Origin of the sequence: Alcanivorax sp. (assembly GCF_002726155.1) — a bacterium.
GTDB lineage: Bacteria > Pseudomonadota > Gammaproteobacteria > Pseudomonadales > Alcanivoracaceae > Alcanivorax.
In genome coordinates, this window is sequence record NZ_PBSH01000007.1 from 1 (window position 1) to 57671 (window position 57671).

39 protein-coding genes and 1 tRNA gene (1 of these 40 running past the window's edge) are annotated in these 57671 nt (G+C 55.3%); 4 read left to right on the forward strand and 36 right to left on the reverse strand.

Features of this window, described 5'->3' with window-relative positions; translation table 11 throughout:
• Window positions 1-21 precede the first annotated feature (21 nt).
• Window positions 22-97, forward strand: a tRNA-Asn gene (locus tag CL546_RS02295).
• A gap of 198 nt (window positions 98-295) precedes the next feature.
• Here CL546_RS02295 and galE read toward each other — a convergent pair.
• Window positions 296-1306 carry a UDP-glucose 4-epimerase GalE gene (gene galE, locus CL546_RS02300; protein WP_290492804.1) on the reverse strand — a complete coding sequence of 337 codons (1011 nt, stop codon included), beginning with the start codon at window positions 1304-1306 and terminating at the stop codon, window positions 296-298.
• 171 nt (window positions 1307-1477) lie between these two features.
• Here galE and CL546_RS02305 point away from each other — a divergent pair, with 171 nt between their 5' ends.
• Window positions 1478-1684 carry a hypothetical protein gene (locus CL546_RS02305; RefSeq protein ID WP_156790442.1) on the forward strand — a complete coding sequence of 69 codons (207 nt, stop codon included), beginning with the start codon at window positions 1478-1480 and terminating at the stop codon, window positions 1682-1684.
• A gap of 361 nt (window positions 1685-2045) precedes the next feature.
• Here the strand turns inward: CL546_RS02305 and cysC are convergent, their stop codons facing one another.
• The 20 genes from cysC to CL546_RS02405 form a co-directional block, all read right to left on the reverse strand.
• Window positions 2046-2663, reverse strand: coding sequence for an adenylyl-sulfate kinase (gene cysC, locus CL546_RS02310; RefSeq protein ID WP_290492806.1), 618 nt, complete (start codon window positions 2661-2663; stop codon window positions 2046-2048).
• Window positions 2664-2720: 57 nt separating this feature from the next.
• Window positions 2721-3077 (reverse strand): four helix bundle protein, encoded by a 357-nt coding sequence (locus CL546_RS02315; RefSeq protein ID WP_290492808.1) that lies wholly within the window; start codon window positions 3075-3077, stop codon window positions 2721-2723.
• A gap of 79 nt (window positions 3078-3156) precedes the next feature.
• Window positions 3157-4929: an SLC13 family permease gene (locus tag CL546_RS02320; RefSeq protein ID WP_290492810.1), complete on the reverse strand. Its 1773-nt coding sequence runs from the start codon at window positions 4927-4929 to the stop codon at window positions 3157-3159.
• A 260-nt stretch (window positions 4930-5189) separates the two neighbouring features.
• Window positions 5190-7109, reverse strand: coding sequence for a polysaccharide biosynthesis protein (locus tag CL546_RS02325; RefSeq protein WP_463671028.1), 1920 nt, complete (start codon window positions 7107-7109; stop codon window positions 5190-5192).
• A gap of 300 nt (window positions 7110-7409) precedes the next feature.
• On the reverse strand, window positions 7410-8606 hold the full coding sequence (locus CL546_RS02330) for a DegT/DnrJ/EryC1/StrS family aminotransferase (protein WP_290492813.1): 1197 nt from the start codon (window positions 8604-8606) through the stop codon (window positions 7410-7412).
• A gap of 18 nt (window positions 8607-8624) precedes the next feature.
• A complete protein-coding gene (locus CL546_RS02335) occupies window positions 8625-9242 on the reverse strand; it encodes an acetyltransferase (protein WP_290492815.1) in 618 nt (205 codons plus the stop codon).
• Window positions 9239-11065: a sugar transferase gene (locus CL546_RS02340; RefSeq protein WP_290492817.1), complete on the reverse strand. Its 1827-nt coding sequence runs from the start codon at window positions 11063-11065 to the stop codon at window positions 9239-9241. The genes CL546_RS02335 and CL546_RS02340 overlap by 4 nt, the downstream gene beginning before the upstream one ends.
• 1 nt (window position 11066) lies before the next feature.
• Window positions 11067-12914, reverse strand: coding sequence for an alginate lyase family protein (locus tag CL546_RS02345; RefSeq protein ID WP_290492819.1), 1848 nt, complete (start codon window positions 12912-12914; stop codon window positions 11067-11069).
• Window positions 12911-15043: a bi-domain-containing oxidoreductase gene (locus tag CL546_RS02350; RefSeq protein ID WP_290492820.1), complete on the reverse strand. Its 2133-nt coding sequence runs from the start codon at window positions 15041-15043 to the stop codon at window positions 12911-12913. The genes CL546_RS02345 and CL546_RS02350 overlap by 4 nt, the downstream gene beginning before the upstream one ends.
• A 94-nt stretch (window positions 15044-15137) precedes the next feature.
• Window positions 15138-16238, reverse strand: a complete 1101-nt coding sequence (locus tag CL546_RS02355) for an EpsG family protein (RefSeq protein ID WP_290492821.1) — start codon at window positions 16236-16238, stop codon at window positions 15138-15140.
• Window positions 16239-16363: 125 nt separating this feature from the next.
• Window positions 16364-17416 carry a glycosyltransferase family protein gene (locus CL546_RS02360; RefSeq protein ID WP_290492822.1) on the reverse strand — a complete coding sequence of 351 codons (1053 nt, stop codon included), beginning with the start codon at window positions 17414-17416 and terminating at the stop codon, window positions 16364-16366.
• On the reverse strand, window positions 17406-18524 hold the full coding sequence (locus CL546_RS02365) for a polysaccharide pyruvyl transferase family protein (protein WP_290492823.1): 1119 nt from the start codon (window positions 18522-18524) through the stop codon (window positions 17406-17408). Before CL546_RS02365 ends, CL546_RS02360 begins: the two co-directional genes overlap by 11 nt.
• Window positions 18517-19758 carry a lipopolysaccharide biosynthesis protein gene (locus CL546_RS02370; protein WP_290492824.1) on the reverse strand — a complete coding sequence of 414 codons (1242 nt, stop codon included), beginning with the start codon at window positions 19756-19758 and terminating at the stop codon, window positions 18517-18519. Before CL546_RS02370 ends, CL546_RS02365 begins: the two co-directional genes overlap by 8 nt.
• 91 nt (window positions 19759-19849) lie before the next feature.
• On the reverse strand, window positions 19850-21127 hold the full coding sequence (gene wecC / locus CL546_RS02375; RefSeq protein WP_290492826.1) for a UDP-N-acetyl-D-mannosamine dehydrogenase: 1278 nt from the start codon (window positions 21125-21127) through the stop codon (window positions 19850-19852).
• Between the two features lie 54 nt (window positions 21128-21181).
• Window positions 21182-22300, reverse strand: a complete 1119-nt coding sequence (gene wecB, locus CL546_RS02380; RefSeq protein WP_290492827.1) for a non-hydrolyzing UDP-N-acetylglucosamine 2-epimerase — start codon at window positions 22298-22300, stop codon at window positions 21182-21184.
• 103 nt (window positions 22301-22403) lie between these two features.
• Window positions 22404-24623: a polysaccharide biosynthesis tyrosine autokinase gene (locus CL546_RS02385; RefSeq protein WP_290492829.1), complete on the reverse strand. Its 2220-nt coding sequence runs from the start codon at window positions 24621-24623 to the stop codon at window positions 22404-22406.
• Between the two features lie 285 nt (window positions 24624-24908).
• The gene (locus CL546_RS02390) at window positions 24909-25337 is read right to left on the reverse strand and encodes a low molecular weight protein-tyrosine-phosphatase (RefSeq protein ID WP_290492831.1); all 429 of its coding nucleotides are present in this window, start codon (window positions 25335-25337) and stop codon (window positions 24909-24911) included.
• Window positions 25337-26470 (reverse strand): polysaccharide export protein, encoded by a 1134-nt coding sequence (locus tag CL546_RS02395; RefSeq protein ID WP_273604696.1) that lies wholly within the window; start codon window positions 26468-26470, stop codon window positions 25337-25339. The genes CL546_RS02390 and CL546_RS02395 overlap by 1 nt, the downstream gene beginning before the upstream one ends.
• Before the next feature lie 20 nt (window positions 26471-26490).
• Window positions 26491-28020: a capsule assembly Wzi family protein gene (locus tag CL546_RS02400; protein ID WP_290492833.1), complete on the reverse strand. Its 1530-nt coding sequence runs from the start codon at window positions 28018-28020 to the stop codon at window positions 26491-26493.
• Window positions 28021-28442: 422 nt separating this feature from the next.
• Window positions 28443-29078 carry an SDR family oxidoreductase gene (locus CL546_RS02405; RefSeq protein ID WP_290492834.1) on the reverse strand — a complete coding sequence of 212 codons (636 nt, stop codon included), beginning with the start codon at window positions 29076-29078 and terminating at the stop codon, window positions 28443-28445.
• A gap of 288 nt (window positions 29079-29366) precedes the next feature.
• On the opposite strand from CL546_RS02405, the gene CL546_RS02410 reads away from it, so the two are divergent.
• Window positions 29367-29885: a lipocalin family protein gene (locus CL546_RS02410; RefSeq protein ID WP_290492835.1), complete on the forward strand. Its 519-nt coding sequence runs from the start codon at window positions 29367-29369 to the stop codon at window positions 29883-29885.
• Window positions 29886-29961: 76 nt separating this feature from the next.
• Here the strand turns inward: CL546_RS02410 and CL546_RS02415 are convergent, their stop codons facing one another.
• The 5 genes from CL546_RS02415 to CL546_RS02435 form a co-directional block, all read right to left on the reverse strand.
• Window positions 29962-31086, reverse strand: a complete 1125-nt coding sequence (locus CL546_RS02415) for a BamA/TamA family outer membrane protein (RefSeq protein ID WP_290492837.1) — start codon at window positions 31084-31086, stop codon at window positions 29962-29964.
• Window positions 31077-33308: a molybdopterin-dependent oxidoreductase gene (locus tag CL546_RS02420; RefSeq protein ID WP_290492839.1), complete on the reverse strand. Its 2232-nt coding sequence runs from the start codon at window positions 33306-33308 to the stop codon at window positions 31077-31079. Before CL546_RS02420 ends, CL546_RS02415 begins: the two co-directional genes overlap by 10 nt.
• A gap of 134 nt (window positions 33309-33442) precedes the next feature.
• Window positions 33443-35764 carry a penicillin-binding protein 1C gene (gene pbpC, locus CL546_RS02425; protein WP_290492841.1) on the reverse strand — a complete coding sequence of 774 codons (2322 nt, stop codon included), beginning with the start codon at window positions 35762-35764 and terminating at the stop codon, window positions 33443-33445.
• A gap of 93 nt (window positions 35765-35857) precedes the next feature.
• Window positions 35858-36352, reverse strand: a complete 495-nt coding sequence (locus tag CL546_RS02430) for an REP-associated tyrosine transposase (RefSeq protein ID WP_290492842.1) — start codon at window positions 36350-36352, stop codon at window positions 35858-35860.
• A gap of 394 nt (window positions 36353-36746) precedes the next feature.
• Entirely contained in the window at window positions 36747-42329 is a 5583-nt protein-coding gene (locus CL546_RS02435) for an alpha-2-macroglobulin family protein (protein WP_290492843.1), read from the reverse strand.
• A gap of 191 nt (window positions 42330-42520) precedes the next feature.
• Here CL546_RS02435 and CL546_RS02440 point away from each other — a divergent pair, with 191 nt between their 5' ends.
• Window positions 42521-43606: a DUF3080 family protein gene (locus CL546_RS02440; RefSeq protein ID WP_290492845.1), complete on the forward strand. Its 1086-nt coding sequence runs from the start codon at window positions 42521-42523 to the stop codon at window positions 43604-43606.
• Between the two features lie 243 nt (window positions 43607-43849).
• On the opposite strand, the gene pelG is transcribed toward CL546_RS02440, so the two are convergent.
• The 10 genes from pelG to CL546_RS02490 all read right to left on the reverse strand — a co-directional run.
• Complete coding sequence (pelG, locus tag CL546_RS02445) at window positions 43850-45220, reverse strand: exopolysaccharide Pel transporter PelG (protein WP_290492847.1); 1371 nt, start codon at window positions 45218-45220, stop codon at window positions 43850-43852.
• On the reverse strand, window positions 45220-46788 hold the full coding sequence (gene pelF, locus CL546_RS02450) for a GT4 family glycosyltransferase PelF (RefSeq protein WP_290492848.1): 1569 nt from the start codon (window positions 46786-46788) through the stop codon (window positions 45220-45222). Before pelF ends, pelG begins: the two co-directional genes overlap by 1 nt.
• Window positions 46766-47776 (reverse strand): hypothetical protein, encoded by a 1011-nt coding sequence (locus tag CL546_RS02455; protein WP_290492849.1) that lies wholly within the window; start codon window positions 47774-47776, stop codon window positions 46766-46768. Before CL546_RS02455 ends, pelF begins: the two co-directional genes overlap by 23 nt.
• Entirely contained in the window at window positions 47769-49103 is a 1335-nt protein-coding gene (locus tag CL546_RS02460) for a PelD GGDEF domain-containing protein (protein ID WP_290492851.1), read from the reverse strand. Before CL546_RS02460 ends, CL546_RS02455 begins: the two co-directional genes overlap by 8 nt.
• Window positions 49103-49627: a hypothetical protein gene (locus CL546_RS02465; RefSeq protein WP_007150665.1), complete on the reverse strand. Its 525-nt coding sequence runs from the start codon at window positions 49625-49627 to the stop codon at window positions 49103-49105. Before CL546_RS02465 ends, CL546_RS02460 begins: the two co-directional genes overlap by 1 nt.
• A gap of 11 nt (window positions 49628-49638) precedes the next feature.
• Window positions 49639-52431, reverse strand: a complete 2793-nt coding sequence (locus tag CL546_RS02470) for a tetratricopeptide repeat protein (RefSeq protein ID WP_290492854.1) — start codon at window positions 52429-52431, stop codon at window positions 49639-49641.
• On the reverse strand, window positions 52428-53306 hold the full coding sequence (locus CL546_RS02475; RefSeq protein WP_290492856.1) for a hypothetical protein: 879 nt from the start codon (window positions 53304-53306) through the stop codon (window positions 52428-52430). The genes CL546_RS02470 and CL546_RS02475 overlap by 4 nt, the downstream gene beginning before the upstream one ends.
• Window positions 53269-56025, reverse strand: a complete 2757-nt coding sequence (locus tag CL546_RS02480) for a bifunctional glycoside hydrolase 114/ polysaccharide deacetylase family protein (protein WP_290492858.1) — start codon at window positions 56023-56025, stop codon at window positions 53269-53271. Before CL546_RS02480 ends, CL546_RS02475 begins: the two co-directional genes overlap by 38 nt.
• Window positions 56026-56193: 168 nt before the next feature.
• Entirely contained in the window at window positions 56194-56754 is a 561-nt protein-coding gene (locus CL546_RS02485; RefSeq protein ID WP_290492860.1) for an HNH endonuclease, read from the reverse strand.
• A 322-nt stretch (window positions 56755-57076) separates the two neighbouring features.
• A protein-coding gene (locus CL546_RS02490; RefSeq protein ID WP_290492861.1) for a DUF3047 domain-containing protein crosses the window boundary here: on the reverse strand, window positions 57077-57671 show its 3' portion. 50 nt of this gene lie beyond the right edge of the window; 595 of the gene's 645 nt are visible here — the last part of the coding sequence; the start codon falls outside the window, past its right edge; the stop codon is at window positions 57077-57079.

Here is a 57671-nt window from a genome sequence, read left to right on the forward strand (position 1 = left end):
AATATACGCGCCTCAAGACATTCCGCCTTAGCTCAGTTGGTAGAGCAAATGACTGTTAATCATTGGGTCGCTGGTTCGAGCCCAGCAGGCGGAGCCAAACAAGAAAAGGGCTTATCCATCGGGTAAGCCCTTTTTCTTTGTCCAATGATTGGTTGCCCTGCGGTCAACGGTTAATCATTGGCAAACCCTTCGGCTTTGCCTAGTCCGAGCCCAGCAGGCAGAGCCAAACAAGAAAAGCCCGGCATATTTCGATACCGGGCTTTTCTTTGTCTTATGATTGCTCGCTCGTCTTTCCCTAGAACCCTTCCGGATTTTGTTTCTGCCAGCGCCAATGGTCCTCACACATTTGCTCAATGCCTCGCTGCGCCTCCCAGCCCAGCACAGCATGGGCATGGGCAGGATCTGCATAGCAACTAGCCACGTCCCCGGGGCGACGCTCCACTATTTCATAAGGCACTGGCTGGCCAGATGCTTGTGAAAATGCCGCGACCATTTCCAGCACGCTGTATCCACGGCCGGTTCCCAGGTTCACCGTTAACAGGCCGCCATTCGTTTCCAGCGCATTCAGCGCAGCCAAATGCCCCTGGGCCAGATCCATAACATGAATATAGTCTCTGACTCCGGTTCCGTCCGGGGTGGGATAATCCCCACCAAAGACGCCCAGCTTTTCACGCTTACCCACCGCCACCTGGGCGATATAGGGCATAAGGTTATTGGGAATACCCGCCGGGTCCTCGCCAATCTGGCCACTCTCATGGGCCCCCACAGGGTTGAAATAACGAAGCAACGCCAACTTCCATTTTTCGTTACTCCGGTAAAGGTCACGCAACATATCTTCAATATGCAGCTTGCTCGCACCGTAGGGGTTGGTGCTGCTGAGGGGAAAGTCCTCCCGAATCGGCACCATTGCCGGATCGCCATAAACCGTCGCAGAAGAGCTGAACACCATGGTGTGCACGCCTGCACGCTCCATCGCTTCCAGTAACCGGAGGCTACCCGTTACATTGCAATCGTAATAAGTGAGCGGCATGGCGACAGACTCTCCCACCGCCTTAAGGCCCGCAAAATGGATGACTGCCGCGATGTCATAGTCTGAGAACAGGGCATCCAGACAATTTGCATCACGAATATCACCTTCCACAAATTCCACGGACTTGCCCACTAGCCGCTCAACACGATTCAGACTCTCGCGACTGCTGTTACTCAGATTATCCAGCACCACCACTCGGTGCCCGGCTTCCAGCAACAACAAAACGGTATGAGAACCGATGTATCCCGCGCCGCCCGTTACCAGAATGCTTTTCATCGTTTTGCCTCCGAGCCTTCAGCCCTCGCCTCAGACTTGTCTTACTCAAAAAGTGGCTTCTGGATGACTCACCCGCACCCTTCAACCACGTAGGGTGTCTAGCTGAACGGCAGAGGAATTCAACACTCCGGCACTGCCATCACCACAAGAACCACAACAGGTATGCTCACTATGCCATTTTACCGCGCCAGTTTCCGCCATACCTTCAGCACTGGGGACACGGTTGAGCTTACCTCCAGCCCCTACCCAGCCAACAGCTGGGAGCACGCCCGGCAACTGGCCGATGCATTTGGTTATGTGGATGTGCGGATTGCTGTCGAGGACCGACATAGCGATGGCCGAATTACCGTATACCCCATGCTCACCAGTGTTGAATGACCGCGCTCCTGGAACAAGCCGTAATCAATGAGCACCGCAACTCTATCGCTCACCACCCACTCATGGGCAGCACCGGTCAAGCCGCGCCCCGCGCCGTGCGGTAACTACGAGGGAACCCGCTCAGGCGCGGCTTATGGAGATGATCCTGGTCGTTTCCTGAAAGGGGTGAGAGGCAGACCATCCTTGGCCTGAGGACAAAATCCAATCACTACATTGTGTCGGATTACGGCTACTCCTAATCTGACCTACGCCAAATCAGCGGCACGTAGTTTGTAGGCCAAATCAGCCTGAAAGGCGCAATTTTGTAGGTCGAATTAGCCTGAAAGGCGTAATCCGACATACTGCTTAGCCAACATCCACCTTAAACGATCGCAGCGATCAGCTGCTTCACACAGGCTTCGATATCGTTTTCAGCGGTATTCACCACCAGCTCCGGCTTGGCCGGGGCTTCGTAAGGGCTATCGATACCGGTGAATTCCTTGATAATGCCCTGGCGTGCTTTCTGGTACAGGCCTTTGGGGTCGCGCTTCTCGCACTCTTCCAGTGGCGCGTCCACAAACACTTCTACGAACTCGCCCTCTTCGAACAACTCGCGCGCGGCATCACGGTCCGCACGGAACGGGCTGATAAAGGCGGTGACAACAATAAGGCCAGCATCCACCATCAGCTTCGCCACTTCAGACACCCGGCGGATGTTCTCAGTACGGTCTTCATCGCTCATACCCAGGTTCTTGTTCAGACCGTGACGCACATTGTCGCCATCCAACAGGTAGGTGTGTCGGCCCTGCTCGGTCAGCGCCACTTCCAGCGCATTCGCCAGTGTGGATTTACCGGAACCGGACAAACCCGTCAGCCAGATGCACTTTGGCTTTTGACTCTTAACCTTGGCACGATCCGCCTTGGACACATTAGACTCATGCCAAACCACATGGGCTTTGGATTCGTTTGCTTTTTCCTGGTACGGGGACTTTTCAGACATGCGATATTCCTCAGTTTCAAGTTGCGAGTTACGAGCCGCGAGTTACGAAAAGCAACTTCAACACTCATCCAATTGCCGCCGGATGCCATGAATAAGCGCACCAAGCATTCTGGAAAGTTGATCCGTCTCTGAAAGCCATTGGCCTGCAATGTCTTCATTGATGTAATCAATCTCAGTTCCAATATGTATCTGGGTTCGTAGTTCGCCGACCGAACCTTTTGCATAACTCCAGAACCTCCCTCTATCTTTGAGGGATAGCCGTTCATAGCCCTCTGCAATATTGCTGGGCACAGACAGGGCAGACCTTGTTATCTGGTCCTTGAAGCCAAAATCACGACACCCACGAAAATGCCGATACATTTGAATACATAGCGACGTAGATCGACGCCATACTTCCATTTCTTCAAACTGCATCCTTGCTCCTACCGGAACATCCTTGTCCCGTTTTGATTTTTGCCTTTCGAAACTCGCTACTCGAACCTCGAAACTCTCTTTAAAACCCCCAAACCATCGGAATAACGCTAAGGCTAATCACCGCCACCACCACACTCATCGGAAACCCGATCTTCAGGTAATCCCGGAACGTGTAGCCGCCAGGGCCCATGACCATCAGGTTAGTCTGGTAGCCCAGCGGGGTCATGAAGCTGGCAGAGGCGGCGAACATGACGGCAACAATAAAGGGCATGGGGCTAACACCCAGCTGCTCAGCAACACCGATGGCGATGGGAAACACCAGCACGGCGGCGGCATTGTTGGTGATCATTTCGGTAAACACGGCCGTGAGCAGGTAAATGATCACCAGCGCCATAAAAGGCGACAAGCCCCCCTCCGGAATCACCTGCTCCACAATCCAGGCCGCCGCACCACTGGACTCCATGGCTTTACCCAGCGCAAAAGAGGCGCCGATCACCACCAGCACCGGCAGGTTCACACTCACGTTCATCCGCGAGCGGTTCACGGTCACACAGCGCAGCGCGATCATCAGACCGGCCGCAAACATGGCCGCCTCCAGAGTCGAGGCCAGCCCCAACACATTCGCCATCACCATCGCCACCAGCACCGCAACGGCCACCGGCGCCCGGCGAAAGTCAGGGGGAGTGGAATCTTTCAACGGGCTCACCAGCATGAAGTCACGACGATACTGATACTGCTCCACAAACTGCTGGCTGGTTTCCAGCAACAAGGTATCCCCCACCTTCAAACACTGCTCGCCCACCTTGCCGGGCACACGCTTACCATTGCGGCTGATACTCAAAATCGCTGCCTGGTAACGGGTCCGGAATCCGGTTTCCTTCACGGAACGGCCAATGCCGGGGAACTCCGGGCTCAGCACCACTTCCACAAGATGGCGCTGGTGATTATTCAGGCCTAGCTTGTGGGCCCCACCATGGGCAGCCTGCAAGCCGTTAATACGTTGTAGCTCCCGCGCGCACTCCGGCACTCCGACAAACGCCAGCAAGTCCCCTTCCTGCAACGTCATTTCCGGACCAACCGCCGTGAACAGTCGCTCATCACGCTGAATGTCGGTCAGGAAACCATAGGTCAGGTTCCGCAGCCCGGCATCCTGAATGGTGCGCCCTGCCAGAGGGCTGCCTTTCGCGACCAGCATCTCCACGTGGTACTCACGGGCATCTTCCCACTGCGACGCCATACTGGCCCGGTTCGGCAGCAAAAAGCGGCTGATCAACAACATAAAGGCCGCACCGCCGAGCAACACCGGCACACCGACCCAGGCCACATCGAAAATGCCAAAGGCCGGCAACCCTTTTTCCTGTACCAAACCGTCCACCACCAGATTGGTGCTCGTGCCGATAAGCGTACAGGTGCCGCCGAGAATCGCCGCATAACTCAGCGGTAACAGCAGTTTGGAGGCAGACAACCGTAAGCGTTGCGCCCATTCCTGCACCGCAGGAATCATCATGGCCACAACGGTGGTGTTATTGAGGAACGCACTCAAAATCGATGCTGGCGCGATCAAACGGAACTGGCTGGAGAGTACGGACTTGGGTTGTCCCAGCAACCGATGTGCCACCCAGTAAATAGCCCCCGTATCCCGCAAAGCCGCCGCCACCACATACAGCGCCGCGATGGTCATCAAGCCGGGGTTGGCAAACCCGGACAGCGCTTCGCCCGGGGAAATGATGCCCGTGACCAACACGAGTACCAGCGCCGCCATCATGGTCATATCTGCAGGCACACGGTTGCTGGCCAGCGCCCCTAGCACAGCCAGTACGATCAGCAGTGTTATCAGTATTTCCACGGTCATTCGGTAAACCACACAAGCCCGGACGCCACGCGACAACCCACGCAGCAAAAGAGCATTTTACAGGGCAAAGGGAATATAAAAAGGGAGGGCTTAGTCAAATATGACATAAGCAAAAAACCAACGCCTCAGCCAACAATGTCGGATTACGGCCAAGCCTAATTCGACCTACACACTGACAGACAAAACAACGGCGACAGCTTCAAGCTCGGGGTTTGTAGGTCGAATTAGCCAGAAAGGCGTAATCCGACACTCAGGGCAGACTATTCCACCGCGCTGGCGGTTTTCGCCACCAGAGCCGGCGCCTCACGGCTTGGCATACTCTGGGGCGCTTCGATGTCCAGGCCACCTGGCTCGTAGCCATTCACATAGCTGCGCAGCAAGGCACGCAGGGCGTCCTGATCAGCGCGGGTCAACGCCTTGCGGAAGGCCTCCAGCGCAAAATAGATCTCATCCCATTCCAGCTTTTCTTCATGGGCCTGCATAATCATCTCGTGCTCGGTGCGCGTACTGCAATCACCGATCAGCAGCTCTTCATAGAGCTTCTCACCCGGTCGCAGCCCGGAAAACGCGATGGCAATGTCTCCGTCAGGATTCTGCTCGTCCCGCACGGACATACCCATCAAATGCACCATGGTACGGGCCAGATCCACAATACGCACCGGCTCGCCCATATCCAGCACGAAGACTTCACCGCCCTGGGCCATGGCACCCGCCTGGATCACCAGCTGGGAGGCCTCCGGAATGGTCATGAAATAGCGAATCACATCCGGGTGGGTCACCGTCACCGGCCCGCCCTTCTGAATCTGGTCACGGAATAGAGGCACCACCGAGCCGGACGAGCCCAGCACATTGCCAAAACGCACCATGGAGAACACCGTCTCCGAGCCCCGCGCGGCAATGGCCTGGAGTACCAGCTCGGCAAAACGCTTGGTGGCCCCCATCACATTGGTGGGCCGCACCGCCTTGTCGGTAGACACCAGAATAAAGTGCTTCACATGGGCGGCTTCCGCCCCCAATGCTGCTTCCAGCGTCCCCAGAATGTTATTACGCACGCCAGCAGAAGGGTTGGCCTCAACAATCGGCACATGCTTATAGGCGGCCGCATGATAGACCGTATCTACCCGATGCTCACGGCACAGCCGTTCCATCAAGCCACGATTGACCACCGAACCGAGCACTGCCTCAATTTCAATGTCTTTGCTTCTATTGCCTGCAAACGCCCGCAACTCCTTCTCGATGGCATACAGACCGAATTCACTTTGGTCCAGCAACAGTAACTTGGAAGGGCTCAACTTGAGAATTTGCCGGCACAACTCGCTGCCAATGGAACCACCCGCACCGGTCACCAGCACATGCTTGCCACTGATACAGCGTGTCAGCAAGTCAGCGCGGGGCGGTACGGCATCCCGGCCCAACAAGTCCTCAATGGCAACTTCCTTGATTTCCTCCAGGCGTGCCTTGCCGCTGGCAATATCGGCAAACGACGGCACCGTCTGCACATGCACATTCAGCGTTTCCAGCCAGCGCACCACCGCCATTCTCGTGGCACGGCTCTCGGATGGCAGCGCCAGCAGCACAGTGCGAATCGCGCCACGTTCCACGGCCTTTTCCAAGGCTCGGCGACCCACCACCGGCACACCACAAAGTAGCGTGCCTTGCTTGCCGACCGCATCGTCCACAATCATTAGCGGGTGCAATTCAGCGGTGGACAGCAGCCCCGATACCAGCTGCGCGCCGGCACCACCGGCACCAAAAACCGCAACGGCTTCGCGGTCAATACGGTTACCCAGTACGTGGTAAAGGAAACGGCGCATCATGAAACGACTGCCGCCCAGATACAGCACCAGCACCGCCCAGAAAATGATAAAGACCGATCGCGGCGTGGAGGCCGAGGCCATATAAGAGGCCGCAGCCAGCAACACCACTGAGAGCGTCACCCCAGCGAGAATGGACCACGCCACCTCGGCACCAAGGTAACGGACAATAGAACGGTAGAAACCCAAGACGTACAGCGCAGGCAACAACACCAGCGGTGCGGCAACCAGCAGCCACAAGTCTGCAACCTCAGGAGTTGCCGTATTCAGGCGCAGCCCATAGGCCAACCAAAGCAGCAACGGTGCCGCCAAGGCATCCGCGCTGAGCATGACCAACCGCTTGGCGGTGCGAGACAGCGACACCATCCGGTGTACAGGAGAATAGAGATACTTGTTCGTCATAACAGGTCCATCCATGCGACCACAGGGCCGACTAACACGGCAAAGTCCCTCTTAGCCATAAGATTGTGACTTTCATCACACTGTTTAGCCGGGGGAGCATTATAAGCCGTTACTCAGGATATCCAACGGGTAAAAAGCACTAATTTCGAGGCAATCTAGTCATGAACGGTGACAATTAAGCGACAAACGGATACTGAGGTCCGTGATAATCACCCGCAATCACACATTTTTTTCAATTTGTTGCAAAGTCGCCCGTAGGTCGAGTTAGGCCGAAGGCCGTAACCCGACATCCGAACCCATCACCTTGCGCAACACCTCACAAGTCTTATCAATCTCGGCCGCGGTCAACGTCGGGTGAACCAAAAACATCAACGAACTCTCACCCAACGCCCTGGCAACGGGCAACCGCTCTTGCGGCCCCAGCCCAAGGTCCGTAAATGCCTTTTCTAAATACACCTCGGAACAAGACCCTGAAAAACACGGAACCCCTTCCGTGACCATCGCATTCATAATCCGGTCACGCACATCTACAACGGGCTCAGTAACAACAGCCTCATCCACGAACACATAACACTTGTATCCCGCATGGCCAATACCTTCAGGTACCACCGGCACGCGCAACCCCGGCAATGATGTCGCTGTTTCCCAAATTGCCCTGCAATTGGCCTGACGCGCGGCGGCCCATTCGGGCATGCGCTGTAGCTGAATACGGCCAATCGCGGACTGCATTTCCGTCAGCCGCCAGTTAGTGCCCACCGACTCATGCAGCCAACGGAAGCCTGGCGGATGCTGACGCTCATACACCGCCTCCCAACTTTTACCATGGTCTTTGAAGCTCCACATGCTGGACCACAAATCACGGTCATTCACCGTAACCATGCCACCTTCACCACCGGTGGACATAATCTTGTCCTGACAAAACGACCAACAACCCACATGTCCCAGGGCTCCCACTGGCTTGCCTTTATAGGTGGCACCGTGAGCCTGAGCGCAGTCCTCAATCACGAACAGCCCCAGTTTCTCAGCCAATGCCATCATGCCGTCCATGTCACAGGGCCATCCCGCCAGGTGCACGCACACGATTGCCCGGGTTTTCGACGTCACCACAGCGGCAACCGTCTCGGGGGTAATGTTCTGGGTTTCCGGATCCACATCCGCAAACACCGGGGTCGCACCTGCGTTAATGACCGCCGTTGCCGACGCCAAAAAGGTACGCGGCGTCACAACCACCTCATCACCGGCACCAATACCCAAGCCTTTAAGAGCAAGATCCAGCGCCAAGGTGCCATTCCCCACGGCAATGGCGTAGTCAGAGCTCGCGAACGTCGCAAATTCCTTCTCGAATTCCCGGCCTTCCTGTCCGGTCCAGTAATTGACCTTATTGGAAAGCAACACGCGAGACACTGCATCGGCTTCCTGTTTAGTAAAGGAAGGCCAAGGAGAAAAAGGGCCGTTAAGCATGAGTAACCTCGAAAAACATTAAAGAGGACGGGCAGGCGTACCCACAACCGTCAAATTGTCGCTGATATCGGTGATCACAGTCGCACCCGCTCCAACAATGACATCGTCACCGATGCAAATGCCTTGCTTTATCTGGCTGCCAATACCCAACCAGCTGTGAGCACCAACCTTAACCGTTCCGGCAAGCGACGCTGCAGGACAGATATGAGAGTAGGCACCGATATGGCAATCGTGATCCACACTCGCGCGGGTATTCACGATCGCGCCAAGGGAAATGCAGCTATCCACGTTCACCACGGCGCCAGCCGCGATTAACACTCCAGGAGCAAGCGTAGCGTAGTCACTAACCACAGCAGAAGGATCTACAAGGGAAACCAGCGGCAAGCCGTTATCCTGCAGCCACTCACACCATTGCTGGCGCATTCGGCTATTCCCAATAGCAACAAAATAGCCGTCACACTCATAAGTTGCCGTATCTTCAGGGGCAGCAACAAGAGGCCAGTAAGCATGGTCGCTGTCATCCGAAGTAAAACGGGCATCAAAGAAAATCACTTGGGTCCAACCAGAGCGCTCCGCAACATCCGCCACGACCTTACCGTGCCCCCCCGCGCCGATCACTCCCAACCGTTTATTCACTTGTTGCCACCAGTGAACTTGGACATGGTTGCCTCGCCATCCTGGCTAATACCATCACGCTTCACCACTTGCCAAATTGTCAGAAACAGGACTTTGATATCAAGCCATAGAGTGCGGTTTTCCACATACCACACATCCAGCTCAAATTTTTCTTCCCAGGATAAAGCATTGCGGCCATTAACCTGTGCCCAGCCAGTAATGCCCGGTCTGACATCATGGCGACGAGCCTGACATTCAGAATAAAGAGGAAGATATTCCATCAACAAAGGGCGAGGCCCAACCAAACTCATATCGCCCTTTAAAACATTCCACAGTTCAGGCAACTCATCCAGACTAGTGGAGCGTAGGAACTGGCCAAACGAAGTCAAACGTTCAGCGTCAGGCAAGAGCTCTCCCTCCCCATCTCGAGCATCCGTCATGGTGCGAAACTTGATCATCTCGAACGGCTGACCAGCCTTTCCCGGACGCTTCTGCCGAAAACAAACAGGAACGCCATGTATTCGACGGACCAGGAAAGCAAGCAACAGGATCACAGGAGCCAGCAAAATCAAGCCGCATGCAGCACCAAGAATATCCATAGCACGTTTCATTGGTGCAACAACAGGCAAAGAGGCGGTTTCAACCAAGACTTCTACAAACTTACGACCAAGATTATCGCGATCAAAATCACGATGTGCCAACTCGCTTGCCGCCGCCCCCATCCCTTTCAAAGCCGCACGATCCGACGCAGCAGCCTCAAGTGCATCAGCAAACTGCTCAGGCGAATCAGGCTCCACAGCAAAGCCACACCCGTTTTCTTTGATCATACCGGCCAACCAACCGGGGTAGTTATTCAACACAGGCAAACCGGCGGATATATAGTCAAAAAACTTATTTGGCGAAGTACCAAAGTAAAAGGCAGGCACATTGGCGAGCGACTGTATCCCCAGATCAGCAGCCTTCATCAGCCCCGCAAGACGTTGTTTATTGACCGGGTCATGAAAAACCACATTATCCAGCCCCTGCTCTCTTGCGCGGGCCTGTAGCTGAGGCTTGAACTTACCATCACCAACCAGCGCAATTTTGATATCGTTGCGGCCACACTCCTTGAGCAGATTCGCAGCATCGAGCACCGAATCCAGGCCGTTTGCCATCCCATGGGTTCCTGTAAAAATCGCCAAGAGATCACCCTTTTCGACACCTTCTGGGCGCCAAGTCTCCACTTCTTGCTCAAAGATCGAAAAGTCACAACCGTTCGGCACCAAAGCGATCCGGTCACTGGGAACACCACAGCGTTCAATGCCTTGAACAATACCTGGCGAAAGTCCAACCACTCGGTGAGCAGAGCGATAGCTCACCCACTCCAGTACCCCCATCGCCCACAACACCACGGGATTAGTAATCACTCCCATCTCACGAGGCAACTCCGGCCACAAATCCCGGACTTCGAACACAAACGGCTTTCCACGCAACCAACGGGAAAAAATACCGGGAATCCCCGCCGTTAATGGGGTCGTTGTGGCAAAAAGCACATCATATTGGTGAGTCAGTGCCACCCCAACACTACGTAGCGCAAATAAAAGAAACAGCAAACTTCGTTTGATAAAACCATCCGCATTGGAATAAGCAAGATCAAACTCAATCACCTCAATGCCATCAACCTTACCCTCACGGCGACCACGGCTAAAATCACCTGCCAAGCCAGTATTACCACCGCCATAAGAGCCACACACCATAGTGACTTCATGACCTTGGGAAACCAGGCGTCGCGCCATTTCATAAGAGCGAATGCCCGTTGCCCCCTTGGGCGTAGAAAAATGCTGATGAAAATACAAAACGCGCATATCAGTATCTCAATTCCGTTGTCAGCCTTCCGGCCTCTTCTACTTCAATTTCCAACACAGGCAACGGTGTTTTCCGCGAGTAATAACGGGACTCCCAGCCCTCTACCAATTCGCAGCGTTTGAGTGACTGCGTACCAGTTACACGCAATCTCACACCACTGCCGACAAGCCAGTCGCCATCCCAACACCACTCACCGGGTACAAGGCGCCAACGCAACACCGCAGACTTTTTAAAACCGCCTACCTCGTCTGTAACGCTAAATCCATTTTCAGTTAAAACGATTGCACGGTGGTGACTAGCGCCTTTCCAGTCGCAATAACCTGCAGAAACTGTCCGCTTTGTCTCTGCCACAGCAAGCCGCTTAACATTATACGCCTTGGGCCAAGCACCAAATAAAAAACGGCTAAGGCGAGGCATCGCATCGCGACCATCAAACTGAACGGTGTTGTGTGCTGCGGAGCTGGGGAAATAGCTTTGCCAAGGCTCTTCACAGTTATAGCTGTATGAACCGGCATCCCGTAATAGATTCGCCTCTCCCAACCAGAAATCGACATGCAACAAGTCAGACTGACCAGGCCGAAAGCGAAAACGGGGGTAACGGAAAAGCAGCATAGCGGCGCCACCACGAAGAACAGCAAAGCCGCCATTATCATATTGACGAGAACACGAATAATTACGGGTGATGCCAGGAGGAGAAACCTTCAACCACTGTAACGGTTGATTCCAGCTTCCATCCTCCTCAAAAGCGCGGACACCTGAGAACAATACAGAAGCAAGCTGTACCGATGGCCGCACATCACGGTAATCCGAATCGGCCAAAGGCAACAACCTAGCTCCATCATTTGCGCCCAAATTCGGTGTATCAGTGCCGTCTGGTGAAACCATATTTCCTAGCCAAGCAGTCGCGCCCTGCAAACGGGTGATTAGAACTTGACTGAAAGGTGGCAACCCAAGCTGCCTGCGCCAAAGCTCAGCCATCGCATAGGTATCAAGCATTACCCTATGATAATTCAAAGAGTATTGACTAAAGCTTCCATCGGGCTCTATCAATCTACGTGCACGATTTTCCAACCATTTACGTCCTTGCTCCATCCAACGCTTCGCATCACGCGCTAACTGCTGATCATTGGCTTCCTGCGCCAACCAACTCCCGCCTATAAAAAGAGCGGCGGCTTCTGACGTACCATGATTGTTATCCTGGGCAATCGCATACTGAATGGTCGGCGCGATACGCCGCAGATGAATACGGATTAAATCCAACAGCCCCTGAGACGGCCCCGTCACCTGATCCACAATTTGGGCAGCCATGGCAAGGTGCATTACACGAATTGAAGCTTCTTGGCCGCATTTCCAGTTAGCCCCCATATATGGAGGATTCTTGTCAATCCAGTCAGCTAACCAGCTGTTCAGGCGAGCGATGGCCCCCTTATCACCTGTTGATATCTGCTTGACGAAAGCCAGAACCCAATCAAAACGGGATGCTTCCCATACTCCTTTTATATCTCCCAGCCCTTCTATAAAGTCAGGCAATACCCACCAAGGTTCATTTCCTGTCTCAACACCGGTCAGTACACTTTGATGCCAAAGAGGGAATCCACGCTCAAAAGCGAACTGTGCTTTAAGGCCAAATGCCATTGGTTCATAGCCCACAACCCCATTGAGGCCACGAGAACAATCAGTCAAAGGCGCCTTGCAAGCAGAGTAGAAGGGACCGACCGGAGGTAACTCAACTAGTTTTTTTACCGGATTCCAGCCAAACTTAACTCCCAGCCGATACCATAAAGCGCGGCCGATGCTTACCACACCCAGCTGCCAAGCCGTAATAGCTTTTACTACTAAAGGACTCATTGGCTACGCAGCTGCTCAACCGCATCAAGAGTCACAGAAGCAATTTCAAACAGCTCGCCGGCCGGGATCGGTGAAGAGCCACCCGTTTCGATTGCAGACAGGAACGCAGCGGCGCAGGCCGACTGACCTTTATCTTGTCGCCAAAGATTCATTTTCTTGAACCCCGACCAACCATAACCCCGTAACTTCCGGAAATTGTCCAGCTGGAGCACCCGGCCAGCGGCGAATACCTCGACCCGCTCTTTCGGGAAGCTCGCGGGACCATTGGCCAAGTAATGAACCGTACCGAAAGAACCGTCAGCAAAACCCAAGGTGATCGCTGCTTTGTCCTCAGTGACCGGTACGCCCCGCGCCTCACCCATTCTACGAGCCTGCACAGACACTACTTCAGCCCCTGCAAGAAAGCGCATTAGATCAATAAAGTGGCAGGCCTCACCGATGATACGACCACCGCCAACCTCATTGTTCTGGGTCCAATGGTCCGCCGGTATTGCCCCGGCATTCATGGTCATAATGAAAGACTTGGGTTCCGAAACTTGATCCAATAATGCCTTCATCTTCTGTACTTGAGGGGAAAAACGACGATTAAAGCCCACCATCAGCAAGGGGGCATGAGCGCCTTTTTCCTGATACGCGGCCTTCACATCGGCTAAGTCCTCACGGGTCACGGCCAACGGCTTTTCAACAAACACATGCTTGCCTGCAGACAGGGCAGATGCCACAAAACGGGCATGTGAGTTATGCCGGGTAACAATAGCAACGGTATTGATCGCAGGATTCTCGATCATCGCTTGGGTGTCGGTTGTGGCTTCAGCAAAACCAGCCTTGTCACCGTGCACCACACCATTGATACCGCCGGAGGTGGCAATCGTATGTAGCTGCGCACCTGCTTCCTTGAAAGCAGGAATCAGCATCCGTGATGCATAGTTACCCGCGCCAACAAAGCCCACAACAGGTTTGGCAGGGTCGGCGGATACTGGCGCAGACAAGGCTACAGAACGAATATGCCGAGCTTCCGGCTCACTGGAATAGGCCAGAATAATACCCAGCGCAGACTTGTCTGTAGTCAGTAAATCGTATGCCTTTTCCGCCTGCTCAAAGTCAATACGGTGGGTAATTAGCGGAGCTACATCCAGCTGACCGCTTGCCATCATATCCAGCACCGCCTCAAAATTACGCTGCTGAGTCCAACGCACAAACCCTAGCGGATAATCCTGCCCCTGCTCTTCATAGCACGGATCATAACGACCAGGTCCATAAGAACAAGACACCTGAAAGGACAGCTCCTTCTCATAAAAATCTGCGCGATTAAGCTCCAGGCCAGTTACGCCCACCAAAACGATCCGACCACGCTTGCGACTCATCCGAGCAGCCTGGATAACAGGATCACTGGCTTTCGTTGAAGCGGTAATGATAACGCCATCAACGCCATTACCACGACTAAACGCCATCCCGGCAGCAACCGGATCCTGCCCATTAGCGGGATTACAAATTTCGGCACCAAGACGTTCAGCAATAGCCAGCTTGCTATCATCAAAATCAATCGCCAGAACCCGGCAACCCTGCGCACGCAGCAACTGCACCGTCAGCAAACCGATCAATCCTACCCCGGTGACCACAAAGGCCTCGCCCAGCGTAGGCTGGGCAAGGCGAATGCCCTGCAAGCCAATACTAGCCACAACCGTAAAGGAAGCCGCCTCATCGCTAACCTCATCAGGAATCCGCGCGCAAAGATTCTTGCTGACCCGCACCACATCGGCATGAGGGCCATTGGAAACCACACGATCTCCTTTTTTAAAACCCTCTACGCCTTGCCCAATGCCCGAAATCACACCCACATTGCAGTAACCGAGTGGCAATGGTTGCCCAAGTTTAGATTGAACTGCATCAATCGTGGTCATCAGCCCATCGGTCTGAATTTTCTCCAGTACCATTTTGACTTTTTCTGGTTGTTGGCGCGCCTTATCCAAATAAGATGCACGGCCAAAATCCACCAACATACGCTCAGTACCAGCGGAGATCAGTGAAGTCGTTGTCGAAACAACCAAATGCTGACGGCTGACTTGCGGGGCAGGCGCCTCGGTAATGGTGGTGCCACCTTTGGCCATATCTTGCAAAATTTGTTTCATGAAAATAAACGCCTTGATCTTTGGTTGACTTACACGTGACTTAACAAAAAAGCCCTACTGTAAAAAGGAGCCACCTTGCCCCCAAAAAAAGCAGCTAGATATTATAAACCGTTGAATACATAAATGGAGCCATTATAACAAGAATAAGAAGAGCTCCAGACACTGCAAGTCTCCCCCCAATCAAACGAAGAGACAAAGGCACTAGAACTGCCATTGAGAAATAATCAGAAAATCGCCCCAAACGACCTGAAAGATGGCTTGCATTGAAAAACACCAAATTCACCATCGCACCAAAAACAACCGCCATAGCAATCATGAACATCCAGCGTCTATTTACCACGTCATCATTATAAAAAACCAACTCTTTACTTTTAGCCCTGCGCCATACAAAGAAAAGCAATGCAGGGTAAACCAGCACAGACAACATCGCCGTAACCCTATAACCCTCTCTAACATTCTCCAACTGACTTAGTTTCCCAACCGCCACATCAGAATTGGGCACAACAGAAAAGAAAGAGGCAAGAAAACCCACTAAATAATTAGCCCCCAAAAGGAAAATCGCCATACCTGTAACAACCAACACAGCAATATAGCTTTTCTTTATTTTTAGCCTCGGAGACACCTCAAAAATTAAATAGGAAAAAATAATAAAAAAACCAATCAATATATACTGCGAATGAAACATCATAGAAAACACAATTACAGGCAAGGCCACCCAAAAACGCCCTTTAACCAATAAAAAAAAACCAAACATCAACATAAAAAAAGACAGCGAAGATCTAGGTGAGAAATAAAAAAGGGTAGGAGCAATAACTGGCAGAAAAGCAACCCATGCAAGATCCAGCTTTAACAATCTATTCTCCCTAAACGAGAGCACAGAAAAAAAGAAACAAATCAAAAAATTCAGGGCCAGGAAAAATTGAAATGGAGCTCCCGTTACAACAGAAAAAAACGACGAGTACCAAAGATACAAAGGCTCAGCAGTAATAATGGCCTGAGTATCAAACCAGGGGAAAGAAGCAAGCCCAAAGGCATTATCATACGCATCTTTATAGTAATCATAATCCATGCCTGTACTTGGCAAAATCAACAAAAACCATGAAAGGCCAACTGCCACAACTAAAAGCAAGAGCCAGCTTCGAAGAAACATTGCCGACATAGTGACGAGCAGACAAAAATAATAGTATGCTTCCATTAATCCCTCTTAGCAGCGCGTCTAGCCCAGCACACAATTATTAATAGGAACGACGTCAAAAAGACAACAACCATGCAATATGAAAAACCGGGCGGCCAAAGCCCACCCTACCAACTCCTTCACCCTTAACCTTCTCCTTTGCACTCCAGGTATATATCCATATAAAAACCAAATGAATCTTTTTTTTCATTCAAATCTTCACATCCAATATTATTTTTTTCATTTGAAAATGAGTTATTAAACACGTCAACATAATGAAAGAACTGCTCTTTCCCTCGAAATGTTTGAGCTCCCGGATATCTCTTGCATACATCACTTGCAATAACCTTCACCCCATAATTAACCGCATCAGCAACAGCAATCCCAAAGCTGTCTACGCTGTTAGGGCGAAGATAAACATCAGCCTCAGAAAGGATACGGTTAAAAGTGGCGCCATCAACGCCAAAGAAAATCTTAATATTCTCAAAGCCAGAATATTTATTGATATCATCCATAACAGACTTATCGCTGTCGCCATACAAAAAGAGAGCCAAAAAACAATTCTTCGATTTAGATAATTTCTCTAGAGACCAATCATGATTGTATATTGAGGTCGCATAGCCGGATGCAATATAGTTTACTTTGAACGCTTCAGCTTTCCCCTTCCATTCATCATAAACAGCTTGATCAATTTCAGCGCTCTCCCTAAAAAATATATAACTACTGCCATTTCGAATTTTACTTTTATCAACACCCAACTTGCGATAGAAATCATACTGGCTCTCGGACAAGCTTATACATAAATCAAACCGTCTAAACGCAATGCGATGAACCCATAACGGTAAAATCCAAACCTTCCTTAAATTCCCATTATGCAACGTAAGAATCCACTTCGCCCTTCTTCGTTTTGGAAAAACAAAAAGCAACAAAACAGAAAATGCACTGGAGAAATTAATATGCATTACTCTGGCACTAGAAAATGCCAGCACCAACCACAACCAAGCAAACCTCAATTTACCTTTAGGCCCAACAGAGTGCACAACGCCCTCCGGCAGCTTTTTTTTACTATCCGAAAAGTACGGGTCTATGACCCTAGAAATAACCTCACCTCCATCTCTACAAACCAAACGATAGACAAATTCGGAGACGCCTCCAATTGGTCGAGGTATGGCACCTACCACTACGACTTCATTTTTCATTTTCTTTGATCAACTTTATCAACTGCCCGAACTGAGAATAAACCTCTTTTTTCACCCTGCTTGCATGAGACTCAATGTCAATACCTAAAAATGGTTTGTTTGAAATCCCGCCGCCCGGTCTATACAACATTGAGGTAGCGTAAAAATCCCCAAAAAACATTTTAAACATCCCTTGTACCTTAGGGTCCCACTCATAACCTATAGACGGAACTGCATGTGACAAAGAAAAAATCAAACTATGCATTCTGCAGCCTACAAAAAAATCAAGATCTGCATATGCTTTAGATATACTTTCTATATCGGGGGTTGTTTTCATAATCTCAACAAACAACCTGTCGTTGAGAGCTGCAATATTGGCAGCCAGCGCTTCAGATTCAATCAAGTCGTTTGGGTATGCCGTAACAATTATTCTGACTGAAAACTTATTTTCCGAAGCATAACTAGCCACATCAGCAGCCAAACACTCTAAATCATTCCGAGAAAAACACCCTGATATAACGTTAACACCTAAAACCCCTCCTTTTCTTTCTATGCTAGTAATATCTGAAATTACAAATGCGGGATCATAATTAAGATGCACACCATCTTTTCCCATCAAAAACTGCGAACCAGAATCACGGACTGACACAAAGCTTGCATGTTCCTTAATCCTCTTCGCAGCCTTCTCATTATTTATCGGCCCCGCGCCAGCAGCATAGATATATACAGGGGACTTCGACTGGCGGCATATACTATCGACCCGACAGATATAATCACTCCCCATTTTATCCATAATAATATTTCCGCCACCAACAATAACAGCATCATATCCAGAGGTAATTTCTTCATACCTTCTGCCATCTCTTTTGATACTGTAAATTATTTTTTTTATCAAAGAGAACAAGCCGGGAATGTAAAACTGAAGAAAAGCAGAAACATGAACCCTTAATGCAACCGTTTTTTTCTTTTGGGAATAAGAGCAAGGCTCCCTCAAGAGAATATCATATGTCTTTATGGCCACTCCTTCCCTCTCAGCCATATACTCTATACATTTAGATATCATTATATCCCCGATATTATTTCCATATATCGGGGATAATTTTGCAATATTTAAATTCGCTTTATCCATTTTGCACCGTTTTCAAAAGTTGCATGCGCACCCAAAAAATAAAGAAAACAATCAAAGCTGAAGAAAAAACTGATGTCACAAAAATATAGTCAACCGCATCAAGCCCAGCATAAAAACACGCAAAAATCACCCCCCCCCTCATAACAAGATTGCCAAACTCATAAATTGTATGTGGCCAATTGTTCCCAACCACATTAAGTGCGCTGATCGCAGGAACATATACAATAGTACATGCCAACCAAATTGATATAGGCCATATAAAAGAATTTATTTGTGCCCATTTCTGATCCAAAAAGATATCAACCAGAAAAGGCAAAGCGAGCCCAACAACTGTAAAAATAGCTGTCGACACTAGAGCCAAAACCCCCGTTAATTTACTCATGGACTTAACAGTAGATTTAGTCATACCAGTAATAGAATACTCTCTAAGCATTACCTGACGAACAGCATTTCCTACCACTCTTACTGGAATTGTGAGTATTTTTTGTGCAAACGAAAAGAAGCCTACGGCTTCTTTTCCCCCAAGAAAGAGGCACCCGTGAGCTAAGACATTAAGAGAAACCGCATTCATTAATGTCTGTACGACGTTAGCCCTCCATCTATTTTTATTTTCACTCAATATTTCAATGTATCTATTTTTACTCAAAAAAGAAAAACAGACCTTCCCCTTGCCAACTTTCCATATACATAGCAACCCAAAAAACGACGACACAACCATTGACGCAAGGTATCCAATAACAAGCCCATACCACCCAAACTTTGTATCTGAAAAAGCAATTTGCACTACAACTGCGATCAGCGCCTGAACAAACAAAAGGCTTCCAGCGGCTTTATTTGAATGAAAATAGACAAGGACCCCACCGGTTATGGTAAACCATCCATACAGAACAACAGCTGAGACTACGAATACACTTAACACTCTCTCTTCGAACCAGTAATAGGCCAAACTCACTGCAAAACTTAGCACACTTACAAGCAGGACATTATAAGCTGCAGCTGTAAGCACCTCTGAAAGAGCCCCATCATCTCTTTGAATAGGCACCACAAGCTCAAACTTCAACGAGGCGACCGCAGAAAATACTCCGGAGAAAAATAAAAAAAGACCATAATCCCCATATTCTTCAGGCGTATAAAAATGTGTGAGGATTGGGTAGGCAAGAGCATTCACAAGCACCGCAAGGATGCCCCCACTCGAAAAATCAAAAACCTTTCTATATATAGACTTCTTACTCATTAATCAGACCAGCCACATCCAATTTCTCGCCCATCCATACTTTACGTGGCACAAACACCCCAACATTGCCACTCAGCGCCTTAAAAAGAAATCACCAGACACCACGAAGATCTATATACTTCTTATCGTTTCTGAATTTTAAATCAGTTTTTTTAAAATCTTTATGGTCCACTAACATCACGTGAATATCAGCAGCATCCCAACCGCTTTCATAGCTTACCTTTTCGGCTTTGCTCAACAGCCCTGGCAGTTTCTGAACATTAGGCTCTATAACTAGCACATCACCAACATGGTTATTCATAATACTTTCAACAATCTGAAGAGCCGGGCTTTCCCGCAAATCATCAATATCAGGTTTAAAAGCAATGCCATAACATGCGATGGAAACATCCTTCACTGTTTTATCCGGATTGGCCTGCAGGAAATCAGCCACCGCCAGTTTTATCTTGTTTATTACCCACTCTGGCTTGCCGTCATTTACCTCGCGTGCAGTACGAGTCAGACGCGCTTCTTCCGGAGTCTCGCTAACAATGAACCATGGATCAACAGCGATACAGTGCCCACCCACACCTGGCCCAGGTTGAAGAATATTGACACGCGGGTGGCGATTGGCAAGGCGGATAAGTTCCCACACGTTAATATCCACCTTGTCACAAATGATGGACAGCTCGTTGGCAAACGCAATATTCACATCCCTGAAAGCGTTCTCTGTGAGCTTGGCCATCTCCGCAGTTCGCGCAGTTGTGAGAAGGCACTCTCCACGCACAAAAGTCTTATAAAGCTCACAAGCCGCTTCAGCACATTTTGTTGTCATGCCCCCGATAACACGATCATTCTCGATCAATTCATGCATGATATGACCGGGTAGTACGCGTTCAGGGCAATGGGCAATACGAATATCGGAATCTTCTGATGCATGCTGGGGAAAAGTAAGATCGGGACGTGAATCGGCTAACCAGGCAGCCATTTGTTCTGTTGCACCAACGGGTGAGGTAGACTCAAGAATCACCAGGTCACCTTTCTTTAGCACAGGCCCAATTGAATCAGCTGCGGCCTGAATATAACTAAGATCAGGGGTCGGGATAGAGCCCTTTTCCTGCCCTTTTTTGAAGGGCGTAGGTACTGCTACAAGAAACGCGTCCGCCGGCTCTGGTCGTGTTGCTGCACGAAGATAGCCTTCCTTGACTGCTGCATGCACAGCGATATCAAGTTCCGGTTCAACAATATGAATCTCACCACGATTGATGGTATCAACAGCATGCTGGTTGACATCTACACCGATGACTTTTTTTCGTCGCCCGGCAAAAGCCGCTGCGGTAGGTAAACCTATATACCCCAAACCAACGACACATACCGTTTCGTATTCCATTTTCACTTCACCTTAAACTTGTAGCTATTGCACCGAACCGTTAATTACGGCTCCTCAGACAACCAAAATTTCGGCAATACGAGCTGATGAGTTGCCGTCACCATAGGGATTATGTGCCCGACTCATGGCTTTCCATGCATCAGCGCTATCTAGCAGAGTGCTTACTGCATCAACGATGTTGACTATTTCCGTTCCAACCAGTTTAACCGTGCCCGCCTCGACGGCTTCCGGTCGCTCAGTGGTATCACGCATTACCAGCACAGGCTTACCCAGAGATGGCGCTTCTTCCTGAATACCACCGGAGTCAGTAAGAATGATATGAGCCCGGCTCATCAAGGAAACAAAAGGCAAATAATCCTGTGGAGGGATCAAATGCACATTCCCCAGTCCAGCAAGGATACGATTGACTGGTTCCTGTACGTTTGGGTTTAAATGCACCGGATAAACGATATCTACGTCAGGGTAAGTTTTCGCAAGTTCTGCCAATGCGCTACAGATACGTTCGAAGCCACCCCCGAAACTTTCTCTACGGTGCCCTGTAACCAAGACCATCCGTCGTTCGATACCATAGGGCAGCCTGGATTCAAGCTCGTTTTTCAAATTGGCATCACTATCTATTTTGTCACGGACCATAAGCAAAGCATCAATCACTGTGTTGCCCGTGACATGAATATCGGTTTCTTTGATATTCTCCTTCAACAGCGACTGCAGCGATGTATCTGTGGGAGCAAAATGGTAATTAGCGAGCACCCCTGTCAGCTTACGATTAGCCTCTTCCGGCCACGGGGAGTAAATATTGCCCGTACGCAGACCTGCCTCCACATGCCCAACCGGTATTTGTTCGTAAAACGCTGCCAATGATGCGGCGAACGTAGTCGCCGTATCACCATGGACCAGCACTACATCAGGTTTTTCTTCACGTAATACTGAACGAAGACCCAACATAATTTTGGCTGTTACATCATAGAGATCCTGTTCAGGCGCCATAACATTTAAATCATGATCTGGGCAAATCTCGAAAAGAGAAAGCACCTGATCCAGCATTTCTCTATGCTGCGCTGTTACACAGACTCGACTATCGATTGCATTATGAGCATCAAGCGCCTTCACCACTGGAGCCATCTTGATCGCTTCGGGGCGAGTTCCGAAAATGCTTAAAACCTTTTTAGTCATGCGTCCTTGCCATTATTCCGTTTTTTTGTGATCGAACGGCCGCGTCTACAAAACTGCCTCCCTTTCTGGGAGGTTTTCGCGCCGCCAGCGACGCTCCTACTGGTTAGGAGCTGCTTTTGCCGTATTCGTAGGCGTAGTAACCGTATTCGTTGGAAGCACGACGCTCCATGCAATTCAAAATCGCACCTTTGATTTCCACATTATTCTGCGCAAACCGTGTCAAAGTGATGTCTACTTCCTTTACTGAGTTCACCCCGAAGCGGGTCACGATGAGGCTGCTACCAGCCAATTGACCGACGATGGCGGCATCTGTGACGGCCAGAATGGGGGGGGTATCCACCAATACTATGTCGTACTGCTCGCTTAGAGATTCCATAAGGGTCTTGAAGCGGTTGTGCATGAGCAGTTCTGATGGATTAGGCGGCACCTGACCTCTCGGGATAAAGGCGAGGTTTTCCATTTTGGTCGCCTGGATGACGGCTTCCTGCTCTTTCTGGCCTGAGAGGTAATCAGACAGCCCCTCATCATTGCGGTTATCAAAGAATCGATGCATATGACCCTTACGCATATCGGCATCGACCACCACCACTTTCTGCCCCGTTTGGGCGAGCACCGCAGCCAGATTGGCAGAGACGAAGGATTTACCCACACCCGGACTGGGGCCAGAAACCATCAGTACTTTGTTGCTTGCCTCCATCATGGCGAAGTGCAGGCTGGTGCGCAGGCTGCGCAAGGCTTCCACGGCCAGATCGTTAGGGTCTGACAGGGTCAGCAACGGGATGGGTTCTTTGTCTTTCTTGCGTTTTCGGCGACGTTTCAAGGCCTCCAAGCGATCCACTTTCTGCTGGTGTTGAGACAACGGAATAGAGGCATAGACAGAAATACCCTGCTCTTCCAGCTGTTCCGGGCTCTCGATACCACGGTTAAAGGCCGCCCTGATGAGAACCACGCCAACAGAACCCATAGCCCCCAACATGGCAGCCAGAATGGTAATAAGCGCTTTTTTGGGTTTGACCGGTTCAGGTTGCACCAAGGCTTTGTCGATAATGCGTACACTACCGACAGTGCCGGCTTTCATGATGCGCAGCTCCTGCACCTTGTTAAGCAGGCCCACATAGATTTCCTGATTAACTTCCACATCACGCATCAAGCGCAGCACTTCCTGTTGGGTTTCCGGTAGTTCCTTGATTTGTTTATTAAGCTCGTCTTTTTCCTGAATCAGGGAGCCTCGCTGCTGAATCAGTGTGCGGTAAGCCGGGTGCTCCCTCGTAAAGCGGGCAGAGACCTCACTTTCTTTGATTTTCAGTTCATTGATTTTTGCTTCAATGGCTACCAGCCGCTCAAGCACCGATTGGGTTTCCAGGGATAAATCCACAGATTCGCTTTTCAGGCGATAGGCATTGAGCTTTTCTTCGGCGCCAGTGAGCTTCTCCTTGATTTCAGGCAGTTGTTCGTCGAGAAAATCCAGGCTGTTTTCCGCTTCTGCAGACATTCTCTTAATGTTCTGGAGCAGATAAGTTTCGCCAATGGCATCTAGAATGACACGGATACGGGCCTTGTTGGGGCCGGTAATGGACAAGGCAATAATACCGGTCGCCTTTCCTTGCTCACTAACAGAAAGGCGGCCACGAAGTTGATTGACCGCATCGGCGCGAGTTTGATGCACCAGCTCCAAAGGCTCATCCCCGTATTCCCACTCCCCTAACTCCAGTGTAATCCTTTTGTCTTCGCTGGTGATCGAGGTGCCCAGCGGGGCGCTACCCACTTTCTGATCATCAAGGTACAGCGCAGGCTGACCATTTTCTTCTATCAGCGTAAATGCTTCGCCTTCCAGATCTTCCGGCACTTGAAAAGCCTCGATGGTCACGAAGGTTTCGCTATCCCGATAGCCCGCAAACAAGGGTTTCGGCACAAACTCTGGCACAGGATCTGGTGCGCCAATACTGCCAAAGAAAGGAAATCGATCCGGCGCCACTTTAATATCCAACTGTAGCTGGTCAATGATTTCGCCCAGCACCATCCGTGAGCGGATAATCTGGATCTCCGCATCGGCAGAAGACTCTTCTGTAAACAGTTCATTCAGTTCGGAAAACCCGGGCACGCCCCCTTGCTTGTCTTCCACTTGCAGTAGCGCATCGGCTTTATAAATAGGCGTGGCCAACAGGCCATAGACCACACCCAATGACAGCGCAATCAAGGTGGTGCCGATAATCAGCCAGCAGTGGTCGACCAGCAGCCCCCACAGACGTTGCAGGTCGATTTCATCAGCCATACTGGATGACGACTGTGGCTGGCGTGTTGTGTTTGTTGCGTTTTCTGCCATGTTTTACTCTGCTGTCTGTTTGCTGTTGGGCGTTTTTGCGGTGGAACCGCCTCTCCCAAATAGCGAGTTAGCTCGCCAGTTTTATCGATGCCACTGTAGGAGCTCCCTTCCAGGGGACGAACCCGAGCCTTGGCGAGCGGGCTTGTGATTGCCACCCCCTTCATTTCGCGCTGGCGGGACACCCCATTGGGTGCTCTCCGAGCTGACGCTTGGTTCGTCCCCTAGAAGGGAACTCCTACAATTGTCTATTCGCGCTCTGGAAGGGGGCCCTCCAGGGTGTTGCCCTTACAGTTTTTCTGCCCAGGCTTTTGTGGCTTCGCGCATGGGCGGGTAGATCCTTTCAAAGGCATCCCGACCGCGCTTGTAGGGGTCGGGGATATCGTGGCCGCCATTCCAGTGACTAAGCAGGAATGTCTTGCCACTGGCTTCAGGAAAGGCTCTTCCTAAACGTTCTTTCTGCCGGCTTTCCATGACCAATATCAGATCGCTGTCGCGGCACAATTCACTATCCAGCTTGCGGGCCACATGAGTGCCACAGTCCAGGCCGTTTTCTTCCGCAACAACACGCGCAGTCGCTTCCATGTCTTGGCCCACAAGCCCGACCAGCCCCGCAGAAGACACGGCTTTTTCCGGCTTCAGCTCCCGCAGCATGGCGGCGACGGTGGGGCTGCGACAGATGTTGCCGTCACACACCACCAGAATGCGATTAAACATTACTCGTCCAGATCCCTTACCCGGTCTGCCGCCAGCGCCCCGTAGTAGATGGTCTGGAAGGTCGGCAGAATATTCTTGATTACGCGGTTCCAGCGAGCCAGCGGCGCGGCGGTGACATAGACGATGTCGCGGCTTTGCAGGTCAAAACCATCCGCCAGAATCAGGGCGGTAGCGTCCTTGGCATTGAGCTGGTACAGATCGATCAGGTGATCACTCCCCTGCGGCGCGCGACGCAACACAAAAATGCCCCGGGCATCGGCAGTGTCCTGGGTGTAACCGCCGGAGGAGGACAGGGCTTCCGCCAAAGTCAGGCCGTTACGGGTCATCGGTACGGGCTGATTCTCACCCACTTCACCCAACACAAAGACTTTGTTGTCATCGTTGCGGGCCACGTGGACCACGTCACCGGGACGCAGCAACACGTTGTAGGCCGGATTGCCTTCCTGGTAGACCGCCTTCAACGACAGGGTATACTCCTGCCCGTTACGGGTGAGGGTGACATCATTCCAGTCCGCCATTTCGGTCAAACCACCGGACGAATTCACCGCATCCAGCAAGCGTAGCGGCACATTGGTTACCGGGTAGGCGCCGGGCTGTTTGACCGCACCAGACACATAGACCCGCTGGCTACGGAAAGCCGCAATGGTCACATCCACTTGCGGGTCTTCGATGTATTCCGCAATACGCTGGGCGATCAGGTCACGGATTTCAGTGACACGCAGGCCGACCACTTTGATCTTGCCGACGTAGGGATAAAAGATGGTGCCGTCGTTATGTACCCAGTTACCGGATTCGGACGGGCTGCGCATGGAGCCCGCCGGAATGGTCAGCTCCGGGTGATCCCAAACGGTGATTTGCAAGACATCACCGAGCCCGACCACGTAATCATAATCTTCAGGTTCTTCGAGCAGAACTGGGGCAGGCTTGGCTTTGTCCTGGGGCTCGGCTTTCAGCACATTGGTGGTAATGGTATGCACCTGCACCACATCCGGCAGGGGTTCGGCCTCTTCCGCACTTTCATCTTCATCGAGAAACCAACCCGGCGAGGTGGAAATGTGTGAGCCCGGCACAACCGTGCAGCCAGCTAATGAAGCCAGGAGGCCGACAGCCAGAAATTTCCCGAAAGGATTCATAGATACCTGCATAAACTCTGTTACCAATTCACGTGGCGGGTCCACTGAAGGCCGGCGGTGAACCGCTCCCGCTCTTCATAGGTCACTACGGGTTCATCCGTAGCAGAAAGCAGCCAGTTCAGGCGGCCGCCGAATAAGGGGTGGCCGATGCGCAATTCGGCCAGGGTGATGTCCTGTTCTTCAACGGCCTGAAGGATAGCGTCGCCATCTTCCGTGACCACCGCGCGTATCCCGCCCTCTTCGTTCAGGGTCGCTTGCGACAGGCTCAGCGCCACCGACACGTCGTGGCGGAAAAACTGCTGAATGCCGAGGGTGACAGCCTGGGCGTCGCCTTCCCAGGTACTGGCCATGTTGCGGCCATGGTAACGGAAACCGCTTTGATAAGTGCTGTGCTCATACATGACATTGTGGCGGCGGTCACTAAACCAGCTACCGGCAACGGTGTCGGTGGCTTCCACAAAGAAGCGCTGGGAGCCCTTGCCCCAGCCGGTGACCACATCCACGCCAGCCAAAGACGATAGCTTCGAGGGCAAGCCCCCCGCCTCGTCTTCGCCCATGAATTGTCCATAGATACCCAGAGGGACGTCGCCCGGGTTCAGAGACAGACGGAAATCCACTCCCCCGATTTGGTTACTGGGGTCTTGGCCTTCTTCCAGGCCGGAGGTTTCACCGTTATCGCGACCAATAACCGCATTCCAGAAGTCATCCAGGCCCTGCGGGCGCCCTTCACCGCCCCATTGCGCCAGGCGCGACAGGCCGATTTGCAGGGAATCCAGCGGCTTGAAAACAAAGCGAGCGCCAAGCAGGCGGGCATCCGGGATAGCGCGGTCCTGCTCCAGTTGCCCGGCAATCAGTTGCAGGTCCCAGGGGCCGATCCAACTAAGCCAAGGGCTTTCCGGTGCCAGTGGCATTTGTCGGGATAACCATAGCCCAGGGACCGGGCGGGCGTTATTGGACAAGGCCAGCGAACTTTGCCAGCCCGGCCCCCACCAGCGATCAACAGCACCGACGCCCAACTGCCAGTTACCGATGATGCCGGCCAGGTAGGTGTCGTCGATACGCACATATTCGTTATCGCGATCGCCATCCACGTAACCAATGGCCAACTGCCCGGCCCAACGGTCACCCATGCCGTAAAGTGTCACCTGGCTGGTGAATTCGTCCTCTACCTGGGTATCGAAGCTGGTGTAAAGCGGCTCCTGGTTGGCGCCCCCCAGTTCAATGGAAACACCACGAGTGCTTTGCTGGGCCTGCTGGAGGGCTTTTTCGAGGAAGGCGGCATGCTGGTTTTCACAACGTTTGGCTTCCGCTTCCGGGAGGCTGTGACGGGCAAGGCGGTAGCTTTTCATCAGCGCGGCCCAGCTGATCGGCCAGCTGAGGGTAACGCCATCCAGGCAACCCTGAGACTGCAGCGCTTCGATATGATGGCGCGCTGATAGATCGCCGGCTGGAACCCAGGGTGAAGCGGCCTGGGCGCTGGTTGCACACAGAAAGGCCAGCCCCCCGAGACTCCAACGGGTTAACTGTGAAGAAAACTGCACTAAGGACATCCTATCCAGCTGTTCTGACATCGAGGGGCGGATTATGCGTACTTTTTTTTGTCATCCATATGACAAGCAGCGGCATTTTACAGTTTGTTTACCGCAATGCGAATGGGTTTCAGCACTAACTCTACGTAATTCATACGTATTGGTGACGCAGGCCGCTTTATACCTAAGGGCAGGATGAGGGAGGGATCGATGATATTGTCAGACAATTCAGGAGGGAAGCGTTACTTTGAGTGGAGTGCGGAGGGGGCAGGCCCAGTGTCGGGTTACGGCTACGCCTAACACGACCTACGAAGACGGCCCTCCGATTCGTGCCGGTGCCCGTCTCCGTAGGTCAGATTAGCCTGAAGGCGTAATCCGACATTGGGCGACAACCGTGTCACCGCTTCGCGCGACGCGAGAGCTACAAAGGAGCACCTCCAACATCAGAGCTTTTGCAGAGCATCCCGAATGAGGCTCTCGCCGGAGATAACGTCGAACTCCTGGTTGCGGATCTCCATGCGAGTGACTTCCGCCAGCACCTTGGCGACATCTTCGCGGGAAATTTCTCCAAAGTCCCTTATTTTCGGCTCCAGCCTAATCTTCTCCAGCGGCGGTTCCTCCGTGAGTCGGCCCGGGCGGATAATCACATGGTCCAGCCCACTGCTGCGCAGGTGATTATCCGCGTTGCCCTTGGCTTCAAAGTAATGACGCATTTTTTCCGGGCCACTGTCCGGATCATCGGCGCGCATGGAGCTGACCATGATAAAGCGGTCCACTCCCTGCTCTTTCGCCTGATCCACCAGTGCGATGGCGCCATTCTGATCCACGTCGAGGGTTTTCTCCGGGCCAGTGCGAGGACCAGAGCCGGCGGTAAAAATGACCGTATCCTGCCCTTTCAGGGCTTCACGGCAATCGCCTTCCAGGTCGGCCACCACCACATCGTTGGCACCCAGCTCTTTCAGGGACTGAGCCTGGGCCGCATCGCGCACCATGGCGGTGACACGGATGTCGTCTGCCACCAGATGGGGAATCAGCCGGCGACCAATTTTGCCGTTTGCACCTGCAATAAGAACGTTCACGCGGTTCTCCTTTTCCGGTTAGGTATTAACAGGGGTTGTGATGGCACAGAGGACTTTCAAGCCCCCGGACTTGCCTCTGTAGGTCGCATTAGTCTTAAAGACGTAATCCGACACTCGACCCCTGGGACGGCGGCGACATTGAATGTCGGCTTACGGCCTTCGGCCTAAGTCGACGGTATCTACAAAAGAGCGAAATGCGAGGTCTCTGGGCGGCAAGGAAACGACTGGCGCCCAGCTTCACCTGGTGTTGCACCGGTTGATGCGATGCTCCCTGTCATGGAGAAACCTATGCGCCGAATGCTACTGATAGTGAGCCTGATTATGCTCAACGCCTGCCAGACCACGCCCCGAGCACCGATTGAGGTGGCGACCCCATTCGACCTGGATCGCTTTATGGGCCAGTGGTATGTGATTGCCAACATCCCCACTTTTCCCGAAAAAGGCGCCTATAACGCCATCGAGACCTATCGCCGAGCCGGTCCCAATGAAATTGCGACCAGCTTCACCTTCCGCAAAGACGGCCCGGACGGTGACCTGAAGACCATGACGCCCACCGGCTTTGTCAGCGACGAGGACCCGGCCATTTGGAAGATGCGTTTTCTATGGCCATTCAAGGCAGACTTCCGAGTGCTGTACGTAAGCCCGGATTACCAGACCACCATTATCGGCCGACAGAAACGGGATTACCTGTGGATCATGGCGCGCAGCCCGCAGCTGGATGCCAAGACCTACGAACACCTGCTGGGCGTCGCCCGAGCGCGCGGTTACACCCTGGATAAGCTGCAGAAGGTACCTCAGGAGTGGTGATTGCTTTCGTAGGTCTGGTTAGCCTGAAAGGCGTAACCTGACATTCAGACAAAGCACCGGAAAGCCCACTCAAGCGCTAGAAACTTTCGCCCAACTGGATGAAGAAAACCGTATCGTCATCGGTGAAGGCCACATCCACGCCAATGTGCAGGGGCTTGCTCGGGGTGGTTTGCCAGCGCAAGCCGGTGCCGATGCTGTGGGCGGTCTTGCCCTGGAAAATCGGTTCATCCCCGTCGTTGACCCAACCATAATCGTAGAACCCCACCCACACCCAGCGCGGCAAGATGGAATAACGGCCTTCCATGCTCGCGGTGAGGGCATCATCGTCCATGTACTCGCCCCGGTTGTACCCGCGCACCCCGGCCGACGCCTGATTGAAGAACGGCGCCCGTCCGGCAGTGCTTTCCCAGGCACCGTTGGTGGCGAGCACCAGATCAGGCAAGAGTTGCGTGTAATAGCTCAGATCCAGCCGGGTTTTGCTGTAATCAAAATCGCTGCCCAGTGCCTCGCCAAAATCAAAATAGGAGGCGCTAAAATTGATTCCCTGAGTCGGAAAATAATTGTTGTCGCGCGAATCATAGGTCAACACCATTCCCACCCCGCCGACCGCAATATTTTTGCTCAACCCCGGCAACCGGCCAACCCGTTGGTCAAACTCCATTTCCACATCCCCGTCCCCATAGATCAGCGCCGGGCCAAGAAACCAGTGATCCGATTGCGGCAGGCGCAACTGGGCACGAGCAAAGCCCATGGCCATGTCGATGGTGTAATCCAGCGGGTTATTGGCAAAGAACCCATCTCCGCCAAAGCCGTAATACTTGAGCTTCAGGGAGCCCGTGCCGGCTGCCGCAGTGATTCGCAGACGATCTTCCAGCAAATAATCCTGATGGAAGGCACCCACCACCCAGCTGTCGGTATCGGTGTACATGGCGCCCAGCCCGCTGGTGGGATTGGGGCCGCCGTTGCCGTCGCGGGAGGGGTGCAAATACAGTGTCGCCAGTTGCAAGCCTGTGCCCATGGTGGGGTTCGACACGGGGATCGGCGCCACCACCCAGTTCCCTTTTTCCAGGTTTGGGCCATGGCTGCCCTTCTCCACATTCGCCATAAACGCATCGGTTTCGGTAACCGCCGCCGCAGCAGCCAGCGGCACCCACCCGGCAACGAACATGGCCAACCGCCACGGCGCGCTACTCACTGGCATGGCGACACAGGAGCCAGGGTAACGGGGATGCCATTGAGCTGCGCCATGGCGGTCACCGCTTCTACCCGATCGGCGCCAATCACATCATTAATACTGCTGCCCTGGGTTGACCGGGCGATTTCCAGCTGCACGCCGTCACGGTCGTGGCCCCAACCATGGGGCACGCTGATCACACCGGGCATGATGTTCTCACTGAGGCTGGCTGGCAGGGTGATGTCGCCGGCACCACCACTGATGGTGACGTTCATACCCTCCTCAACACCCAATCGCAGGGCATCCTGCGGATGCACCATCACCGTGAAGCGGCCTTTTCCCTTGATCAGGCGCTGGCTGTTGTGCATCCAGGAATTATTGCTGCGGATATGGCGCCGGCCGATCATCAATAGCTGATTTTCCGGCGGTGCGTCCGGCACCGGCAGTCCCTGCAACGCCCGATGATAGAGCGCGGGGACCAGATTGATGCGCTGATCGGCGGTAAACAGGCGTTGTGGCAGCATGGGCGTCAGCGGACCCAGATCAATGCCGTGCGGTGCCGCTTGCAGACGCTTGAACGTCAGCCCGTCACTTTTCCCCTTCAATAAACGCCAGGCCACTTTGGGCAGCGTATGCAAACCGTTTTGTTTGAGGCTGGCCATGGCCTTGCCACCGCCGCCATACGGGCCCAGGCGCAGGCCCAGATCGATAATCCCCCGGTCACCCAGTGTACGAATAAAGCGGTCAGTGGCGGCAGCCTTCAAACGGCTGCGGCGAGTGCGCGCTTTAAGTCGGCTCAACCGTGTGGTGAGCGCGAGCAAAATCTCCCAATCGTGTAGCATGCCTTCCGGTCGCTCGACCAGGGGCGGTGTATATTTCACCACGTTGCGCACGGCCATCGCCTGGAAAATGGGATCGAACTGGCCATGCTCCAGCTGCCCGGTGGGCGGCAGGATAATGTCCGCATGGCGGGTGGTTTCGTTGATATAGAAATCGATGCTGACCATGAAATCCAGGCCGCTGAGGGCACGGTCCAGTTTGTTGCCATCCGGGCAGGACAGCACCGGATTGCCCGCATGGGAGATAAACGCTTTTACCTGGCCGAGCCCCGGAGTGAGCATTTCATCGGCCATGGTAGTCACCGGAAATTCCCCCCCGAATTCCGGGTAACCGTGCACCCGGCTGCGATAACGATCGAAGCTGCCGGTATCGCCGCTGAGACCACTCATGGCGAGGATATCGAAAGCAGGCTTGGTGAACATAACGCCGCCTTTACGATCCAGATTGCCGGTGAGAATATTGATCACATAGACCAACCAGGCACTCAGGCTGCCGTGGGCGCTGGTCGTCACGCCCACGCGGGAATACACCGCAGCGCTGGGTGCATTGGCTATGTCGCGGGCAAGCTTGCGAATGTGGACGGCGGAAATACCCACCGCCGTTTCCACTTTTTCGGGAGTCCACGGTGCTACCAGTTTTTCCAGGGTTTTATTGCCCTCCAGCAAGGACTCAAGGCGACCCGGCGCCACCAGCAATTCCGTATACATCACCTGAACCAGCGCCAGCAGCAGATAAACATCGTTACCCGGGCGCACGAAATAGTGTTCGTCCGCCACCTGGGCGGTCTCGGTACGGCGCGGGTCAATGACCACGAGTTTGCCGCCGCGCTTTTGCAATGCCTTGAGGCGGTTCTTGACGTCAGGGACCGTCATGATGGAACCGTTGGACGCCAGCGGATTACCGCCAATAATCATGAAGTAATCGGTACGGTCGATATCCGGTATCGGGAACAAAATCTGGTGGCCGAACAACTGGTAGGCCGCCAGCTGATGGGGCAACTGGTCCGCCGAGGTAGCGCTATAACGCTGACGGGTATTGAGAGCCCTGCTGAACGCTGACAGCGTAAACAAAGCACCGTGGTTATGGGCCGTGGGATTACCCAGGTAGAGAGACACCGCGTTCTTGCCATGTGCCTGCTGAATCTCATGGAGCCTCTGGGCGGTTTCATCCAGTGCCTCGTCCCAACTGATTGGCACCCAGCCATCGGTGGTGCGTTTAACCGGATGACGCAAGCGATCCGGGTCATTGTGCAAATCCTGCAGCGCCACCGCCTTGGGGCAGATGTGACCACGGCTGAAGGGGTCAGCCTTGTCGCCGCGAATCGCTTGAATGTCATCCCCGCAGTGCTCTATCTCGATACCGCACATGGCTTCGCACAGATTGCAGGTGTGATAGTGCAGGTGCTTCATCCTTGGCCCCGTTCGTTGCGCTTAGAGTCCTTGTTTATCAGATTCACGTGAAAAAGGCGCGGTGGGTGTGTGGTTTTACCGCGCATAAAGGATTGGGCGGCGTGATTGCGTGTAGCATGCCTGCGTGAAGCATCTCACTTGCCCAGCACCTTAAAGCGTTGCTTTAAGCGAAAGCCCTGATCATCCACCAGGGTCAGGGTATGCCAGCCGGGTTCGGCGGTGAGGGCCCATTCATGGAAATGCCGGGTTTCACCCAGATAAGTAGAATCCAGATGCCAGTACAGCGTGGCGCCGGCCCGTTGATGGACTGCGCGAAAGACCGCCCTTCCCAGCCGACCATTCAACTCCACCGGAATATAAATCGCCGTGCCCGCATGGGGGTAAATCAGCGCCATGGGCGGGGCGCTGTTCATCGCCCGTGCGCCCGCCAGGCAATCGTCACGCCAGGCGGGTAGCGGCCGGTAATGCGGGTGGCGGCGCTGGTAGAACCAGGCTTGCCCCGGCGGCAGCACAAACCAGTCCTGGTGGCGCATGGCATCGACAGACTCGCACTGGCTGTGCACCCGCTGACCATTGCCATCCAGATGCACACGCACGTGATACGGCGTCACCGTTTCAAAATGGCTATACAACGGTGCCAGCCGCTCTACCGTGGGGCAGCGGCCGCCGGCCAGATAGCCGTCGTCGCTGCACACCTGCACGATTTTCAGGTCTGCCAATGGTGGTTCCGGCCAGGCCGCCGGCCCCAGCAAGCTGAACACATCCAGCATCAGCGGTGCTGCCGTGGCCGCGCCCCCCAGGCTGGGGGCCGGCTCGCCATTGCCGTTACCGGCCCAAACACCCACGGTGTAGCGCCCGTTACTGCCAATGGCCCAGGCGTCGCGCAAGCCATAACTGGTACCGGTCTTCCAGGCAATAGGCTGGCTGGAGCTGAACAGCCGCCATTGGCGTGCGGTACCCGGGCGCGCCACATCACGCAGGGCATCCAGCGTCAGCCAGGCCGCCCCCGGGCTGAGCACCGGGGGCGCGGTTTCGCGCCCGGCAAGCGGCGGTTGCAGTGTCGCCACCGGGTAGGCTTGCGCTTGCATGGCGCTGGCAAACAGGCGCGCGTAAATGCCGGTGAGCTCATTGAGCGTACCTTCCGCCCCACCCAGCACCAGGGTGAGCCCATAGTCTTCCGCGCTGCGGAACAACGTCCCCATGCCCATGCGCTGCAATTGGCTGTGAAAGCGGCCAAGTCCATATTGTCGCAACATGCGGACAGCGGGAATGTTCAGGGACTGGCTAAGGGCCTGATGAGCAGGGACGGCCCCCCGGTATTCATGATCAAAATTTTCCGGACTGAAACCGCCGTAGTTGGTGGGCAGATCGGGCACCAGAGTGTCGGGCAGCAACAGGCCGTCGTCGAGCATTAACCCGTATAACAAGGGCTTGAGCACGCTGCCGGTGGAACGCGGGGCGCGGGCGATATCCACGGCGGCACCGTATTCGCGGGCATCGCCATGGGTCATGTTGCCCACGTAGGCACGGGTGGCCAACGCGGTGTGGTCGATCACCACCACCGCCACGTTATGCACGCCCTCCCCGGCCAAACGCTGACCATGCTGGCGCGCTAGCTCGCGCACCCGGCGTTGCAGGTCGGCATCCAGGGTGGTGTGAAACAGGTGCTCGTCACTGTTGGCGGAGAGGGAGTTCAGTAGGTGGCTGGCGCTGCCGGGCAGCGCTCTGGGGGCGTCGGGCAAGGGCTCCAGCAAGGCCAGTCTCAGGTCCGTGGCCGACAATTCTCCGCTCTCGTGCAGATCCTTGAGCAAGCCATCGCGCTTGGTCAATAACCGTTCCCGGTTGCGCCCCGGATGAATCAAGGCGGGGGCATTGGGCAGCACCGCCAGCAACGCGGCTTCCGCCCAACTCAACGCCGCGGGCTCACGGCCGAAATAGCGCCAGGCGGCGGCACGCAACCCGACGATATTGCCGCCAAACGGGGCGCGGCTGGCGTACTGGATCAGCAATTCATCCTTGCTGAAATGCCACTCCAATTGCAGGGCGAGCAGGGCTTCGCGGGCTTTCTCAGGCAGGGTTCTAGGCGGGTCATCGCGCAGCAGCCGCGCCAGCTGCATGGTCAGCGTGGAGCCGCCACTGACCACCCGCCCGGCGCGGGCATTGAGCCAAGTAGCGCGGGCAATGGCCAGCGGGTCGATACCCGGGTGGGCGAAGAAACGTTTGTCTTCGTAGCTCAACAAGGCCTGGCGATATTTGTCCGGCAGGGAGTCCACCGGCACAAAGCGCCATTGTTCATCCGCCGCAATGCGGGCACCGAGCAGGCGCTCATGGCGGTCCAGCATCAAGGTGGCGTATGGGGTGTTCGTCAGCCGCTCGGGCAGCGGCCAGAACTGCAAAGCAGCCATCACCGGCATGGCAATGATTAGCAAAGTCAGGAGGATGCGTCGCAGGCTCATTGTCGGGTTACGGCCTTCGCCCTAACACGACCTACGGCCCGGCTGCTGCATGTAGGTCGAATTAGCCTGAAAGGCGTAATCCGACATTCGGCGCTATTCGTGACCAATGTCGTCCGGCAGAAGCGGATTGCCACCCCAGTCAGCGGGATACAGCCCACGGGCCACATCCCGGCGGAAACTGCTGTAGGGCCAATCGGCGGGTTGGAGGACGTAACCATGCTTTACCGGGTTGTAGTAGAGATAATCGGTGTGAGTCTGCAAATCATACTCGTCTCGAAGGGTATGTTCCCAGAAACGCTTTTGCCAGATCGGTGTGCTGATTTGGCAATGCTTTGTCACCCTTCCCTTGATTAAACGCCAGCGGGTTGAGAAGTCATGGTCCGTCTCCGGCAAGGTCCAGATGCAGTGCAGATGATCGGGCAAAACGACAATGGCATCGATGCGGAAAGGGTGACGTTGTTGTACCCATTTGAAGGCATAGCGTAATGCATCAAGCGTGGGTTCATCGGTCAGAACCGGTTTGCGTTGATGGGTGACCACGGTAAAAAAATAACAACCACCGCGGGAGTAATTGCGCCGGTAATGCATGTGAGTCCCGCCTTTTCGGTACATGAATTGACGAGTATTGGCGCGATGAAGGAGGCAAACGAGAAGAGATGCGCGCAGCCCAGCGTAAGCAATACCCTCACCGTGTACGTCGGGTTAACCTGCAAGACGTAATCCGACATTGGGCATGTGCTGCAAGCAACGAGGCTGGATGCCGGGTTACGGCCTTCGGCCTTTCTGTACCCTTGGGTAAACACGACCTCCACGCCCGGGCATCAAAATATCGCGTGATCACTCCCCCGTAGGTCGGCTTAGCCTAAAGGCGTAAGCCGACATTGCGCATTTGCCGCGAGCGACGAGGCCGGATGTCGGGTTACGGCTACGCCTAACACGACCTACACATCAAGACGCGCTTCCCCGAAGGCCGTAATCCGGTCTACTCACGCTTCACCTCAATCCATTGCCCTTTACTGCGGGCCTGGCGGGTGCCGTCGTACATGGCTTCCACGTTCCAGGCGGGCAGATAGAAGCGGCCAGCGAAGGAGGCATTGAGGGCCACGCGAACGGTGAGCTTGTGCTTGCTACCCGGTTTCAGATCGAAGTAATGCATCACCCGATCGTCGCGCAAATCCTGGTAAGTCACCCGCTCCTGGTCCTCGGCACTGCCATCCAGGCGGCTGCTGGTGATCTGCCAGCCCGAAGGAAGAATCTGGGTAAGCGCCAGGTTTTCCAGGGTGCGGTTGCCGGTGTTGGTAACGGTGACTTCGGCCACAAAATCCTGCCCCTGGGGCAGGCTGGCCGGGTTCACCGGTTTACCATCGACCAGAAAGCGCGTAGTCAGGCTGAGCCCTTCGCTGCTGGCCTGCTCGTTACCGGGCAGCGGTGTACCGGTATTACTCAAGGTGACGAACAGTTTGCGTTCGCTGTCGTTGCGGACACTGAAAGCCTGCACCGCTTCGCTATCGTTCAGGGTCTGGCGATAAACCGGCGAGGTGACCGCTATTTCCTGCCAAGCCTGCTTGCCTTCGCGGATCGCAAACTGATAGCCCTGCTCATCGCTCTGGCTACCCGCGTAGCGCGCCATGGCCATCAGTGACCAGGCCGTTGTCTGGGTGCTGTACCAGTGATCGGCAGACAGCTGGCTGGCGATGTCCTGCGCCAGCGTCCAGGCCTCGGCGGTATCACCGCGAGCATCAGCCACGGTGAGGCGTATAGCCTGGTCGCGAAGCAAGGAGCCATAGGTGTAGCTGGCGCCATCGTATTCCAGATCCGCGGCCGCGTTGACGGTGAGTTCCGCCGCCACGTCAGTCAGACCCATTTGCAGGTAGGCGGCAGCCAACAGCCAGCGGCCACTGTGATAGCTGGCACTGCGCAGGTAATCCGGCCGCGCCATTTGCAACCGCTCACGCAGCCGGTTCATGGCTCCCACCTGCGGTTTACCGGCCAACGCCAGGGTGTACTGGCGATAGGCTTCCGCGCTCCACTGCCAGGGACGATCGCCCAGACTCTGGCTGCGACGGATCTGATAGGCCGTCCAGTTTTCCAGCATGGTGGCGGGCACCGCGTAGCCAAGCCGCTTGGCTTCCAGCAGGAAGTGACCGGCATAGCTGGTGCCCCAGTCACTGGCATTGGCCAGGCCGGGCCAGTAGCTGAAGCCCCCATCGGCCAACTGGAAACGTTTGAGCCGTTCAATACCAGCGGTCACGTTGTCCTGCACGTCCTGCTTTTGTTGCTCGCTCAGCTGCAGTAACTGATTCAGGTACAACTGCGGCAACACCGACGAGGTGGTCTGCTCGATACATCCGTGCGGGTAACGCAACAGATAGTCCAGCCGGCGCTCCAGGCCCATGGCGGGCAAGGCACTGACCACCACGGTGCTGCTATTGGTGCCGGCAATGCCATGGGGCTGCGATTCCAGCGCCCAGATGTCACCGGCCGCCAGCACCTTGCGGGTATCGCGGGTGGTGGGCGGGTTAGCCGCACGCACCGGCAGGTGCACGGTTTCGGAAGTGCGGTGTTTGCCGCTTTTCGCGGTGACCGTAATCTCGCCAGTGCCCACCTGCTCCCTGGCGGTGATTTTCAGCATGGCAATCTGATCGGACGGGCCGGTGAAGGTCAATGTGGCCTTGCCCTGCTCTACCTCAAACAGGTCTTCATCGGCATTCACGGTCAGGGTGACTTTTTTCAGGCTGTCATCCGTGACGAATACGGTCACCGGCAGCGACACGCTTTCACCCGGGCCCAGTACCCGCGGCAAAGTGCTCAGCACGGTGAGCGGCTGGGTGACAGTGATATCCTGCTCGGCCTTGCCGTAGGCGCCGTTGTCACCGGCCACTACCATGGCCCGCACCTGGCCCATGTACGGCGGCAAGGTGATGTCGTGATTAGCGGTTTCATTGGCGTCCAGCGTGAACGGACCCAGGAACTTCACCACCGGCGGGAAACGCCGACGCTGTTTTTCCCGGCCATCGTCAGCCCCGTCAGAGCCGCCCAGTGCCAGCAGCTGATCCAGTTCTGCCCCGTAGGCTCCCACCACCATGTCGAACAAATCCCAGGTCAGCACGCCCAGGGCTTCGCGACGATAGAAGCTGTCGTGGGGATCCGGGGTCCGGTAGTTGGTCAGGCCAAGCAGGCCTTCATCCACCAGCGCCAGGGTGTAGGTCATCGGTTTTCCCTGCTTTTCACTGACCTTCACGGTAAAGGTGTCTTCGGGTTTCACCTTGTCCGGGGCGCTCACTTGCGGGGCAAGACGGGTATTCGGGTCATCCACCAACAGCGGCACCAACCCATAAAGACGGATAGGCCGGTCGTTGTTGCGACCGCTGTGCGGTTGTAGCAGCGCCACGTGCACATAGACATTGGGCGCCATGTTGGCGGTGATGGGGATATCCAGGGTTTGCGCTTCACCATTGGCGGGCAGCCAGTAGTGATCCAGTACCCGTGAGCCGGTTTCCAGGCTCACCAACAGGCGGCCTTTGGCCACGGCCGGCAGCTCGATATGAGCGATGTCGCCAACCGCATAGCGATCTTGATCTGCGGACAGAGAAAGACGTGTGGCCGCATCCTGGCTACCGCTGGCCTGGTCCCAGCTCCAGCCCAGGTACACGATTTGTGCGGTGCAGTGATCGCTTTGTCGGTCACAGATGCGAATCAGATGACGGCCCCAGTCGTAGTCTTCACCGTTCAGGTTCCACTGGGCGCGGCCTTCTGCATCGGTGGTGATCTGCGCCTCGGCCACACGTTTGGTGTTCGGGTCGCTAATGTAGTTACTCAGATCATCGCCGGCCCGGTCCCACCACCAGCGCCAATCAATCTGGTAGACACTGATATCCAGAGGCCGACTGGCGTCGGGCTTGCCGTCGCTGTCCAGGCTGATCAGGTCGATGGCATGCAGGCCTTCACGGGACAGTGCCCCGCCCCAGCCGCTGCCTTCAGGGATGCGCATGCCGACCCAATGCTTGAACGGGTACACCGGCACGCTGCGAATCTGGGTACTGTAATCGCCGCTGTTTTCAAACACGCGGGTCGTCAGGGTGGCACGCAGCATGCCCGGGGTTTGCTCCACATTCACGGTGAGCGGCACGGTGGCGTTGCCCTTCGCATCCACATTGCCATCAAAAGCCGTAAAGGGTTCGCTGCTGAGCTTGCGAGTGGGATCGTCGAAGTGATAAGCGTCGTAACCAGTGAAACGGGTGGTGCGCGCACTCACACGCACTTTCATGTCGGCTTCCAAATTGGCAGCGGTGGCGCCGTTAAGCCACTGGGTAAATAACCCAATGTTAGTGGCTTCGTTGGTGTAAAGCGTCTCCGGCAGATCCAGTTCGATTTTCAGCCGGTTGGGTTTGATCGCTTCCACCCGGATCGGGGTATCAAAATAGCGTTGCCCCAGCCGAGCCACGGCCCGCCAGTTGCCGGTGGGCGCGTCCTCTTCAGTGTCTAGTGTAAAGGCATAAAAATCGCCCACCGGTTTGTCCAGCGTATAGCTTTTCACCTTGTTGCCACGGGGATCGAACCAGTCAAGCGTCAGTGGGTGGCCGTCGGGGATAGTGTTGTCCTGGTCTTCCAGAATAAAGGTCAGGTGAATGTCATCACCGGGGCGCCACACATCCCGTTCGCCGTAGAAGAAGCCTTTCAGTCCATCGCGCACCTGCTGTCCACCAGTGTTGAACTGGTTGGTGGGCAAGGCCCGGTTGCGGGCCAGTTTCAGGTAGCCGTTGTCCCGATCCTTGACCGCTTCCAGGTAATACGCGCTGCCATCCAGTGTCAGGCTGGCCATGCCCTCGGCATCGGTGAGCCCCATACCGACTTGCTGCAATTGGTAGTTATAGGCCTTGAGCACCACGTCTTCGGCGGGGGTGTTGCTGTCTAGCTCGGTGGCCACTACCAGCAGGGTATCGTTCTGGCCACGCTTGGCGATCAGCCCCAGGTTGGAGGCCAGAAAGGCGCGGGTGCTGCTGGCCAGATCATTGTATTCATAGTAACTGTCGGAGCAGGGATTATCTTTTTCGTACCAGCTCAGATAACCGCCATCGATGTAATAGTTTTCGTAAAGATCATTGCCGCCATCATCTTGACCGGGGCCTTCATAGCTGTCCGGCAAAGTGGTTTTTTTCTTCAGGGCGCCATCCGGGCAGCTGTAGTTAATGTCGTCGCCATCAATGGCCAAGGTCAGATGCACCAGGCCGTTGGGGTGTTTGGCCATCAACTCGGTAAGATCCAGCTGATAGCGCTGCCAGCCATCACCGCTGCCCGGCAAGGTCAGGGTTTTCTGCCACAGGTAACGGCCGCTGCGAGAGTCCATGTCCGCTTCATTCAGCTCGCTGCCCTGCAGATAACGGCCGATGTTGTCATCGAATACCCGGAACGCTTGCACCTTCACCGAGCGCACACCCACGGCTTCAAACGGCACGCTCAATTGCTTGCCATTGGGCAGAATGGTGCCCTCACCCACAAAGCGCACACCGGGTTTGTTGGTCATCAGGGTGACGGTTTTTTCCAGTTTCTCGGCCAGGCGGCCCTGGCTGGCAGAACGCAGGCTCCCGTCGATCACCAGTTCCACGTCGTCTTCCAGGTCATCCTGCGGATAAATGCGCAGAGTGCTGCCATCCACTTCCACTCGCGGCGCCTTGCCATTCAACGTGACCAGCCCTTTCAGGTTCTGGGTGGCTTGCAAGGCTTCGGAGAAATTCACCTGAACGTGGGGCTGGGGGTAACTGACCGCTCGCACATTGGTCACTGCGAAGTTTTTCAGGGCGGGTACGGTGTAGTGGCGGCGGCCGCTATTGTCCACCCCCAGAGGCGCCGCATCCCAGCTCAGCAACACCTCACTGCCCTGTTGTTCGCGGGCAATCCCGGCGACAGAAAAGGCATGGCGCAGACCGGCGCTATCATGCTGCCAGGCAATCGTCAGGGCGTTGTCGTTCTGGCTGGCATTCAGCACCGCTTCCACCCTGGCTTGATCCGCCAGATCCCGGGTCTCCAGACTGCCGCGCAGTACCATTTCGCCACCATCGTCCGTGGGCAAAAGGGACTCCACCGTCAGGCTCAACTGCTGGCGCAGCACCTGCAGGGAGAATTCAGCGGGACTCAAGGCATTATCCACATTGGCCAGCCCCTGGGCATACAGCACCAGAGTCAGCGACTCCCCGCCAGGTAACGGCTCGGCGGGGCGAATTTCCAGCCGGTCTTCGGCGGTAAACACCGCCGTAACAGCCCGTTCCGGCAGCAACCGCGCGACGCCGGATTGAGGCTTGTCGAGTTGATCGGGAGTCGCCACCGGGTGATTAAAACGCACAACCAGAGGCGCCCGGGCACTGATGGTGCCGGCCGGCAAGGCTGCCAGATGGGTTTGCCAGCGGTCATCCAGCGGGGAGACGGCAGGGGCGGTCTCACTCTGCTCTGCAACAGCGCCGTTACTTTCCCCCTTTCCCGAGGTGTCACCCGTATCATCACAGGCCGCCACCAGCAGCACGGACCACAACATCAAGAGACGAAAAACCGACAAACCCCGACTTGGCATGAGACCCTTCCTTGGCAAAATGATTAACGTGGGAAACATACCACAGACGTGGGACCTGCGTTCGACGATAGTCGCAACTATCACATCAACAAATCGCGCAGAGACCAGGCCGCACACTCAGAAAAAAGATTCGGTACCAGTGGCTAAGCACGCGGCGCACAGCGGTAAGCAACAGCATCCAGGGGATGGATTTGGCAGCAAGGATAAAAACGGTTTTCCTAATCATTGCGGCGGTTTTTCTGGTGGCATTCACCTTGTGGTGGCTAATGCCCGGCAACGACAGCGAGGCCCGCTGGGAGGATTATCTCTCACGCCTGGCGCGGCTTTCACAACAGGCCGTTCCTGAACGGGCACCCCTGCCGATAATGCCCTACCCCGGCAACCGGGAACTGCACCAACCGATCCCCGAGCATCGGGTCGACATGCTCGATTATCTGGAACTGCGCCACTGCAACTTGATGTCGTTGATCAGCGAACGCAATAGCGTGCTCGGCAAGCTGCAGGCCGACTCGCTGCGATTCAAACATGAAGTGACTTTTATCCGCCGTGCCCGCCAATGCCTGGCCAGCAACAAGCTGGACAATCAGGCGCTGGTTACCCTGCTTGAACAAGTGGTCACCGAGAAGCAGGCGGCGCTACCCGCCCTGTACTGGAATGCACTGGTGGCCAGCGCGGAGTTTCGTCAGTTTTTCAGCCAGTCGCCCTCTGCCATGGCCGGCGACAGCCAGGCAGCGCTGCTAAGCCTGGAGCAACTGGCCCAGTCTCCCTTTCAGGGCGAGGCCCTGCCAAGCCCGGAGCAATTGTTCGGGCTGGAAGCCCGCTTGCAGCAAATCGCCCACAGTCAGGCCGGCGGGCAATTACTGCGACGGCTGGCGCTGGCACTGCGAGAGCTGGAACGCGGCAATATTCTGCTCGAAAGTATCGATCCGGTGACGCTCTGCCCCAAAGGACGGCCCACGCCTCGAGCCCGAAAACTGCGTAATGTGCTGGACAACATCTGGGGCAGCCAGGTGCAACAGGCCCTGGCAGACGCACAGCGCCAGCGAAAGCAACTGGCCAACGCCCTGACGAAGATAGAAGCATTGCTGGCCCCCACTCTCCCTGCTTTTGCACAGTGGCAGGACCATTATTTTTCCAATACAGGCCTGCAAAGCCAGTTAAACCGGGCGCTCAAGCACCATGTCTCGCTCTGGCAGGCGCGCCTGCGGCAATGCGACCTGATGCCTGATGGCGGGCAAAAACTGAACGATAGTGCAAATATTGGCCTAGAAGGCTAAACAAAAAGTCTGCAAAGCGAATGCTTGCGAGAACAGTTGTCCACATACTTCGGGGTGTCGGTGAGTCCCATTCACCGGCTCCGGAGTTTTACTCCGTGATAGCTCTCCCGAGCCAAACTATTCACGGCGCCTTTTGGCGCCGTTTTTTTTTGCCGCTCTGCGGCCGCCACACGCTTCACGCAGCATGCAACACGCTTTCTATAAACCCGCTGTGGCCAGGGAGGCCGAATTAGATCCCGCCTATCAATTAAGCATAAAGGTGGAATATTCCAGTTCCGCCATTTTGCGGCTCACCAGCCACAGGCCAAGCAGCACACACACGGCCAACGCCAACAAAAACCCAAAGCCAAAGAACTGGGGCCCCAGGTACAGGCTGATGCCGGTAAAGATCACATTGAGCACAAAGAACAGCCCCGTCAGCAGGACCAGTACGCGGCGCTGATCCAGATAACAGAACACGTTGATGATGGCGAGAAAGACCACCTGCAGCGCGGTGGCGATCAATTGCACCTTGAGCAGCGGCAGGTACAGTTCCGAAATGCCCAAAGCGTTAAAGATCTGCGCACCGGCCACCATGATCACCAGCGCCGAGATCGCCTGAATCTTGAGAATCTGGAAGATGCCCTGGCGGATAACGAACACCATCTGGTTGCGCATGTCTTCGATATAGGACAACGACCCGCCTTCACGAACCGCATCATAAAAGTTGGAATAATACTCCACGAAGTCCGTTTCCATACGCACCAGAAATACAGCCATGCCCGGGATCAGCGACAGGTAGGACAGGAATACCGGAATGTCGTAGATCAACGAGGCACGCAGCGGCCCAATCACGTCGCTACCGGTGCCGTCGTAAAACCAGAACATGGCCTTGTCCGCCCACACCCCGGCATTATAGAAAAATCCCACCAGCATCAGGCTGGGGTACAGGTATTTTTTGCCGAACATGTCGAACGAGACGATGCTCTCGGCCGGGTAGCCTCGCACAATCAGTACCAGCATCCCCGCTAACAGGGTCACCTGCCCCAACAAAAACCCCAGCAGCAGCCCATCCAGGTCCAGAAAGCGCAGCATCAAGGCACCCAGCACCGTAATGGTGTAGCCCAGGGCGTAGAGCAACAGAATCGCCTTGTACTGCTTCATGCCGGACAGAAAGACCGTGGCAATCCAGATATTACTCAACACCACAAAACAGGCGATCAGCAACACCCGGAACAGCACACTTTGCCCGGGAAACAGGAACATGGCCGCCGGCAACGCCAGCACGCCAGAGATAACCGTCACCAACACCGTAACGCCACCAAAATTGGGCAGAATCAGGTCTTCACGGTCCTCGAACGAGCGGTCCGCACAGAAGCGGGTAAAGGCCAGCTGCACTGTGCCGGTGAGAATCAAACTGATCGCAATCAGGTAGGTCACCGTCACCTGAAACTGTGTGACCGAGGCATCCGGCACCACCATACCCAGACTGAAGATACCGATAATCAGGATACCGATAATCGACAACACCCAGGGGCCGGAGCTGATTACACCGGCATAGGCATAGGCCCGAATCAGGCCAAGCAGGGTGTCCTTGCGTAGTAATCGACGCAGTTCAAAACCAATGCCGGCCATTAGTGGCGTCCCTCCCGGCGACGATTGTTGCTTTCTTGCGGGCCGGCTGCGTCGGTGTCCCCCACCAGCGACTGGTACAGATCACGGTAAGCACCAAACATCATTTCCTGGGTGTACAGGTTCTCCACCCGGCGAATACCCGCCTGCTGCGCCTGGTGCCAGGCATCCTTGTCTTTCAATAGCGAGGCAACCGCATTGCCCAACGCTTCCGGGTCGGCAATGCCCACCACTTCGCCCGCTTTTCCATAGGCCCGATCGGCTTCGCCCAGGCCTTCAATCAGCTGACGGCAAGACCCCACATCCGTGGAAACGGCCGGCACCCCGGCGGCAAAGCCTTCCAGCAAGACCAGCGGTAACGCCTCACTGATGGAGCTGAGCACGATCACGCCCACTTTCGGTAACAGCTCATCAATTTTCTGGAAGCCCAGAAACTTCACATTCTTTTCCAGCCCCAGGCTGGCCACCAAACCGTGGCACTCCTTGGCGTATTCCTTGTCCTCATCTTCCGGGCCGGCAATCCAGCCTTCCGCGTCTGGCAATACATTGACCAGGGTACGCATGGCACGCAGAAAGGTTTTCACATCTTTGATGGGCACCACACGACCAATCAGGCAAGCCACCGGAGGAATGGCTTCCCCGCGGGCCGCACGGACTTTCTGCATCCGCGGCAAGTCGATGCCATTGGGAATGTTCAGGGTGCGGTCCGGGGGAGCGCCATCTTCCATTTGCCGCTCACGGTTGCGCTCATAAAGCGCCACAATCCGGTCCGATGCCTGGTAGCACTCACGCCCCAGCTCGGTGAAAAAATTCACCCATTTTTCGCGAAAATAAGCCATCTCCGCATTGTTCTTTTCCACCAGGCCGCGGTTATCGCTTATCCATTCGCTCTGGAACAGGTCGATCTTGCGCTCCTTGGTATAAATACCATGCTCGGACAGCAACAACGGCTTGCCGGTGCGGCGCTTGAGCATGGCACCGAGAAAACCCGCATAGCCGGTAGAAATGGTGTGATACATCTTCGCCGGCAACAGGTTGTCGGCAATATCGTTAAGCACCCAGATGGGCGAATGCATGATGCGGATGGTCCAGAAATAATCCACAAAGGACGGGTCACGGCTGAACTCGCGGTACGATTCAGCAATGTAATCCCAGCTGGCCCGGCTGTGCAGGAAAGATTCTTCGGAATAATCCTCGCCTTCCCCCAGGTGCGTGACAATGCGGCTGAACAGCTCGCTGCGCTCCCGGGAATGAATGCCGTCTTTCACCATTTCATGGAAACGCCGCAGATCGGCATAGGCCTTGCGATTGCCCTTGAAGGAACGCTTTTGTGCCCCCCGCTGAAAATTGTGCAGGTAATGCACTTCCAGGTGCACCACGTTATCCGGCAGCTCATATTTCATGTCGCCGTAGTCTTCCGGGCGACTGCCCACAAAACAGCAGGCAAAGGTATATTCGGGAAAACCACGAATAATCTGGTTTACCCAACTGGACACGCCGCCACTCACATAAGGGAAAGTGCCTTCCAGTAATAAACAGATATCGGCGCTATCCGCCCGTGGCAGGCTCATAGGCCCTCCAGAATTCAACGGATTTATTGAGCTGGGTGAACTGGCTGTCATCGGTAATTTCACGCATCAGCAGCCGCACCAGCGGTATTTGCCGACGTTGCAGCGCAATTTCCGCAAGCCAGGGGTTCACTTTCGCAGCGGACAAGCCAAGACGACGGGCAAAGGTCATGGATTGGTGTGCTTCACCGATTTCCCCCTGGTTTAACTGGATGCGCCCGCGCAGCAACCACAAGCCGGCATCTTCCGGCGCTTCCATCAAGCCCATGTCCGCATAGAATGCCGCCCGTTCCAGCGTCAGGGTACGGATATCCCCGCGCACCAGGTCCTGATAATTCAGCTCCCAATACAGCTCGGCCAAGCGACGGGCCAAACGGTAGCGGCGCGACTCCTTGGCCCGCTCCAACAGATGCAGGGCGCGTTCAATGTCCCGGGTAATTTCCTTTTCTTTCTGATCAAGAATCCCGTAGGCCAGTAGCCGTAAATCCTCAAAGGAATCCCCCAGGGTATGGCGTAACAAATTGCCGGTTACCTTGGCGGGCATATCCTTGAGCACCAACATGCCCTGCACCCGCAGGGCATTGGGCGCCCTTGATGTGGTTAGCAGGCTTTTCAGATCGATTTGCCGAAAACCGGCCGCGTTATTGACCTGCACCGGGGTAAAATAGGGCTGGTCCACCAGCCCGAATGGCTTGTCCCGAAACAACGCCGGCAGCCAGATACCCAAAGCGACCCCACCAAGAATGGTGACCAGCCCCACCGCCGGAATAAAAAACGCAAAGGAAAAAATCAGCACCCAGGAAAGAATCTTTGGTGTTCTGAAACGTGGCGGCAGCAGCCCCCAGGCCACAACAGACAGCAATGCCGATGCCAACCCGTGAGAGAACAGGTACAGCACGAACAGGGACAGGTCTGCCTGTCTGCTCAGCAGCAACAGCAGGGAGGCTATCTCCGCGCTGACCGCGTAAATAAGCAGTTTGAGACTAGACACCCGCGGCCTCCAACAGCTCGGCTACCTGCTCCATTGCCTCACGCTGATCCAGGTGACGGTAATAGAACTGCACCCCGGCCTGACGCAGGCTCATGAAGGCATACTCGTCTGCCAGCCATTTCTCGGTGCGTAACACAAAGCCTTCCAGACTGGATTCCCCGGTCATCGGCATCATGATCATCAGCGCGTTGTCGTTTACCCACCAGGCCAGATCCAGGCTACGCAAACCACGCGCCAATGCATCCAGAATCAGCCCCGCCTGCTCGCTGTCATCGGCGACAAACAAAGTGAGCGAGGTATCCACCCGGCTGCCCTCGCGCAGACGTACCAGCGCGGCCAACTCACTGGCAATCCGGAATGGCATGGTGGGCCAGCGATCCAGCATGTCATCCACTTCATCGCCTGCATGCACCACGTCCGCGTAGAAGTTGAGCAGTACCGACAGCAACTGCAGATTTTCATAATTGATGGACAGGAATGGCAAACGCTCGATGACCATCACCCCGATCAAGGCGCCACCACTGTTGATAATGGGGGCCGCAACCAGGTACTGACCATGGTAATGACTGTCGTGATCGTGCTGCTGAATATGGGCGAGGAGCCGGTTGTCCAGCGCGTGCTGGAGCAAATCATTGTCGCGCTCCAGCGGACGGTTCTCCCCCAGCTTTGCGGCGGGCTCATCATCGATTACGCCATCCACCACCCGGTAAAGCGCGGCACGTTGCAGCTGGCAATATTCTGCCAACATGTGGATCAGATCATCCGCCGCCGGAAGGCGCACCTTGTCACTTTCATCCAGGGTCAGATCACGTAACCGCACCAGCGCATCGCGCACGGTATACGGCTTAATCAGCAGATTTTCTTCCAACCGGTCGTGGGAGAGACGCAACAGCACATACCGCTGTGTCAGGTTCTGCAAGCGCTCCAGTGCATAGCTGGCGGCACTGTCTGCGCGCATCAGCTTAACGCGCCACATATCCGCAAACTCACCGCAAATAAGGGTAATCACGAAACCACCAAGCATAGTGGATTCAGGAAACTCCATCCCTGGATAGAAGCCCAGGGCGGTCAGCACAAACCAGCTGGCCACCAGGCACAGCATGCCGAATACCCCGAGCAAACTGCCATAACGCAGCGCCAGCAAGATCGGCACCAGCAACACCCAGCGGAAGGTCCCGATGAGCGTCAGCGGATCCTCCTCACGCAGCCACAACCCCATGGCAACGGCCAACGCCATCAGAATCACTGCTTCGCACAGCGACCACAGCACTCTTGGCTCGGGCATGAACAGCCCCGCCAATTTGCCGTTGCTGATGCGTTCAAGCATTACTGCACCACCGGAGCGAGCAATTTATCGATGACTTTCTGCCCGGTTTCACTGAGCGACTGGCGTGCCCAGCCGGCCCGCGAGCCGGTGCCGCTGTAGACGATACGGCCTGCCGGCAACTCACGAATTTCGATCATCACCCCCACCGCAGGCTCACCATCGACACCGGTTTTATAGCGCCATTCGTGTACTACCCCGCTCACCACATACTGGGCCGATTGTGAGGCAACCCACTGGTTCATTTTCTTGCGATTGGCCGCCGAGGTGCCTTCAAACAACACCCCTTCATTATCGCTTTCCGGGTAGCGGGTTACGTTATTCACGCCATGGCGGTACAGCACGGATTCGACAATGGACGCCGCCCGTAAACCCGCCTGGGGAGTCGCGGTACGGTTCACCATCGGCAGAACCAGCCAGTTGCCCTCACCGGACAGTTCCACATCCTGGCTGCTGCGAACATGGGTACACCCGGCCAGCACGGTGGCTAACAGCAAGGTTCCCAGTAGCGGAATGCTCAGTCTCATTGGATTCACTCCTAGTAATAAACTCTATATTGCAGCCCAAAGCGGTAGCTGTCTTCACCACTACCCCCACTATTGAGCTGTTGTTCTGCGTACAGCTTCCATTCATCCCGGCCGATCAGCGGCCCTTCCACACCGAAGCGGCCGGTAAAACCCGCTCCCGAAAGACTGTTATGGCTGTAACCTATTTCTGCCCAGCCCTGCAAACGGTGCGGACGAATATGCACATCCGGCTGACCCAGCAGAAGCACCACTTCCGACTCGTGATAGTCCTGCGGCAGCGGTAACGTCTGGGCACCCGGCGGCAGCAAGGCACGCACTTCGGCCATGCTGTCTTCACCGGCAGTAAAGTCCGCCTGGGTATGCCTCACCCGCACCCCGGGAGAGAAACGTGACAACCAGGGGCGCCAGGTACTCTGGGCATTAATGATGCTGCCACTGCCCAGATCACTATCATTGAGATCCTGATAGTCATAGTTGGCCCAATCCACGCTGCTTTGCCAGGTAGAGGATGGCGACCAGTTCAGCAACCACTGGCTACCCGTGCGCGACGCACCGAGAATCAGCTGGGACGACTCATCTGCGGGCATGCGCCATTGGTAATTCAGGCTACCGGACCAGTACCGGGTCCAGTTGGCGCCCAGCTCCAGATCCGCCATGGTTTCGCTGTTGCCCAACAGGTTGCGCTGGCCCAGCTCCAGGCGGCTGCGGAACCGCTCACGCTGGTAAGCCAGCGCCATCGACAGCCGCTGCTCATCATCACTGATTTGCAGCAGTTCATCGTCATTGCTGCTGAAATTGCGCTGGCGGGCTTCCACAGACAGCTGGGTAAAGTCACTCAGTGGCTGGTACTGCACAAACTGCAGATCCTGAATATCCAGCGCCCCCAAACGGCGCTGTTCAATATGAAACTGTGACGAGCGAGCCGCGGGCAACAGCAGGCTTTCCTGCAGGTTATTGCTCCCGGCCAATTCCGGTGACCCGGCCTGTATCGCCATGAAAGTGTTGGCAGCCCGGCGTGGTTCATCCAGGCGCACCTGGGCTTCCAGTTGCTCGGACAGCGTAAGCTGGCCCTGATACTGCTCACGGATCTGCGCCACCGCGTCCAGATCATCCTGCACCAGTGCAAAAGCCAGTGCCGAGCCGGCTTTGAGCGCCCCTTCCGCCTGCTGTTTACGCAAATACCAACTCTGGGCCAGCAAGGGCTCTGACTGCCCGATCGCCCATTGCGCCAGCCACTCGGCCCGCGCCACCGGATCACGATCCATGCCTTGCGTTTGCGCCCGGGCCAGCTTCAGCGAAGTATCGCCATCGTCAAACAACAGACTCAACGTCAATTGCATATCCCGGTAAATGGCCTGCTTTTGCGGCTCCACCGTCAATGGCAATTGTTCCTTCAGGTGCCGCAGCACCGGCCAGGCCTGCCCGTTTCGACCGGTGGCAATCAACGTCTGAGCGTAATACCACTGCCGCTCCCAGTTCCGGGGTGCGGTTTTCAGCAATTCAGTTTCATAGCGCAGCGCTTGCTCCGCATTCCCCAATGCCATGTGTGATGCCGACAACACTTCCCAGTAGCGCCGATCACTTCGGGCCGCGCCTTCCCAGGTAACCAGGGCCTGGCGAAGCTCCCGGTCCTGGCCGGTCGCAATCAGCAGCCACATCCAGCTGACCCGGGTTTCCCGGTCAGCCGGATTCAGGGCCAGTGCTTTCTGCAACCAGCGCTGCGCGGCTTGCGGGTCCCCGCGACGCAATTGCAGATTGGCATAGAAGCGCAGAAATTCCGGAGTCTGTATCAGGGTTTGCCACTGCTCTTCACTCAACCCTGCAAGGAAAGCATCAATGGCCTCATCATCACGGCGATCGTTCAGTTGATAGAGCGCCCCCAGGGCAAATTGCGGATTACGGTTCTTCTGCCAGGCCCGATCCATCAGTGACGCCACACGATCCGGGCGGTAATAACGGGCCAGCGTGATGTAATGGTACAAATCGGTAATCTGGTCGTCGTCGTGGTCCACCAATTGCTGGTAACGATCCAGCGCCAGATCCCACTCACCCAACTCTCCGGCCATCACCGCAATACGCCGGGACAGTGCCGGCGAATAGGCTAAATCACTGGCGTCACGGTCCAGGTCCTGCAGGGCTTTTTCGCGCTGACCATCCAGCCAGAACAGGTCTGCCGCCTGGGCAGCCATGGCCTCTTCCGGGCCAAAGCGGTCCATGTATTCGCGGGAGTAGCGCGCAGCCAGCACATCCTCACCCTGATTCAAGGCGAGGCGCTGCATTTCGCGCAATGCAGCCTTGCTGGGATAACGTCGGCGCCAGTCTGCGAAGAAACGCAGGCCCTCATCCGGTTGGCCCAGCAGTTCATACTGCTGACTGATGGTGGCGATGATGTCGGCATCGTAGGGAGAGGCGCTCAACAGCGCCTTGTTGGCCCGCAGCGCGAGGCGGTTGCTGTAGGTCAGCGGCGCCAGCACCAGCACCTGCTTCCAGGCCTCAGGATCATTAGTGCGCAAAGCCACCTGCCGCCAGGCTTTCAGCGAGGTTTCCGGGTCCCCCTGCCAACGGGATATCTCCGCCAGCCGACGCCACCAGCGCTCATCATCCGGGCGCCAGTAAAGGGCGTTTTCAGCCACCTGCCGGGCTCGAACCAGGTTCCCCGACCCCACAAATACCTGGTAGCTGCGGTCGTAGTAGCGCTCCACATAGGGCGCCGGCGTGTCCGCATGGACAAGCGGTACCGTAGACAGCGCCAAGGGAAAAATGGCCGCGTGGAGCCATCGTCGTATCAGCGGGCGGCGGGTCATCGGCGGCCCTCCACGGACGGCAGATTCAATAACAACACCGCATAGTGCTCGGCCAGGGGCATGTTGCCGCCGGCCTGGGCCAGGGTCATCAAACGGTACAACACGGCCTTGTCGTTATAGAACACACGCTCGCGCGCCTGAGCCAAACGCAGTGCCTTGCCATGCAGACTGCCCGCCTGCAATGCGTTGAGTGCGGCGAGAAAGTAACGTTTACGCACCGTGTAATTACCGCGCGAATCCATGGCGGCAATATACGCATCCGCAGACTCGGAATAGCGCCCGTGGGCAAGCAGTACTTTCGCCGCCTTTACGTACCACTGGCTGGGATTGGCCGCACTATCAGCCAACCGGCGATAGGCCTGCACTGCCAGGTCCACGCTGCCCATGGCCAAGGCCATCTCGGCGAAACGAATGCGTTTTTCACTGTTCAGGGCCGCCCAGTCAATCGCGCGCAAACGGGTCAGGGTTTCATGCTCAAGCATGGTGCCACGACGGTTGTCGGCGTCTATGGCCATTAAACGGGTAAAATCCCGGCGCAATTCCAGCCAGGCGATCTGGGTGTCGTAGCGCCCATTACTGTCCACGGTCACGACTTGCAGCTGCTCATCCGCCGCCACGAAGTTACCTTGCAGAATCAATTCCCGGGCCATCAACAGGCGCAATTCGTGGTCATCCGGCTTGGCTTTCAGCCAGGCTTGCATATAGCTGAACGTCACCGCATCCAGACGCGCACTACGCAGGGACGAGGACAAATCCCGCGGGAACACCATCCAGCACACCACCGCGATAAGAATCAGAAAGGCAAATAATTCCGGTAGACCAACAACCCGCAGCCGCTCAGTGCGGACATTGTAGCCGTAGCTCGTTGAGCTCACGCGCCGCACTCCTGTAGTGGTAGAGCCGGCCTTCCCTGCCGGCCGGTTTCAGTGTTTTTCCCTGATGAGACAATGTGCAGCCCCCGGCATTGCCCAGTGAAAACGCCAGCGACGTCAGGGCCTCCAGGGAGAAACGCAGGTTTCGCCCGTCGCGGGAAAAGGCCGTCAGGCGGCCATTCGCCTGCTGCAAATACGGCACCCGGCTGTCCTTGTCGCTGGATGCCTGGCCTCGCCAGTAGGCATTAGCGCCGCTCAAATGCACATAGCGCCTGGGCTTGTCTTCACGGTAGCCGGCCACACCGCTGCTTTGTGCCAACGCCGGAAACGCCAGCCCGTCCGGCAGCCGTAACGTACGTAGCTGGCCGTTGCCCTGAATCCACCATTCGTCACCACGGCGGCCAATCACCATATCGTTGAAATCCAGCACCTTGCGACTGTAGTCCGACGCAAACAGCGGAAAATACGGCTGCTCACTGGCCCATTGATACACCCGTCGCAGGGACTCCAGTGATGCATTCTTGCTGGCGATATAGGTGTGGTAGTAAATATCCACCGGTTTAAAACGATAGGGCGTTTCGGTCAGTTTGAAAGTTTCAATAACCCGCTCAAACCCATAGAACGGCCCGGTCCAGTTATTGGTGTAGATGTTTTCATTCTGGTTGGGCGCGTAGACCTGGTATTCATCCCCTTTCGGGATACCAATGCCCTTCACCAGCGTCCAGGTGGGCTGGCTGTTGGTGATGGTCGTATCGCTGCCGTTCATGTTCAACAGCCCACCTTCACGGGCCGCTTTCAGCGCTTCCGGTGTGGGAATAGTGTCACCGCTCCACAGCACCATGCGGGTTTTCTTTCCCGGCGGTAACAGCTCGCGCTCGATATAATTTGCCGACCCGACGACTTCACGCACCGGGTCCATGCGGTAGTCCGGCAGCGGTAGCCGCAGCTGCCCTTCCGGCCCGTACAGCTCCCCGGGGTTTGCCTGGGCGTCGTACCAGAAGAAGGGATGCGAGTAGGTATGCGTTGCCGCTTCCACATGGGGCAGGGCAAACATGGCGCGGGCAATACGCTGCAGTTCGGGGGCCATTTTCGGGTACAACCCTTCGCTGGACACTTCCCCTTCAATCACGGAAATGGTGGTGGGAATATCAAATTTCTCGAGAATTTCATCCAGCAGCACCAAGGCATCCGCCTGCCCGCGGTACCCTTCCACTTCTGCCAGGCTGGGGAAACCATCGCCGTCCATGTGCGCAAACAACAGTCGCCGCCCGTTTTCGGTGGTCACGTCCGGAATAGGCATCTCGGGCAATTGCAGCGCTTCGCGGGTAAAGCTGAGCGGGTTCAACACCCAGCGATCCATGCCGTCGCCCTGCACGCCAGGCAAAATAGAACGAATCAGAAAGGGCTGGAAGGCATAACCGCCCCAGGGGGTTGTCGCTGCGGGGGTAAACGTCTGGTTCTCGCTGCGTAATTTTAGCCAGGGGGTGGCGTTGTCGTTATCCACCGGCGCAGACAGCTCCAGCAGTTTCGGCAACGGGATTTCAAAGCCCATATCCGGGTGCTGAGAGATAATCTGTGGCGGGCTTGCTGGCGTGTTACGCGACTCAAAACCGAAATCCCGGGCATGGGGACCCTGTGGGTCAATGGCAGGATAACCCAACATAAGGATAGGCACACCAGCCTCTTTCTGTTGCGCCAGCCAATCTTCAAAGCCATCACTGGCGACTTCCGAATCTTCCAGCCAGATAACAATACCCGCATAACGGCCGGCCAGCGTGCCCGCCGGCATGGGCGCATCCACGGCCCGAATATCCGGCACCAGCCCCTGAAACTGCAGGGGCATCAGCCCGTAACGCACCGCATCGGTCAATTCCCAGGTGCGCTCCTCGCTGCCGCCGTACACCAGCAGCACCTCGCGGGGCAGAATTTCCAACTCCCCCACACCCATCATATCCAGCGCCGGGTTGGTGACCCAGGGGATGACGTTGTGTTGGGCAATGTCGCTGGCGATCTTGCGCGCCTGATCACGGGACGCAGGTGGCGCATAATCAATGGCGATAGTGCTGACGCCATAACGCTCGCGGACCTGCTCAAACTGGCCCAGCAGCCAGGCCCTGTCTTCCTCCGGTACAGCAGTAAACTGGTCCTTGTCCGGCAACCACCGCTGGTAGAGGGACTCGGCCGCCACCGCATCCACCCGGGCCTGCACCAGCGGCATCAGTTCGAAACCACGGTTAAAAATGAAACCCGCCTGGGGATGGCGCTCGGCGATGGCATTAATCAGCGTCGCCAGCCCCTGTCGCTGACGTTCACGCTCGGCCTCGTCTTTGGCAACCAGCTGGTAACTGTCCAGGGTATCGAGGAAAAAGCCACGGTAGCCTTGGGCCCAGAGCGGTTCGATCACGGCATCGATAAAGTAACGGCGTAGCGCCGGAGAAGATTGATCCAGAATGAACGAGCCCCAATCCGGGTTCTCGCCCAGCAACCAGGCTTTGTCCAGCCCGGCAAAGTAATGCCGTTGGGCCAGCACCTCCCCCAGGCTCACATAGGCATAGAAGTTATCGTCCTGATACGCCTGCGGCACACTGTCCGCCTGGTCCGGCTCCACCACAGGAAAGTCATACGCGGCCAATGAAGGCCATGGGATATCCGGGCCGTAATAAAAAGCCGCCGTTTTGGAATCAGCCCCGCTCTCTGCCGCGCTGGCGGCAACAGCAATCAAGCAGCAAAACGAGAAAATAACGTAGCGAATGGATTATCCCCTGAGCACAAAATACGAACACTATTTCAGTGTAACGGAATTGCCATCAAGGCAAAGTGAAATATGGTAACTGGAACAGTGGCGGGATAAATAAAAACGCAGGGGCCCCTGCATTTTTTACATTCTGTTTTATAACAACCGGCTTTCTTTACCAAACTGACTGCGCAGAAACTCCATTTGATCACCGCGGATACGGTGGCTGTTAATCAGTGCCAGGTATTCCGCCATATTCGGCACATAGGGCAATGCCAGTAATTCCATGTCGATTTCGTCAAGCCGATGACTGCCCTTGCGCTGGTTACAACGCCGACAAGCTGATACCACATTCAGCCAGCGATCCCTGCCCCCCCGCGAAGTGGGCACGATATGATCACGGGTGAGCACGTTTTCTGGAAACGGTTTGCCACAATACAGGCACAGATGCTGGTCGCGACGGAACAAGGCCCGGTTGGTCAACGGCGGTGCCGGGCGTCTGTGGTTATGGGTCACGCCATCGCAGGCAATGATCGAATGCAGCGACAGGCTGGAGCGAGTGCCGGTAAGGCGGCTGGTACCGCCGTGCAGCCGGTAGATCACATCCCCCAGCGTCCAGGTCACCAACCCACGCGCATAGAGGGTGGCGGCCATTTGCCAGTCGAGCCACTCGACCGGTGTACCGGCTTTATCCAGACGCAGAATCCGTTCACTCATGGGCAACCTCAGCAATGTGATCAGGCATGGCTGTGTCAGATATAAACGTAAAGTAGTGACGATTCTGCGACACCAGGGTCGGCGGAAAGGGACAGGGACAGGGAGAGGCAGAGGTACCGTCCAGCGTGTACCGGCGGAGGGAAGTGAATGGCCTGTGGCTAAGCATGAACACGATGGCAGCGCCTTTACCCGGTTATCTCTGATTAACCTGCCACGACAGGCTAATCACAGACACCGGATTGAATAAATAATAAACAGCTCGCGGTGATGACCGCAACTTTCTTTATCTCTCTTTATCCCTCGCGCATCCGTTTATTCATTTTCATTCATCCGACTCAGCAGCACGGAACACCGGCAACCGGTAACAGCTCATCACCCGGGTGCCGGTATTATCGCCATCCGTCATGATGGCTACCGCGTCCACGCTCTCCACCTCCATGTCATGGAAACGCTTAAAATCCGCCTTCACATTGCGAGAGAAACGGTGCCAGGGGCCGGCACCACCCGGCCCCTGCACCACGACCATCTCTGCCTGGCTGGCAAACGGGTTGGGCCAATGGACACCAGGCTCAGCGTCACGGGACCAGACGTAGTTGATGGCGCGCGTCTGCCAGGGCAACCAGCCCTTTTTCACCACGTACACGCGAGCCTGAAAGTCATCCCCCGCCTTGCTTTGCTCCAACGTGTCAGGCCAGGACGGTACTGTCTGTGCCTGCCATTGCCACGTGAGCCAGGGCGTCTGATTGAGATCCACCTGTTGCTCCTGCACCAAGCCCGACGCTGTCCCCTGCGCAAGAGCTTGCCAGCAACCATTCACTTGCCGGTACTCCGTATGCCCCGCGAATTCCACTTCCCGCCAACCCTGCGGCACATCCGAAACCGCCAGAACAGGCATTAGGGCCAAAGACAGCGCCACC

Coding starts and splice junctions, on each gene's coding strand:
- CL546_RS02390 (WP_290492831.1), bottom strand. CDS start 25,337: ATGTTTAATCGCATTCTGGTGGTGTGTGACGGCAACATCTGTCGCAGC.
- wecB (WP_290492827.1), bottom strand. CDS start 22,300: ATGACTAAAAAGGTTTTAAGCATTTTCGGAACTCGCCCCGAAGCGATC.
- pelF (WP_290492848.1), bottom strand. CDS start 46,788: ATGAGCCTGCCACGGGCGGATAGCGCCGATATCTGTTTATTACTGGAA.
- CL546_RS02345 (WP_290492819.1), bottom strand. CDS start 12,914: ATGAGTCCTTTAGTAGTAAAAGCTATTACGGCTTGGCAGCTGGGTGTG.
- CL546_RS02315 (WP_290492808.1), bottom strand. CDS start 3,077: ATGCAGTTTGAAGAAATGGAAGTATGGCGTCGATCTACGTCGCTATGT.
- CL546_RS02420 (WP_290492839.1), bottom strand. CDS start 33,308: ATGAAGCACCTGCACTATCACACCTGCAATCTGTGCGAAGCCATGTGC.
- CL546_RS02435 (WP_290492843.1), bottom strand. CDS start 42,329: ATGCCAAGTCGGGGTTTGTCGGTTTTTCGTCTCTTGATGTTGTGGTCC.
- CL546_RS02325 (WP_463671028.1), bottom strand. CDS start 7,109: ATGGTGTCGCTGTCTCGCACCGCCAAGCGGTTGGTCATGCTCAGCGCG.
- CL546_RS02320 (WP_290492810.1), bottom strand. CDS start 4,929: ATGACCGTGGAAATACTGATAACACTGCTGATCGTACTGGCTGTGCTA.
- CL546_RS02430 (WP_290492842.1), bottom strand. CDS start 36,352: ATGCATTACCGGCGCAATTACTCCCGCGGTGGTTGTTATTTTTTTACC.
- cysC (WP_290492806.1), bottom strand. CDS start 2,663: ATGTCTGAAAAGTCCCCGTACCAGGAAAAAGCAAACGAATCCAAAGCC.
- CL546_RS02360 (WP_290492822.1), bottom strand. CDS start 17,416: ATGAAAAATGAAGTCGTAGTGGTAGGTGCCATACCTCGACCAATTGGA.
- CL546_RS02385 (WP_290492829.1), bottom strand. CDS start 24,623: ATGGCAGAAAACGCAACAAACACAACACGCCAGCCACAGTCGTCATCC.
- CL546_RS02400 (WP_290492833.1), bottom strand. CDS start 28,020: ATGTCCTTAGTGCAGTTTTCTTCACAGTTAACCCGTTGGAGTCTCGGG.
- CL546_RS02355 (WP_290492821.1), bottom strand. CDS start 16,238: ATGGAAGCATACTATTATTTTTGTCTGCTCGTCACTATGTCGGCAATG.
- CL546_RS02465 (WP_007150665.1), bottom strand. CDS start 49,627: ATGAGACTGAGCATTCCGCTACTGGGAACCTTGCTGTTAGCCACCGTG.
- CL546_RS02410 (WP_290492835.1), top strand. CDS start 29,367: ATGCGCCGAATGCTACTGATAGTGAGCCTGATTATGCTCAACGCCTGC.
- CL546_RS02330 (WP_290492813.1), bottom strand. CDS start 8,606: ATGCTTAACGGCCCTTTTTCTCCTTGGCCTTCCTTTACTAAACAGGAA.
- CL546_RS02470 (WP_290492854.1), bottom strand. CDS start 52,431: ATGACCCGCCGCCCGCTGATACGACGATGGCTCCACGCGGCCATTTTT.
- galE (WP_290492804.1), bottom strand. CDS start 1,306: ATGAAAAGCATTCTGGTAACGGGCGGCGCGGGATACATCGGTTCTCAT.
- CL546_RS02415 (WP_290492837.1), bottom strand. CDS start 31,086: ATGCCAGTGAGTAGCGCGCCGTGGCGGTTGGCCATGTTCGTTGCCGGG.
- CL546_RS02305 (WP_156790442.1), top strand. CDS start 1,478: ATGCCATTTTACCGCGCCAGTTTCCGCCATACCTTCAGCACTGGGGAC.
- wecC (WP_290492826.1), bottom strand. CDS start 21,127: ATGGAATACGAAACGGTATGTGTCGTTGGTTTGGGGTATATAGGTTTA.
- pelG (WP_290492847.1), bottom strand. CDS start 45,220: ATGGCCGGCATTGGTTTTGAACTGCGTCGATTACTACGCAAGGACACC.
- pbpC (WP_290492841.1), bottom strand. CDS start 35,764: ATGAGCCTGCGACGCATCCTCCTGACTTTGCTAATCATTGCCATGCCG.
- CL546_RS02395 (WP_273604696.1), bottom strand. CDS start 26,470: ATGAATCCTTTCGGGAAATTTCTGGCTGTCGGCCTCCTGGCTTCATTA.
- CL546_RS02485 (WP_290492860.1), bottom strand. CDS start 56,754: ATGAGTGAACGGATTCTGCGTCTGGATAAAGCCGGTACACCGGTCGAG.
- CL546_RS02460 (WP_290492851.1), bottom strand. CDS start 49,103: ATGCTTGAACGCATCAGCAACGGCAAATTGGCGGGGCTGTTCATGCCC.
- CL546_RS02370 (WP_290492824.1), bottom strand. CDS start 19,758: ATGAGTAAGAAGTCTATATATAGAAAGGTTTTTGATTTTTCGAGTGGG.
- CL546_RS02365 (WP_290492823.1), bottom strand. CDS start 18,524: ATGGATAAAGCGAATTTAAATATTGCAAAATTATCCCCGATATATGGA.
- CL546_RS02350 (WP_290492820.1), bottom strand. CDS start 15,043: ATGAAACAAATTTTGCAAGATATGGCCAAAGGTGGCACCACCATTACC.
- CL546_RS02340 (WP_290492817.1), bottom strand. CDS start 11,065: ATGCGCGTTTTGTATTTTCATCAGCATTTTTCTACGCCCAAGGGGGCA.